Raw genomic sequence first — 56,069 nt, 5'->3', positions numbered from 1 at the left:
TGAAGAATCCACGCGTGGTCGCGGCGCTGACCGGACTGATCGGCTCGAACGTCAAGGCCATGCAGTCCATGCTGTTCATCAAGTCCGAGAGCAAGCCCGGACAGGCTTGGCACCAGGACGAGTACTTCATCCCCACCCGGGACCGGTCGCTGACCGCCGCGTGGATCGCTCTCGACGACGCGACGGTCGAGAACGGCTGCCTGTGGGCCCTGCCCGGATCACACCGCCCCGGGGTGCTCTACCCGGCCAGGGAACAGACGGATCCGCGGTTCGACTGCACCACGGAGGCGTACGACTTCCCCTACCGCGACGAGGACGCCGTGGCCCTGGAGGTCCCCGCCGGAGCGGCCGTCATCTTCAACGGGTACCTGCTGCACCGGTCTCTGCAGAACTCCGGCAGGCGCGGATACCGCCGCGCGCTGGTCAACCACTACATGAGTGCCGAGTCCCTGCTGCCGTGGAAGCAACCGGCCGAGGGGACGCACATGGCCGCGGCGGACTACCGGGACATCGTCCTGGTAGCCGGCCGGGACCCCTACCGCCACAAGGGCCTGCAGGACCTCAGCAGACCCCACTCGCGGCGGGACAAGGACGGCGGCTGCGATCGCTAGGCAGGTCCGCCGCATCTCACAGCACGCCATGCACGTACCGGCACGGACGAATGCGAGGCAGGACCAGAGATGAGTCAGACAACTCCCAAGCAGGCCCTCGTGGTCCGAGGCGGCTGGGAGGGACACAAACCGGTCGAGACGACGGATCTGTTCCTCCCCTTCCTGCGGGACCACGACTTCGACATCCGGATCGAGAGCACGCCGAAGGTCTACGCCGACGCCGACTACATGAGCGGCGTCGACCTCGTCCTCCAGTGCGTCACCATGAGCGAGATAGCACCCGAGGAGGTGGCCGGCCTCAGGAACGCCGTGGGCAACGGGACGGGTCTCGCCGGCTGGCACGGCGGCATCGCCGACTCGTACCGGGCGAGCTCCGAGTATCTGCACCTGGTGGGCGGCCAGTTCGCCAGCCACCCCGGCAAGGCACCGCACGACCGATGCGGGGACTCGACGGACTACTTCCTGCCGCACCGGATCACCATGCTGCCGGCCGCTGCGGACCACCCGATCACCACGGGGATCGAGGACTTCGATCTCGATACGGAGCAGTACTGGGTACTGACCGACGACTATTGCGACGTTCTCGCCACCACCACGCTGGCGGCGCGTGACTTCGACCCGTGGGGCCGGGCGGTGACCTGTCCCGCGATCTGGACCAGGTTCTGGGGCGCCGGGCGGATCTTCGTCTGCACTCCCGGCCACAGCCCCGACGTGCTGGAGGACGGCAACGTGCGTACGGTCGTCGAGCGCGGCATGCTGTGGGCGAGCCGGTGAGCGCGCGCGGGGGTGTCGGAATCGTCGGCTGCGGCGCGATCTCCCGCCAGTACCTCGCGACGCTGGCATCCCTGGACGAGCTCGAACTCGTCGCGGTGTCGGACCTCGACTCCGCGCGGGCCCGGGCCGTCGCGGACGCCCACCCGGGCGTGAAGGTCCTCACGGTGCCGGAGCTGGTCGCCCACGAAGCCGTGGACGTCGTGCTCAACCTGACGATTCCCGCGGCCCACGCCGAGGTGGCGCACCAGGCCATCGAGGGCGGCAAGGACGTCTACCTCGAGAAGCCTCTGGCAGCCACCACCGCCGAGGCGAGGAAGGTGCTGTCGGCCGCGTCCGAGCGTGGTGTCCGGATCGGGTGCGCTCCCGACACCGTCCTGGGAACCGGCATCCAGACGGCCCGTCGGGCCCTCGACGACGGCTGTGTCGGCCGTCCGCTGTCGGCGACGGCGACGATGATGGTCCCGGGCCACGAACGGTGGCACCCGGACCCCGACTTCTACTACGTGCCCGGCGGAGGCCCGCTGCTGGACATGGGCCCGTACTACATCACGTCCCTCGTGACGCTCCTCGGCCCTGTGGCCTCCGTCACGGGTACGTCCAGCCGGTCGCGCGCGACCCGGGTCATCGCCTCCGGGCCACGCAAGGGGGAGGCCATCCCGGTCACCACAGACACCCACGTGACGGGTGTCCTGACGCACGACTCCGGGGCCCTGTCCACCATCGTCATGAGCTTCGACGCGGTCGCCACCGCCTCGTCGCACATCGAGGTCCACGGGGACACCGGCTCCCTGGCGGTGCCCGATCCGAACCGGTTCTCCGGTGAGGTCAAGCTGTTCGAGCTCGGTGGCGAGGCATGGCAGACGCTCACCCCGTCCGCGGGCTACCGCGACGCGTCACGCGGCTTCGGGCTCGCCGACATGATGCGGACGCCGAAGACGGAGGACCCGCGCGCTTCCGGCCCTCTCGCCTACCACGTCCTCGATGTCATGGAGTCCCTCCTGGAGTCCGCGCGGACCGGAACCTCCGTGCCGGTTGGGAGCACCTGCCCGCGCCCCGCGGCCGTCCCCCTGAGCTGAACGTCCGTCGACGGGGACGCCGTGCGAAGGAGCGGCGGCCCGGTCGACGGGAGCACCACACCACATCCCCACAAAGAAGTGGAGAACCACCGTGACAGGCGCAAGAGCAAGACGCCCACGCTTCCAACGGGGACCGTGGGTCGCCGCGGTGGCCGCAGTGTTCGCCGTGGTGCCGGCACTCACCATGCTCCCCGCACTGGCCGCTGAGGAGAAATCGGCAGGTGAGTTCGTCACCCGGCAGGACGGCCGGCTCGAACTGGGCGGAAAGCCGTTCCGGTTCGGCGGCGTGAACCTGTACTACCTCGGGCTGGACGAGAACGTCGGCGGAGTGGCGTACCCCTCGTTCTTCCGCATCCGTGACGGACTGCGCTCGGCCAAGGCACTCAACTCGACGGTCGTCCGCGCGCACACGCTGGGCATATCCGTGGGCCACCCGCTGAGCATCGAGCCGGAGCGGGGGGTGTTCAACCCCAAGGCGTTCGCCACGATCGACTACGCGATCGCCGAGGCCGGCCGGCTCGGTCTCAAGCTCACCGTTCCGCTGAGCGACAACTACGCCTTCTACCACGGCGGGCGCAGTACGTTCACCAAGTGGCGGGGCCTGAGCGACCCGAACGCCTTCTACACCGACGCGGGGGTCATCAAGGACTTCCAGGAGTACGTCTCGCACATCCTCGACCATGAGAACCCCCACACCGGGCTGCGGCTGAGGGACGACCCGACCATCATGTCGTGGGAGCTGGGCAACGAGCTGAAGGACATGCCCCGGTCGTGGATCGACACCATGGGCTCCTTCCTGCACAAGAAGGCACCGAAGCACCTGGTCACCGCGGGTACGGTCCCGTCGGCCGGTATCGACCCGGACACCCTCCAGTCGCCGCACGTCGACATCGTCCAGGGTCACTACTACCCGCCGACCGCCGAGGAGATCAGCGAGGACGCCACGGCCACCACGGACGCCAAGAAGGTCTTCGTGGCCGGTGAGTACGGCGCTCCGTCGGCGTCGACCGAGCTCCTCGACGAGGTGGCCGCGGACAAGAACGTGACCGGCGCGCTGGCGTGGTCGCTGTTCCCGCGCGGCGACGAGCGCGGCTACGTCCAGCACAACGACACCTTCACGGTGCACCAGCCGGGCGACACCCCCGCAATGCGGGAGCAGGTCGCGGCCATCTCCGCGTTCGCATCCACCATGAGTTCCCCGGCCGGCGGCACGCCCATCGAGCCCGACTCGGTCCTCATCACGAGCATCGAGAAGCGGGGCGGCTACAACACGGTCACCTGGCGCGGTTCCGCGGGCGCCGACGGGTACCTCGTGCAACGGGCGCATTCCGGAAGCGGAAAGTGGAAGGTGGTGACACCGTCCCCGGTCAGTGACAACGACACGCCCTGGATGGACACCGGGACGCCGAACGGCACCGCCCGGTACCGGATCGTCGCTGTCGACGCCGACGGGAAGCAGCTGACCACCTCGGCCTACGCGAGCGTCAGCCAGAGCGAGGAATGGATCGCCGACCCGCTGCAGACGTTCGGCCGCACCAGTGGCCGGACGGGCGCACTGCAGGTGACCCCGGCCGGCCGGAATGTCAAGGTCACCCCGGCCGACGGCGCGGGAGGGACGGTCGCCTGGAAGAGGACGGACATCACCCGCTTCAGCGCCGACGTCGAGTCGCCGTCGTCCACGGTGGCCCTGAAGGTCGAGACCAGGACGGCGGGAGGCACCTGGGCCGGGGCACGCACCACGGTCCGTAAGACGGGCAAGAACCTGTACACCGTCAAGACCGGGACTCTGGGCAAGACCGACGAGGTCCGGCTGGTCTGGCCGAGCGGTTCGAAGGCCGCCGTCTTCGGCGCCCGGTTCACCGCCACCACCGACTCGCCCGGCGCCGCTCTGCCGAGCGCCTTCTCCCTGGAGAGCCCGGTACCGGGCCGCGAGGACGTGCTGATCGACACCGACTTCACGTGGCAGGAGTCGGCGGACGTCGCCTACTACTCGCTGGTGGTCTCCCGCCAGGGGGACCTGTCCGATCCGGTGTTCAGCGCCGACCGCCTGACCAGGAACAGCTACTCCTACCCGCCCGGCCTCGAACCGGACACCAAGTACTACCTGCAGCTCACGGCCCACAACCGGGTCGGGAAGCGAACCGTCACCGGCGGTCCCGTGACCTTCAGTACCCGCCCGGTACCGCAAAGTGGCTACGCGGTGGACGACTTCGAGCGGTACGGCACGAGTGCGGACCTCCAGGCGGTCTACAAGCGCAACCCCGGCGGGGACCCGATCACCCCTGCCCTCGCCACCACCGGGGGCAGCGCCGGAAAGGCCATGACGCTCTCGTACGAGCTGAACGCCGCGAACTATGCGGGCGTCGGCAGGACGTACTCCGACCCGGCGAACTGGAACGGTGCCGGCGGCCTCAGGTTGTGGGTCGTGCCGGACGGCAGCGGCAACACCTTCATCGTCCAGTTCAAGGCCGACGGCCTGTTCTGGGAGGCGGAGACCGCCCTGACCGGTACGGAGGCCCGCTTGGTCACCATTCCTTTCACCGATTTCAAGAATCCTGAATGGGGAGAGAAGGGCGACCTGAACGTGAGGAGAATCGAGGCCCTGTCTCTGCTGGTATCCAACTCCGAATCAACGGGCGCTCATTCCATCACGGTCGACTCGATCGCGGCGTACAAGAAGTAGACCGGGCCAGTCCAGACGTTCTCTCGGCAGGCCGGTGAAATACTGGCCGGCCCGCCGGGCAATTCGGTGTGCCCATTTTCGGCACCGTCGCGACACCGTGACGTGAGCAATTTCTCCCATTGCTGAAATTTCCCTTGACAGTCATTTGATCTCGAACCTACTTTACCGGTTCACCGAGGCTCTCCCGACAAGGAAGTGATGCAGATGAAGAACCGCTGGCTCGGCCTGATGGCCCTTCCGCTCGTGCTGACGGCATGCGGGGGCGGTGACGAAGGCTCCGCGGACTCGGGGATCTCGGGAAAGCCGTCCGGTGAGATAACGGTGCTGACGAACCGGACGGACATCGTCGACACGGACCTCAAGAAATACGCCGCGGCCTTCGAGAAGAAGTACCCCGACGTCAAGGTCGAGTTCCAGGCCATCACCGATTACGAAGGTGAGGTCAAGATACGGATGAACACCGACGACTACGGTGATGTGCTGCTCATCCCCGGGTCGGTCCAGCGGTCCGACTACCCGAAGTTCTTCGAGCCGCTCGGGTCCTCGGGCGAGATGGCGCAGAAGTACAACTGGACGGACTTCGCGACCGTCCAGGACAAGACTTACGGTCTGGCCCCCTTCGGCACGGCGAACGGCTTCGTCTACAACAAGAAGGTCTGGGCGGCGGCGGGCGTCACCAGCACTCCGACGACACCCCAGGAGTTCCTCGCCGGCCTGAAGGCGATCAAGGACAAGACGGACGCCATCCCGTACTACACGAACTACAAGGACGGCTGGCCCCTCGGTTCCTGGTACGAGGCACTCGGTTCCGCGACCTGTGACACCGGCGCCAACCGCGACCTGGCGACCACCAAGAAGCCGTGGGACGAGGGCGAGCCGCTCAAGATCGTCGACACCATGCTCTACGACATGGTCGCGCAGAAGCTCGTCGAGCCCGACCCCGCGACCACGAGCTGGGAGGACTCCAAGAACCTGCTGGGCGGCGGCAAGGTCGGCGCGATGTGGCTCGGCTCGTTCGCCGTTTCGCAGATGCGCGACGCGGCGACCAAGGCCGGCGGTGACCCGGAGGACATCGGCTTCCTGCCGTTCCCGGCGCGGAAGGACGGAAAGTTCTGCTCGGTGACCGTCCCGGACGCCCGGCAGGCCATCAACGTGCACTCCGAGCACAAGGCGGCGGCGTACGCCTGGATCAAGTGGTTCACCGAAGAGTCGGGCTTCGCGCAGAAGGAAGGTGCGATCCCCACCGTGAAGGGCGCCGAGATGCCCGCGACGCTGGCCGACCACGAGAAGGCCGGCGTGAAGTACATCCAGCTGGACCAGAGCAAGGCAGCCGAGGTCGGCATGATCGACCAGGCCGCGGAAGTCGGTCTCGGAAAGCCCGACTACCGGCGCCGGATCATCGACGTGGCCCGCGGCGCCGGGGACGGGGATCTGCAGGACATCTTCGGCGACCTCAACGAGAAGTGGTCGAACGGGCTCGGCAGCGCGGGTCTGTGACACGGGGCGAGACCCTCATGGTTCCCCCGCCGCGCTCTGCACACGTCAACCGGCGGTCCGCATCCCGCGTGGGCCGCCGCCCTCACCGTCGTCGAGCGATTTCCCCGGAGTCTCGGCACGTCACCCTGACGGTCGGCGGGAAAGGAAGAAGCCAGGCATGACCCACGTATCACGCGTGACCAGGCCGACCGAACTCGGTCGGCCGGTGCCGACAGCACCGCCTCGATCTCCAGCGCGGCCGGCACGACGCGCCCGGAAGCGTGAAGCCGTCGCCTGGTTGTACCTGGCGGTCCCGCTGGCTCTCCTCTTGGTCTTCACCTACGTTCCGGTCGTCAACATGCTGTACTACAGCGTGACGGACTGGGACGGCGTCAGCCCCGACAAAAATGTGGTGGGTGCCGAGAACTACGTCAAGATATTCACCCGGCCCGAGCTCTTCGGAGTCTTCACCGTCAGCCTCTTCTATATGGCCGGCGCGGTGCTCCAGATGGCGGTGGCTCTGTATTTCGCCACGGTGCTCAGCTTCAACGTGAGGTTCAGAGGCTTCTTCAAGGGAATGATCTTCTTCCCGCACCTGATCAACGGCGTCGCCATCGGTTTCATCTTCCTGTACTTCTTCAAGCCGGACGGAACCCTCGACTCGGTTCTGGAGATCGTCGGCATAAAGAGCAGCAACTACTGGCTGGGGGACCCGGATCTGGTGAACCCGTCGTTGAGCTTCACCTCCCTCTGGAGGTACGTCGGTCTGAACTTCGTGCTCTTCCTCGGAGCGATCCAGTCGATCCCGGACCAGCTCTACGACGCCGCTTCGCTCGACGGTGCGAACAAGTGGCAGCAGTTCCGCCACATCATCGCTCCGAGTATCAGGCCGATCCTCAGTCTCAGCTTCATTCTGGCCATTTCCGGCTCCCTTTCGGTCTTCGAGATCCCGTACATCATGACCGGTGGCGCCAATGGCAGTAAGACGTTCGTGATCCAGACGGTGGATCTCGCCTTCAAGTTCAACAAGGTGGGACTGGCGTCGGCTGCCGCGGTCGTCCTCCTCGTCATCATCCTCGCCGTCACCTGGGTGCAACGGCGGCTCGTGCCGGACGAAAAGGTGGACCTGATATGACGATGACCGTCGACAAGACGTCGAAGGCCCGGTCGCTGGTGTCGGGCGGTGCCGTGTCCGCCAAGTACCTGTCCCTGATCGTGGGGGCGCTGGCCATGGCGCTGCCGCTGCTGGTCGTCCTCCTGACCTCCTTCAAGACCCCTTCGGAGGTCGCCACCAAGGGAGCGCTCGCCCCTCCCGGCAACTGGCTCAACTTCGACAACTACATGACGGCGTTCACCGAGGGGAAGATGCTCACGGCCTTCGGCAACACCACGCTCATCCTCGTGGTGTCGCTGACGGGCACCGTACTCATCGGGTCCATGACCGCGTACGCGATCGACCGTTTCGACTTCCGCTTCAAGAGACTTGTGGTGCTGCTGTTCCTGCTGGCGACCCTGGTACCGGGCGTGACCACACAGGTCGCGACATTCCAGGTGGTCAACTTCTTCGGGATCTACGACTCGCGGTGGGCTCCGATCGCCCTGTACATGGGTACTGACATCATCTCGGTGTACATCTTCCTGCAGTTCATCCGCGGCATTCCGGTGTCACTCGACGAGTCGGCCCGTCTCGACGGGGCGAAGTCCTTCACGATCTACCGGCGGATCATCCTCCCGCTGCTCAAGCCGGCCATCGCCACAGTGGTGATCATCAAGGGCACCACGATCTACAACGATTTCTTCATCCCCTTCCTCTACATGCCGTCCCCCGAGCTCGGGACCATCTCCACTTCCCTGTTCAAGTTCAAGGGTCCCTTCGGTGCCCAGTGGGAAGTCATCTCTGCGGGCGCCATCCTGGTCATCCTGCCGACCCTCGTCGTGTTCCTGCTCCTGCAGCGCTTCATCTACAACGGCTTCACCTCAGGAGCCGTGAAGTGAGCTGCACCGGCCCGAGGTGGACATGAAAAGGCCCACGATCGCGGACATAGCCGCACGCGTGGGGATCTCCAAAGTCGCCGTCTCGTACGCCCTCAACGGCCGGCAGGGCGTGTCCTCCGCGACCCGCGAGAAAGTCCTGACGGCCGCGGCGGAACTCGGTTGGACGGCCAACGCCGCAGCACGCACACTGTCGGGCGCCAAGGCCCAGACAGTCGGCCTGGCCGTCGCCCGGCCCGCTAGCACCCTCGGAGTCGAGTCGTTCTTCATGCGGTTCATCGGCGGTATCGAAGCGGTGCTGTCCCAGCACTCGGTGGGACTGCTGCTCCAGGTCGTTCCCGACCACCGGGCCGAGACCGCGGCCGTGCGAAGGTGGTGGGGCGGCAGACGGGTGGACGGCGTCATCGTCGTCGACCTGTTCGACGAGGACGACCGCCTGGACAACCTGCGTGCGATGGGCGTCCCCTTCGTGGTCGTCGGCGACGCGCGCGACCACCCCGCAGTGACGTGTGTGTGGAGCGACGAAATCTCTGGCATGCGTCAGGTGATGGACTACCTCGCGGCGCTCGGGCATCGACGGATCGCCCGCGTGTCCGGAGTCGCGGCCTTCCGTCACACCGCGCAGCGAACCGCCGAGTTCCACGCCGGTGCCGAGCGGCTCGCGCTCGAAGCGGTCACGCTGCAGGCCGACTTCACCGGGAAGGACAGTGCTCAGGCGACGCGGCACCTCCTGACCCGTCCGGAGCCGCCGACCGCGATCATCTATGACAACGACGTCATGGCCGTGGCCGGCCTGGGCGTGGCCGCGGAGATGCACGTGAGCGTTCCGGGCCGGCTGTCCGTCGTCTCGTGGGACGACTCCGCACTGTGCCAACTGACCCATCCGGCGATCACCTCACTGACCCGGGACGTGGGCGCCTGTGGTGCCGACGCCGCGAGCCGACTGCTGCAGGTGATCGACGGCGCCCCGCCGGGCGCCTTCGAGGAGCCGCCCCACCGACTGACAGTGCGCGCCAGTACAGCACCCGTGCGGCGCTGAACCGACAGCTCGCGCGGCACGAACCGCGCACCGCCCGCCAGTTCGCCCGTCCACAGACCAATGGTTCACCTTCTTGTGAGAGGTGTCATGCGAGAGATCACCGCAGTGCACGACGGCTGGCAGCTGACGCCCGTCCGCCTCGCGGCCGGCGCGCCGGGGTGGCCGACCACCGCAGCTCCCGTACCGGCGACCGTGCCCGGCTGCGTTCACACGGACCTCCTGGCGGCGGGACTGCTGGAGGACCCCTACCTCGACAGCAACGAGGAGACCCAGCACTGGATCGGAGACAGCGACTGGCGCTACACCACCCGGCTCGCCCTCGTCGCCTCCCCGGCCGACCGCACGGAGATCGTCTTCGACGGCCTGGACACGGTGGCCGAGGTGTCACTGAACGGACGGCTGCTGGCCCGCACGCGGAACATGCACCGCGGACACCGTATCGACCTGACCGGCCAGTCCCCCGGTGAACACGAGCTCTCCGTCGTGTTCCGGGCGGCCCGCGACCACGCGCTGGCCGTCCGTGACCAGGTCGGAGAGCGCCCGAACGTCTATGACGAGCCTTTTCAGTACATCCGCAAGATGGCGTGCAACTTCGGCTGGGACTGGGGGCCCACCCTGCTCACCGCCGGCATCTGGAAGGACGTATGCCTCGAGCGGTGGTCCCTCGCGCGACTCGGCCGCGTCCGTCCCCAGGTCACCGTCGACCAGGGCACCGGTGAGGTCCTGGTACTCGTCGATCTCGAACGAGCGGGGGACGGGGACGAGGATCTGCTCGTCTCCGCGCGAATCGGCGACGTGAGCACCACCGTCACCGTGCCGGCGGGGGAGCTGTCGGCACGGGTGCGCCTGTCCGTCCCCGACGTCGAGCTGTGGTGGCCCCACGACATGGGGGCGCAGCCGTTGTACGACCTCGCGGTCCGGCTGGCCGACCGCGACGGTGAGGCCCTGGACGAGTGGTCCCGCCGTGTCGGATTCCGCACGGTCGAGGTGCGCACCACCCCCGACGAGCACGGCACCCCGTTCACCTTCGTGGTCAACGGCACGGAGATCTTCGTCCGCGGGGTGAACTGGATCCCCGACGACTGCTTCCCCAGCCGCATCACCCCTGACCGCCTGCGCGCCAGGGCCCGGCAGGCCGTCGAGGCGAACGTCAACCTGCTGCGCGTCTGGGGCGGCGGCATGTACGAGAGCGACGACTTCTACTCCGTCTGCGACGAACTGGGAATCCTCGTGTGGCAGGACTTTCTGTTCGCCTGCTCCGCATACCCGGAGGAAGCGCCCCTGTGGGACGAGGTCGCGGCCGAGGCAGAGGAGAACGTGGTGCGCCTCATGCCGCACCCGAGCCTCGTCCTGTGGTGCGGCAACAACGAGAACATCTGGGGGCACGAGGACTGGGGCTGGAAGGAGGAGCTCGGCGGCCGCACCTGGGGGCGGGGCTACTACACGGACCTGCTGCCCGGCATCGTGGCCGAACTCGATGCGACGCGGGCGTACTGGCCGGGCAGCCCGTACTCCGGCAGCGAACACATCCACCCCAACGATCCGGCGCACGGTGCGACCCACATCTGGAGGGTGTGGAACGAACTCGACTACGCGGAGTACCGGGCCTACGCGCCCCGCTTCGTCGCGGAGTTCGGATTCCAGGGGCCGCCCAACTGGTCGACTCTCACCCGGGCCGTCCACGACGATCCGCTGCTTCCCGACTCCGCGGGTGTTCTGGCCCATCAGAAGGCCGACGACGGCAACGGGAAGCTGGCGCGCGGCATGGCGTCCCACCTGCCCGAGCCACGCGACACCGACGACTGGCACTACCTCACCCAGCTCAACCAGGCGCGTGCGGTCACCTTCGGCCTCGAACACTTCCGTTCACTCGCGCCCCTGTGCCGGGGGGCGATCGTCTGGCAGCTCAACGACTGCTGGCCGGTCACCTCGTGGGCGGCGATCGACGGCGACGGAGGCCGCAAGCCCCTGTGGTACGCGATGCGCCGGGCCTACGCGGCACGGTTGCTGACCGTGCAGCCGCGACCGGGCGGCCTCGCCGTGGTCGCCGTCAACGACGGCCGGGACCCCTGGGCCGGCAGGGTGCGCCTGCAACGGCTCTCGTTCGACGGGACCATGCTGGCCGAGGACTCCGCGGACGCTTCGGTGGCACCCGGTGCGACGGTGACGCTGGATCTCCCGGCCGACCTCGTCGCCTGCGGCGAGCGCACATCCGAGGTGCTCGTGGCGGCCTTCGGCACGGAGCGGGCCCTGTGGTTCTTCGCGGAGGACCGCGAACTCGACCTCCCCTGCGCCGCGTTCTCGGTGGCGGCCGCTCAGCGACAGGACGGCGTCGAGCTGACCGTGACGGCGACAGGCCCGGTCCGCGGACTCGTCGTCCAGGCCGACCGGCTGGACCCGGAGGCCGAAGCGGACGACCAGGTCATCGACCTGCTGCCCGGAGAAGCGCGTGTGGTGCGCATCGCGACGGACGTGCCGGCCGACGATCCGCGCTGGGTCGTCGCGCCCGTCCTGCGCACGGTGAACGACATCGTGCGGGCCCCACGCAGGCAGCGCGCACAAGGTGAGCCCGCTGCCGCTGCGACGCGCGACGACCCGCTCGCCGGCCCCCGTCCGGCCTGAAGGAGAAGACACATGCACCTCGTCCGCTACCGCGCATCGTCCGGTCGCCCGCGTGTGGGCGTCCGGGAAGGCGACGCCGTACGGCCCGTCCAGGTGGACTCCATGGCCGAACTGCTCGCTCAGCCCATGTCACGCATCCGGCAACTGGTCGACGCGGCGCGCTCCCACGCACCCGTCGCCAGCACCGACGTCCGCGTCCTGCCCCCGGTCGACGGCCGCACCGAGGTGTGGGCGAGCGGAGTCACCTACCGCCGTTCCCGGGAAGCGCGCATCGAGGAGTCGAGCCAGCGCAGCGTCTACCGACTCGTCTACGACGCGGACCGGCCCGAGCTCTTCTTCAAGGCCGCGGCGTGGCGCGTCGTCACGAACGGGGAGCCGGTGGCGATCCGAGGCGACTCCCTGATCAACGTGCCGGAGGCGGAGCTGGCCGTCGTCTGCAACCGGGACGGCGAGATCGCCGGGTATGTCGTCTGCAACGACATGAGCTCGCGGAGCATCGAGGGCGATAACCCTCTCTACCTGCCGCAGGCGAAGATCTACGCGGGCTCCTGCGCCGTCTCCGACGGGATCCGGCCCGCGTGGGAGGTGACGGCCGAAGACCTGCCCATCTCGCTCACGGTCTCCCGGGCCGGCCGTCCCGCCTACCACGGTGAGACGTCGACCGCGATGATGCACCGCCCGCTGACCCAGCTCGTGAGTCACCTGTTCGCAGCCGAGAACCACCCCGACGGCGCGCTGCTGTCGACGGGTACCGGGATCGTGCCCGACATCAACTTCAGCCTCGAGGTGGGTGACACGGTGACCGTGGTGATCGACGGGGTGGGGACCCTCACCAACGACGTGGTGACGGGTCCCGAGCATTTCGGCTATCTGGGGCGACGATGACCGCCACCGCTCAGGAACGGGGAGCCGAACAGAGGCTTGAGGTGCGCATCGCCACCGATCCGGCGCACGGCGGGCGCTGGACGTCACTGACGGCCGGCGGGCGTGAATGGCGCTGGCACCGGAAGGACCCCCGCCGGGCGGGCGCCGCGCCCGGACATCCGTTCACCGACGCCGGTGGACTGGAGGAGTGCGTCCCCACTGTCCGCGGTCGGCCCGACCACGGCGACGCCTGGTCGCGGTCGTGGCACACCGGGGACGGCGAGGAGTACGTGGACTGTCCAGGCTTCCGGCTGTCGCGGCGGATCGGCTCCGACGGCCCAACGGCGCTGGTCGACTACCGGCTCAGCGCGGATCCCGGCCATGAACTCCGCCGGCGGCTGAGGGTCGAAGCCACCCGCCACCACCGCACCCCGCACAAGGAAGAAGCAACGCGTGGAACTCGTTGACGCCCTGCGCACCCACCGTCTCGTCGCCATCGTGCGCGGCACCGATCCCTCCTCGGCACTCGACTCCGTACGCACACTGGCCCGCGAGGGTGTCACGTTGGTCGAGGTCTCCCTCACCAGCACGGACGCGCTCGACGTCCTAGCCGGTGCCCGCGCCGCCCTCGGGCCGGACGCTCCCCTGGGCGCGGGCACCGTCCTGAGCGCGGACGACGCCCGTGCCGCTCACCGGGCAGGGGCCGACTTCGTGGTGACGCCCGCCGTATGTGAGGGGATCACGGCGGCCAGGCAGCTGGGTCTGCCGGTACTGGCGGGTGCCATGACGCCCAGCGAGGTCGTCGAGGCCGTGCGCCTGGGGGCCGAGGCCGTCAAACTGTTCCCCGCGTCGGACGCGGGCGGACCGGCGTATCTCCGCGCACTGCTCGGCCCGTTCCCCGAGGTGCCGTTCGTTCCGGTCGGGGGCGTGGACACCGCCGCCGCCCGGACCTATCTGGCATGCGGCGCCGTCGCCGTGGGCGTGGGGTCACCGCTGATCGGGGACGCCGCCGACGGGGGAAGCTCCGACGCTCTGCGCCTGCGCGCCCGCGCCTTCCTGGAGACGGTCGCCACGAAGGGAGACGACCAGTGACGCGGACGCCGCGGCCCGTGGCGGCCTGGCCCGAGCGGTTCGCGCTGGGGGAAGGCATCCGACGCCTGAACGACAGCATCGTCCTCGTCGACCTCCTGGAAGGAAAGCTGTTCCGCAGCCCGGGTGAGACCTCGCCCCTGAGCCTCGTCGCGCAACTCCCCGTCCCTCTTGGCGGGGTGGCGCCGATCGAGGGAGTCCCCCTAGGCTGGATCGCCGCCGCGGGCACGGGCATCTGCACCATCACGCCCGATGGGCGGGTCGACTGGCTGGCCCGCCCGGAGGACGGTGCCCCCGTTCCCATGCGCATGAACGACGCGACCGCCGACCCGCACGGGCGGTTCTGGGCGGGGAGCATGGGCTACGGAGGTGTCGAGGACGCGGGCTCCCTCTACCGGGTCGACCCGGACGGAACGGTGGTGCGGGCGCTGACAGGCATCACCGTCCCCAACGGGCCCGCGTTCAGCGCCGACGGCACGCTGATGTACCTGGCCGACAGTGCCCGCGCCGTCGTCCGCCGCTACCCCGCCGACCCCACCACCGGGGCGCTCGGTGCGCCCGAGGTCTTCGCCGAGTTCCCCCAGGGGAGCCCCGACGGCATGACCGTCGACGCGGCCGGTGCCCTGTGGGTCGCGGTCTGGGACGGCGGAGCCGTGCACCGTTACCTCCCCGACAAGACCCTCGACCGCGTGGTCACGCTGCCCGCCCGCCGGCCGACGTGCGTCTGCCTCGACGGCACGACCCTCTATGTCACCAGCGCCCGGATCGGCCTCGACGCGCCGGGGCCGGACGACGGCGCGGTGTTCACGACGACCGTCGACGTCCCCGGCGTCCCCGGCGTCCCCGGCGTTCCGGCCGCCGCCCACCGGCCGAGCGAACCCGCATGACCGCCCTGTGGCGCCCCGAGCCGGGCCCGGTGACATGCATCGGGGAGACCATGGCCGCCCTGGTCCCCGAACCCGTCGTCCCGCTGGAGACGGCAGACCTGCTCCGTGTCGACGTGGCGGGCGCGGAGTCCAACGTCGCGAGGTACCTCGCCGACCACCGGGTTCCCGCCCGCTGGGTGTCCGCCGTGGGTGATGACCCCTGGGGACGGCTGGTCCGCACCCGCGTCGCGGAGAGCGGCGTGGACACCAGTGCCGTACGGACCGATCCGCAGCGGCCCACCGGCGTGCTCTTCAAGAACCCCGGAGCGTATGGCACGCGCGTCCAGTACTACCGGCAGAGGTCGGCGGCTTCCGCCCTCGCACCGGAGCTGCTCGGCGACCCGGCGGTGACGAGCGCCGCGCTCGTCCACCTCACCGGCATCACCGCCGCCCTTTCACCCTCCTGCCGGGCACTGGTCACCGAGGCCCTCCGCCTGCACGTCGGTGGGCGCCCGTACGTGGTGAGCTTCGACGTGAACCACCGAGCGGCGTTGTGGAGCGACGGCTCGGCGGCGACCGTGCTCGCCCGGTTCGCCGACCGGGCGGACATCACGTTCGTCGGCCTGGACGAAGCCCAGGCCCTGTGGGGAAACCACCTGGTGGACGCGGTGGCCGTGCGACGGATGCTGCCCGGCCCCCGCATCCTCGTCGTCAAGGACGGTGACCGCGAAGCGACCGCGTTCAGGGGCGCCGAACAGTGCGCCGTCCCCGCACCGCACGTCCGGGTCGTCGAGCCGATCGGTGCGGGAGACGCTTTCGCCGCCGGATTCCTGGCGGCACTGCTGCGCGGCTACGACACCGTCCGGGCACTGCGCCTCGGCCATCTCACCGCCGCCTCCGCACTGCGGGTCGGCGGCGACCACGGCCCGCTCCCACCGCGCTCGCAGATCGAGGAGTTGCTGGCCGCGAGCGACGCCCAATGGGCAATGCACGGTGCGGGTGCGGGCACGAAGGGGGCCACTCGTGCCGGTGACCCCTAGACCGATCCGGACGGTGCACGGGGCGCCCGCGCCGCGTCCTCGTCCTCGCACGGCAGCTCACACGCTGCCACTTCGGCGGACTGGAGCTCCAGTGGGCACCGCTGGGCTGTCACACCGCCGGTGTGCTCTGGCACCCGGGCGGCGCGGTGGGTCGGGAGCGCGCCCGGAGGCCAGAGCTGTGCACCGGGTGCGGGTGCGCGTCAGTTCATGAGCCGCTCATGAGGAAAGGACGGCGGTGTGAGCGAGGGCAGCGGTCTGCTCTGGCGTTCCGTCGATCGGGACGGCCGCGCCCCTTTCCTCCTCGCCCAGCGGTTCGAGGTCGGACATCTGCGAACGGAGCAGCTCGGGCGGCATGAAATGGCCCCGCCGGGCGGTGATGCGTGCGGCGATGAGCTCGGGTGAGCCGTCGAGGTGGAGGAAGAAGACGTGTGGCGCGGCGGAGGCCAGCCGGTCACGGTAGCGCCGTTTGAGCGCCGAGCATGTCACCACTCCCCCGCTGTCCGCATGGTCGACCAGCCACTGTGCGATCTTGTCCAGCCAGGGTCCGCGGTCGGTGTCGTCGAGGGGGTGGCCCGCTCGCATCTTCGCCACGTTGGACGCGGGGTGGAAGTCGTCCCCCTCGGCATACACAACATCGAGGCTCTCTGCCAGCAGTCGGCCCACTGTGGTCTTTCCCGAGCCCGAAACGCCCATGACGACAACCAAGGGAACGGTGTGGTGAGACATTCAGGTCCTTCCTTCGAGATGATGTCCCTTACCGATCGATCAGAGGTCGATGACCACTTTGACGTCGTCCTGTTGTGGGCTGAACGCTTCCATCGCGCGCTCCAGCGGCACCCGCCGAGTGATCATGCGCTCCAGCCATGACAGGTCCGCCTGCGCCAGGGCGTCGGCAGCCTGGCGGTAGTGACGCAGGTTGGCGTTGACCGATCCGACCACCGCGTCGTTCTGCAGGACGATCTCCCTGTTGATGGCGCCACCGTCCACGGTCGTCCTGCGGCCCGTGGGAGACACCCCGGTCAGGCACACGACTCCGTAGGGCGCGGTGCCCGTCAGGGAGGTGAGGACCACCTCGTTCGCGCCCGTGGCCTCGATGACGACATCCGGGCGGATACTGGTGATGACCTGCTCGACGTCCCCCGCGTGGTACGTGGCACCCAGGTCCCGTACCAGGGCGGGCTTGGTCCCGTCGGTCACCCGGTCGAGCACATGCACTTCCAGACCGCGCTGTGCGCCCAGAAGAGCGGCCAGCAGACCGATGGGCCCCGCGCCCGTCACCAGGACGCGGCGTGGCTCGAACCACGAGCGGGCACCGACACGCTCGACCTGTTCCCACGCTTTGGCCACCACGGAAGTCGGCTCCAGAAGCACACCGACGCGCTCCAGATGCGGCGCAAGCTTCACCGCGTAGTCGGCCTCCACGCACCACGTCTGCGCGCCGAAGCCGTCGATGCTCTTGATGCCGCGTTCGGTGTAGCGGCCGTTGCGGCACATGTCGAACTCGCCCTGCGCGCAGGCCCCGCAGGGCTCCGGGTCCGGTCGCCGTACCACCCCGGCCACCAGGTCGCCGGCCGTGAAGTCGCTGCCCGGCGGCGCCTGCCGGACTCTCCCGAGGGACTCGTGCCCCAGCACCAGCCACTCACGCTCCGCGGGAGCCCAGCCGTACTCGCCCTGGACGATCTCCTTGTCGGTTCCGCACACGCCCACGGCCAGGCCCTGGACCAGCAGCTCACCGGCTGCCGGAACGGGATCGGGCACATCCCGCACCTCGAGGGACCCCTTCTCACCGGGCCGCACGGTCAATGCACGCATCGCCAACCTCGTCCCTCCTGTCATGGCGCCGTTCGCGGGCACCGCTCCCTGACGTATGTCCCGTTCGGGGTCCTTCAGCACCAGTCCGCCGGCATGACGACTCGGGAGTGTGCACCGGGCAGTGTCCGGATCAAGTCCCCGTCAGGGGCGAGGCGCCATCCGGAGCGGTGAAGCACCGATCTGGCGCGGCCGCAGGCCCCCGGTCACCCATTCGCGGCTCCGCAACGGGCCACCGGCTATCGGGTCCGGCCTCACCGGCTCGGGCGTCCACGGACCGCTGATGGCAAGCCGCTACTCCTGATACTGCGTCAGGTCGATGGCGTACAGCACCAGGTCGTGGCCGTGGAGCGGATCCTGCGCGGTGCCTTCCGCGTGCATGCCGAGCTTGCCGAGTACGTTCGCCGAGGCTCTGTCGTCCACCCGGCACACCGCGACCACGCGGTCCAGACCCCGGTCCTGCACGGCGAACTCCAGCGACGCGTGGGCCGCTTCGGAAGCGTATCCCTGTCCCCAGAACGCCCGACCCAGCCGCCAGCCGATCGCCACCTGGCCGGCGATCTCGGCCGGGGTCTCCGCCACGGAGAGGCCGACGGCACCGGCCAGTTCACCGGAGCCCAGGAGCTCGACGGCGAACATCCCGAAGCCTTCCTCGTCCCACTCCTCCTCCCACGCCTCGATGTCCTGGGCCGTCTGCTCCAGGGAACGGGTCTTGCCGTCTCCGACGTGCTGCATCACCACGGGATGGGCGTGGATCTCCGACAGAGCGACGAGGTCGTCGTCGAACCATCGGCGCAGGACGAGGCGCGGTGTACGGATTTCGGTCATGGTCCCATCCTGCCGACGCGGCCTCGCCGAAGCGAACCGGGGCGCCGCCCGTGGTCACGGGGGCAGGCGTCACCCACGGGATTCAATTCGCTCTGACCCACCTCGTGACCGCCGTCGCACCGGGCGGGAGCACCGCCTCCCGACACACTTGAGCAGGCCACGACGCCGGGGGGCCGAGCAGGGTGGCAACTCTGACCCACTCCCCTAGCCTCACTCGTACTCCGTGCCGCCCTTCCGTGTGAGATACGCGGGACTCACCGCCTTGGCGATCGCCCGTCCCCCGGTCACCGGGCTGTACCGCTCACTGGAGGGCCGTATCACCACGCCCTCCCGCAGGTGCAACCCCCGCCCCGACACCGTTTCCCGCCCGGCGGCGACCTCCAGCACGCGGTCGATGTCGTACGGCCCCTGGAAGAGTCGCGGCACCAACGGCAGCTCCCCCTGCAGCAGTTCGGCCGCGTCCAGCCACCGCACCTGCCCGTCGATCTCCGCGGAGACGTCGAAGACGGCGTATCCGAGCGTGTCACGGCGCCCGTCCGCGCCGTACGTCAGGTCCTGCACGCCGGCCCCGTACACCTCGCCGAAGATTCCCACCCGCCGTGCCCCCAGGCGCTCGGCGAGCCGCGCCGCGGCCTCGGCGACGCCGTGCCCGCGCACCGCCCGCCAGTACAGATTGCGTGGATCCTCCTTCAGTGCCAGCGACTTCGCGCCGAAGCCTTTGGACGAGACGTACACGCGTCCCTCGCCCGCGACATACGTCAGCAGGCATGCCGACCCGTGCAGCTTCTCCGTCAGGACCACATCCTCGCCCGGCGTGAAGATCGTGGGGAACCGCTGGATGTTCTCGATGTCGACCCACGGCAGCAGCTCCGACGCGGCCTCCACGTCACCGTTCATCATGGGCGGCACCGGCGGCACCCACTTGGTGATGCCGAGCAGCGTGGCGAAGTCGGTCCCCTCCAGCGCCGCCCGGGCCAGGTCGTACCCCGCGAGCGCCTTGGGCCGGCACACGATGCCCTGCGACAGTTCTCCCCGCAGCCGCACCGCCTTGACCCGGTCCGCGTTGCCGCCCGCGAGCCGCCCGGTCAGCCCCAGCTCCTCGATCAGTTCGGACGGCAGCACCGACTGCTCGGGGATGTACACCGCAGCCTCACCCGTGCGGTAGGCACCCTTGGCGACGACGGCCCGATACAGACCCACCTGGGCCAGCTCGAGCGCATCGGCGTTCGGGTGCTCGTGCACGGTCAACACTTCGGCTGTGACGCGCAGCGTCGACATGGGGGACTCCTCCAGGTACCTACGTGGGTTTCATCGCCACTCAGTCTCCGCACGGGAAAAGGATGGTTCCAACGGATTGGCGCCTGGTAGCGTCAGGCCCTCCGGCTGGCGAGCCAGCCGTCGGCGTACGCGTCAGCTGCCCCGGAGGCCGACCGCCAGCGTCAGTTCGAGGACCCGGTGTGGCGCTGTGAGATCCGGGAACAGCTCGCGCAGTTGCGACATCCGGTACCGGACTGTCTGGGGATGGACGAACAGCGCCGCCGCCACCTCGTCCCGCCTGCCCTGGTGCAGCAGCCACGCCCGCAACGTCTCCTCCAACCGCCGTGCCCTTGCGACAGGCAAGGTCCGCAACGGTGCGAGGGCTCGGGCGCGCAGGTCCGCGAACGCGTCCACGTCGGCGCTCAGCACCAGCTCGGGCAAGTGGTCCTCGGTGTCGCGGATGTCGGAGGAGAGGGAGCGCGCGCGCAGGGCTCGTGCGTAGGAGGCGGACGCCAGAGTCCATGGCCGGGCCGGGCCGGCCACGGCGGTGCGGTCGGTCAGCCTCCGCAACAGAAGTGACCGGTCGGCGTCGGGGACGAGCAGCACACCGGTGGCGTCCGGCAGATCGTCGAGGACGAGGGTGCTCGGGTCGAGCGTGCGGTAGGCCGGCCGGGCCTGGGCGGCGGGCAGCAGGACCGCGGTGAGCGAAACCGGAGGCTGCCACCCGGCCCGTTGAGCGGAGGCCAGCAGCACGTCCGGGCTCGCGCCGGCGAGGAGGTCGCGGGCCAGGTGTTCGAGCTGGCGCTCGTGGGCCCTGCCCTGGGCGGCCAGTTCGTCGGCGTGGCCCGCGGCGCTCGCGGCGGAGAGTTCGTCGATGTAGGCGAAGGTCAACTCGGCGAACTTGGCCACCTCGGCGGCCGGCAGGCCTGCGGGTACCGCACCCTCTGCCAGGCACCGCCAGGCCACGCGTGCTCCGACGCGGTAGGCGCTGAGCAGGGCGTCCATCGAACGGCCGTCGCGGACCTCCCCGCGGCCCAGCTCGTATGCTGCGTCACCGGCGTCGCCTCCCGTGGCCTTCCCGCTCGCGAGGTCCAGGTAGTGCCCCAGGGCGGTGCGGACGGCTCGGCGGATGGTGGCGCCCATGTGCCCCGAAAGGGCGTTGGCGTAGGGAGGGACCTCGTCGATGATCGCCTGGACGACCTCGTCGGCGGTGGTCTTCAGCGCGGCCCGCAGTGCGGTGACCGTGGTGTCGTCCAGGGCCAGTTCGCTGGCCCTCTGGATTGCATGGCTCATCTTTTGTTCCCTGCGAACAATTCTGGCGACCAGATTCACGTCCTGCGGTCAGGACTTTACGCCCTGAGGCGCAGCAAGCTGGAGTCATGACGAGTACGGCCCTGCGCGGCAGGGCGTGGAAACTGCTGGAGATGGTCACGACACCGCTGCTGCCGTCGGACTACCTCGACCTGGTCAGCCCGCTGCGGGCGGGCGCTGACCTGCGCGGGCGCATCGAGTCCGTGCACCCCGAGACGGGTGACGCCGCGACCATCGTGATCAGACCGGGACGGAGCTGGCGCGGCCACACCGCCGGTCAGTACGTGCGGATCGGGGTCGACGTCGACGGGGTGCGCCTGTGGCGTGCCTACTCCATCACCTCGCCGGCCGACCGTCAGGACGGCCGCGTCACGATCACGGTGAAGGCGATCCCGGACGGCAAAGTCAGCAACCACCTGGTCCGCAGGGTCGAACCGGGCACGCTGATCCAGCTCGACCAGCCGACCGGAGACTTCGTGCTGCCCCGGGTCAAGCCCGCCAAGGTGCTCTACCTGACGGCCGGCAGCGGCATCACGCCCGTGATGGGCATGCTGCGCGACACCGAACTCGACGACGTCGTCATGGTCCACTGCGCGCCGCGGCCGCAGGACGTGATCTTCCGCGACGAACTCCACGAGCTGGTCGCGGGCAAGAAGCTGCGACTCACCGAGGTGCACACCGACACCGACGGCATGCTCGACATCGCGCGTCTCGACGAACTCGTGCCCGACTGGGCCGAGCGCGAGACCTGGGCCTGCGGGCCCGCGGGTCTGCTCGACGCCGCCGAAGAGCACTGGACCGGGCACGGCGTCCGAGAGCGCCTGCATACCGAACGATTCCGCTCCAGCATCGTCGTCAGCGGCGACGCGGGCGGCGAGGTCACGTTCAGCGCCACCGGCAAGACCGTCGACGCGGACGGCGCCACGCCGTTGCTGGACATCGGCGAGGACGCCGGCGTGCTCATGCCCTCCGGGTGCCGCATGGGCATCTGCTTCGGCTGCGTCACGCCGCTCAAGGCGGGCGCCGTCCGCGACCTGCGTACCGGCGAGATCACCGAAGCCGAGCCGGGCGTGCTCATCCAGACTTGTGTGTCCGCCGCGGCGGGCCCTTGCGACATCGAACGGTAGGAACACTTTGACCGCCATCGACCCCACCGCCCACCTGACCGCCGAGCAGATCGAGGAGCTCGGCCGCGAGCTGGACGCGATCCGCGACGAGGTGATCGCCAGCCGCGGCGAGAAGGACGCCGCCTACATCCGCAAGGTCATCGCCGCGCAGCGCAAGCTGGAGCTGGCCAGTCGGGGTGTGCTGCTGTTCTCGTTCTTCCCGCCCGCGTGGATCATCGGCACCGCCGGTCTGTCCGTGGCGAAGATCATGGACAACATGGAGATCGGCCACAACATCCTGCACGGCCAGTGGGACTGGATGCGGGACCCGAAGATCCACTCCACCACCTGGGACTGGGACCACGTCTCGCCGGCCGACCAGTGGAAGCACTCGCACAACGAGCTGCACCACACGTACACCAACGTGATCGGCAAGGACAACGACCTCGGTTACGGCATCATGCGCGTCGACGAGGACCAGAAGTGGCAGCCGTTCCACCTCGGCCAGCCCCTGTGGAACTTCATCAACGCCTGCTTCTTCGAGTACGGCATCGCGGCGTACGACCTGGAACTCGGCGCGAACCTCAGCAAGCACCGCCGCAAGAACCCGGAGTTCCGCGCGCGGGCCAGGGCCGTGGGGCGCAAGATCCGCAAGCAGGTGCTCAAGGACTACGTGATCCACCCGCTGCTGTCGGGCCCGTCGTTCCTCCCCACGCTCGCCGCCACGTTCACCGCGAACATGGTGCGCAACCTCTGGTCCCACTCGGTGATCATGTGCGGGCACTTCCCCGAGGGTGTGCAGGTCTTCCAGCGCCGGTCGATCAAGGACGAGACGCGCGGCCAGTGGTACCTGCGCCAGATGATGGGCTCGGCGAACATCAGCGGCAGCAAGGCCATGCACTTCATGACCGGCAACCTGTCCCACCAGATCGAGCACCACCTGTTCCCGGACCTGCCGAGCAACAGGTACGCCGAGGTCGCCGTGAAGGTGCGAGCGCTGTTCGAGAAGTACGAGCTGGAGTACGTCACCGGGCCCCTGCCCAAGCAGGTGTTCTCCGCGTGGCGCAAGGTCTTCCGGCTCTCGCTCCCGAACAGGAAGGCCGAGGTCAGCACGCCGGGCCGCAAGCAAGAGCTCCTCGCGGCCTGATCCAGGTATCCACGTCTTCTCTACTTCGCTGCGGGTGCCGGTCGCCCGGCTGGAGGACGTCGCGGCCGACACCGACAGGTCATGTCGCCTGTGCTGCCCGGCCGGACGCCCGCGCACCGCGCCCGCCGGCACCGGCCACGCGGTTCAGATGCCGCAGGTAGGGGCGGACCAGTACGGGGACGGGTCGAATGCGACGTGGGTGTGGTCGTTGTGAGCGGGGTAGCCCGGACCGAGGATCTCCGAGAAGCCGTGCGTGCGGGCCTGTTGGGCGAGGCGGCACAGGGACGGGGAGCCGGTCAGATCGGCGGCGTCACCGTACAGGTGGCGGCTGGTGGACGAACCGCCGACGGCGTTGTTGCAGGCGTAGGAGCGGAAGCCGCTGGAGACGGTGAGCGGGACGTCGCCGAGCGCGTGCCGCATCGCCTCCAGTTTCCACATGGTCTTCAGCGCGTTGGCCCTGGCGGTGGTCGCCGGGACGGCACCGCCCGACCAGTCTGAGTTGCAGCGGTTGAGCTCGGCGTAGGAGAAGTGGATCGGCGTGCAGTCAGGGTCCTGCAGCGCGTAGAGCTTGCTGAAGGTCGCCGGACCCGCGACCCCGTCGGCGGCGAGGCCGTACGCGGACTGGAACGCCCGTACGGCGGCGGCCGTGCGGGCTCCGTACTGGCCGTCGTACGAGAGACGCTCCCCTGACGTGACCCAGCCCGCCACCCGCACCTGCAGCTGAGTGACGTCACTGCCGGAAGCGCCCTGGGAGAGGGTTCGGCTCCAGGTGTAGCACTCGTCGGCGTGTGCGGTGCCCGCGGTGGCGCCCACACCCACCACCGCACCCGACACGAGCATGACAATCGCGGTGACGAGACGTGCCATCCGTCTGAGCATCCGGACCTCCCGGTCGTCGGTGCGACCACCGCTCCGGCGGCGGTCGTCGAAGCCAGCGTGAGCCCAAGTGCTACGCGCGTCAACGGTCCGGTCAGGAACCCACGGCCTCTTGATGAGTGGCGATGACGGGTGCGTTCACGGCAGCAGGCGCTGCTCCTTCGCGACGGATACGGCGCCCGCGCGGTTGTCCACGCCCAGTTTGTCGTAGATCCGGCGCAGGTGGGTCTTGACCGTGGCCTCGCTGATGAACAGGGCCCGGGCGATCTCGCGGTTGCCGAGGCCGCGGGCGAGCTGGGCCAGGATGTCGCGCTCGCGGCCGGTGAGGGAGGGGCGCGGGCTGCGCAGGCCGGCCATGACCCGGCTGGCGACAGGCGCGGACAGTGCGGGACGGCCTCGGGCGGCGGCGTGGATCGCGGCGAACAGTTCCTCCGGGCGTTCGGCCTTGAGCAGGTAGCCGGTCGCGCCCGCCTCGATGGCGCGGGTGATGTCGGCGTCCGTGTCGTAGGTGGTCAGCACGAGGACGTGCGGGGAGGGACCGGGGGCGCTCGTGAGGCGGCGGGTGGTCTCCACTCCGTCGATGCCCTCTCCCAGCTGGAGGTCCATCAGCACCACGTCCGGAGCCAGCCTCGCGGCCAGGGCGAGTGCCTCTTCGCCGGTCGCCGCCTGGCCGACCACCTCGATGCCCGGGGCGCTGTCGAGCAGGGCGAGCAGTCCGGCCCTGACGACGGCGTGGTCGTCGCAGACGACGATGTGCACGGGTGTGTGCTCCGGGGCCGGGGTGACGGAGTCGGTCATGGGGTTGTCTCCAGGGGGACGGCGGCGGACAGGACCGTGCCCTCTCGCCGCGTCGACTCGACGGTCAGGGTGCCCCCGAGCTGCCCGAGCCGGGCCCGCATGGCGGGCAGGCCGTGGCCCCGCGTCCCGGCCGGTACGGCCGCAGCCGCCGGGTCGAAGCCGTGGCCGTCGTCGGTGACGTCCAGGACGACCTGGTCCTCGAGGACGGTGAGGGTGAGCACGGCGGTGGTCGCGCCGGCGTGTTCCCGGACGTTGGCCAGGGCTCCCTGGGCGACACGCAGCAGGGCCGACTGCACACGGTCCGGCAGCAGCGGGGTCCGTGCGCCGGTGTCCAGGTGGACGCGCACACTGAGGTGGTCGCCGGACTCGCGTGCGGCCAGGGCGTGCAGTGCGTCGTCGAGGCTGCCGCCGGCGAGGTCCGCGGGGGCCAGGTCGTGCACGAAGCGCCGGGCCTCGGTGAGGTTGTGCTCGGCGACGGAGGCGGCGGACCGCACGTGGTCGCGGGCCTTGCCCGGTTCGGACTCCCATACCCGTTCCGCTGCCTGGAGGAGCATGCGCTGGCTGGACAGACCCTGGGCGAGGGTGTCGTGGATCTCCATGGACAGCCGCTGGCGTTCGGTGAGGGTGCCGGCACGGCGCTCGGACGCGGCGAGTTCGCGGCGGGTGCGGAGCAGGTCGTCGATCAGGGCGCGCTGCCGGGCGGCCTGCCTGCGGGTCTGCAGGAACACGGCCGTGGCGATGGCGGCGACGGCCGGGGGCGCGAGCAGCTGGTTCGGGTCGACGTGTCCGGCGAGTCTGAGCTGCGCGGCGACGACGAACGTCGTCAGGACGGCGACCAGGACGAGTGCCGCGCGAGTCGGCAGGGTGCGCAGGCCGGTGTAGAAGAGCGGCACCGCGCACCAGGAGAAGCTCGGCGCGAGGACCACGAGGACCATCCACACGACGACGACCAGTGCGAGCCAAGCCGGTCCGAGCCAGGAGGGCCGGGCACCGGACGCCGGCCGGGGATCGGACGCCGGCCGGGGGTCGGACGGGCGCTGAGGGGCCGGTTCGATGCGGGCGGGTGCGCGGTGCGGCCGGCGGGGTCGGCTGGGTCGGCGGGACCACAAGCCGACGGCCCCGCTGGGGTCCGGCGCCCGCTGGTCCGCTCGCTGCGGGTCCGGTTCCGCCGTCCCGTCGGCCAGGGCGGGTCCCAGCAGGTGCAGGACAGCCAGGGTGAGCGACAGGGCGATGATCCAGGGTGTGCGGGGCTCATCCGGGTGGCGTGTCAGGAAGCGGGCCAGGGCGCCACCGAGCAGCAGGAAGAACGCTGCGTGCAGCACGGCGCCCAGCCACCGGTCGTACGGGTCGTGCGGCTTCGGCATCCGGCCGTGGCTCCCTTCCAGCCGTTCTTGCTCGCCCACGCTGAACTGCGTAAACACTCCCATTGTCGCGGGTCGGGACGACCTGGGGGTCAACCGATCGGATGACACCGCCGTCGTCCTTTCCGCCCGCCGGGAACAGCCGGAACACCGACCGGACGGAGCAGGTGTCGGGGCGAGGGTGGAGAGCACGACAGGCGGCCCGGACCACGGTGGCCGCCCACCCGTCCCGAGGAGCAGACCCAGCATGAAGAACCTCTCCAGGCGCGCCCGCATCACCACCGGCGCCGCCGCCCTCGCCGTCGTCGGCGCCGCGGCCTTCGGCACGGTGTCCGCGAACGCCTCCGCGCCGGCCGCCGCCCCGGTGCAGTCCGCCGCGCCGGGCACCACGACCACCTCCACACACCTGACGATCGACGCCGCCACCCGGGCCGCGCGGGCCGCGCTCGACGCCGCCGAGGCGGAGCAGCAGCGGGTCACGGTCGCCGTCGTCGACCGCAACGGCAACACCGTCGTCACGCTCCGCGGCGACGGCGCGGGCCCGCAGTCGTACGAGTCGGCGGAGCGCAAGGCCTTCACCGCCGTGTCCTGGAACGCGCCCACCTCCGAGCTGGCCGGACGCCTGGACCAGACACCGAACCTCAAGGACATCCCCGGCACCCTCTTCCTCGGCGGCGGCGTCCCGGTCACGGCCCGCAACGCGCCGATCGCCGGTATCGGCGTGGCCGGCGCCCCGTCCGGCACCCTGGACGAGAAGTACGCGCGGGCGGGCGCAGCAGCCCTGGGCCGCTAGGCGCCCGCTGAGGGGGTGACCTCGCCGCCGGGAACCCGGTCCGATCGGCGAGGCACCTTCCAGGGTCAGGCGAGCGCCTCGTCGATCCTCCTCAGGTGCTCCTCGACCGGGCCGAACGACACCAGACCGCTGCCCGCGCCCGCTGTCTCGCCTTCCGCCGGAGCCAGTTCCTCGCGGGCCCGGCGCAGGACCGGTGCGTGTCCCACCGCGGCCGCCGCCCGGGCCAGCACGCACCACAGGGCCTCCTGGAGGAGGTCGTGCGGGGGCCGGGGCACCGAGGTGAGAGCTTCTCGGGCCCGGTCGCCGGCGCCTGCGGCCGCCAACAGCAGGGGATCCAGCCAGGACCGGTAGGGGCCCGCGTCCAGGTGGGCGAAGTCGCCGGGGTCGGGGAGGCCGTCGTCCCGCAGCACCGGGACCAGCGCGACGAGCACCGCGGCACCCCGGGCGAGTCCGGGCATGCCGGCGTCCGCCGTCCGGGCGAGGACGTCGTGGTACTCAGGGCGGGCCGCCGTCCAGCCCTCCGTCTCGCACATGCGCAGGGCCCGGTACCAGGCGGTGAACACACTGGCCAGCGGGCGTTCGTTGCGCCGGGCGAGGCGGTCGATCTCCTCGGCCTGTTCGTCGGCCGTCGCCAGGTCGCCGAGCGCGCACCGGGCCTGCAGGCGGACGATCCGCCCGAGCACCTCGTGCGAGGGCAGCTGGTGCTCCACGGCGAGCGCCGTCATCTCGGTGCCCAGCGCGTCGCGGGAGGCCGCCGCTCCGCACGTGGCGAAGGACTGCATGAAGGCACCGTTGAGGGCGAACGCAAGCAGCGCAGGGTCCTGGAGACGGCGTGCGAGGCGCACCGCCTCCTCCGCGGCGCGCTCGCCGCGCAGACGCCAGGGCTCGGGGGCGGGGGGCCGGGCCGCGCACGGGAGCGGGGCGTCCGCGGCGGCGTCGCCGCGGGATTCCACGGCGACGACCGCCAGCAGCCGGGCACGCAGCGCGGCCGGTCCGTCCGGGCCGAGCCGGGCGGCGATGCGTGCCGCGGCGCGGGTCAGTCCGCCGGCGCCTTCGGGGTCGTCGGCGCGGGTCCACGCGGCGGGGACGTCGTAGGAGCCGATGACCCGCGCGGCCAGTTCGGTGTCCCCGGTCGCCTCGGCCGCCGCGACCAGTTCCCGCCGGTGCTCGCGCGCCTCCTGGAGGCCGTCGGCCCCGGTGACCGCCAGGTCGCGCAGCAGTCCGGCGGTGGCGTGCAGGCGGGCCCGCGAGCGGGCCGGGACCGAGCGGTCCCAGGCGGCGGCCGTACGCTCCCAGACGCTGTCGGCGATCCCGGCCGGCTCGACCGGGCCGGCGGGGGCGTGGCGCAGACGGGCCTCGGTGCGCGCCAGGGCGGCGCCGGAGCCCGGACCGAGGGTGCGGGTGAGAACCTCGCGGGCGTGGCGCAGGGCGTGCAGGGCCTCGCCGCGCCGTCCGGAGCGTTCCAGCGCCGTCACCAGCAGCACCCAGCCGTGTTCGCGCTCCGGGTGGGCGGTGAGGTGGGCCTCCAGGTCGGCGACGGCGTCCCTGGCCGCTCCACCGGCCAGCAGCGCGTCGGCCCGCCCCTCGACCGCGTCCAGGCGGAGCGCCTCCAGGCGGGCCCGCTCGGCGGCGGCCCAGGCGGCGCGCGGGAAGTCGGCGAGGACGGGGCCGCGCCAACGGGCGAGCGCCTCGTCCCAGAGGGCGGCCGCCGCATGCGGTGGCGCGGCGGCCGCCTCGGCCGCACCGTCCTCGAAGCGCCAGGCGTCGACGGCGTCCCGTCCGGCGCGCAGGGCGTAGCCGGGACCGTCGGTGACCAGCAGCCGGGACGGCCGGCGCGGCGGACGGCCGGGCTCCAGGCAGCGGCGCAGCGCGGCGACGAAGGTGCGCAGCGCGCCCACGGCGCCGGCCGGGGCCCCTTCCTCCCACAGATCGGCCACCAGCCGGTCGACCGGCACGACCCGGCCCCGGGCGACCAGGAGCCGGCCCAGCACCTCGCGCTGGCGCGGCGCGCCCAGGCCGAGGGGCGTGCCGTCGGCCTCCCAGACGGCGACCGGCCCCAGCAGTCCGAACTCCACGCCCACGGCCTCGTCCCTTCGCGGGCGGCGCACCGGCCCGGGGTGCCGCGCGGCCACTCATCGATCACTGATCCGGGGCCCCCACCCTGGGTGGCGTCCGGACGTCCCGGGGCCGAGGAGGCCCGGGACGTCCACTCTGCCACGGCCCCTGGCCCTCACCGATCGGAGTCGCTGTGACCCACCGCCCGACGATCCCCGGATTCACCGAGCACCGCGTGGCGGTCGACGACGGTGTCACCCTGCACGCCGCCGTCGGCGGCACGGGAAGCCCGGTCGTCCTGCTGCACGGCTTCCCCCAGACCCACCTGATGTGGAGGCACGTGGCCGCCGGCCTCGCCGCCGACCACACCGTCATCTGCCCCGACCTGCGCGGCTACGGTGCCAGCGGCAAGCCCGCCGCGGACGGCCCGGACGTGTACGCCAAGCGCACCATGGCGCGTGACGTCGTCCGGCTCGCGGCCGCGCTGGGGCACGATCGCTTCGTCCTGGCCGGCCACGACCGGGGAGCGCTGGTGGCCTTCCGCGCCGCCATGGACCATCCGAAGGCGGTCTCCCACGCCCTGTTCCTGGACGTCCTGCCGACCCTCGACATGTGGGACGCCCTGAGCGGCGTGTCCGGCGCGGTCGGCTACCACCTGTACCTGATGGCCCAGCCGCCGGGTCTGCCGGAACGCATGATCGCGGCGTGCGCCGAGGACTTCTTCGGCTCGTTCCTCGACGCGTGGACCCATGACCCGCAGGCGATCCCGGCCGGGGTGCGGGCGCACTACCTGGCCGCGTCGGCGGCCGCCGTACCGTCCATCGTGGCCGACTACCGCGCCTCCGCCGGAGTGGACGTCGAGCATGACGGCGCCGACAGGGCCGCCGGAAACCGGCTGGCGATGCCGGTCTCCGTGCTCCAGCAGGACTGGGGCGCGGCCCTCGGCTACCACGCCGAGGGCCTGTGGAGCGCCTGGGCCGACGACCTGCGCCACCGCACGGTGTCCTGCGGTCATTTCATGGCCGAGGAGGACCCCCGCCTGATCGTGGAGGAGATTCGCGCGCTCGCCGCGCGCTGAGCCCACCGCGTCCGCCGGCCCGTTGGTCACCGCAGGCCGCTCCCGCAGTTCGCCAGCTGCCGGGCGACCGCTCGTCGCGGCGCGGGGACCGGCGGCGGATGACGACCGGCACGGCGGAGTGCCCGGGGAAATCGGTGGCGTCCGTCCTGCGGCTGGACCGGCCGTCACTCTATGGTGATCATGTGGTGCGATGGATCCGGCGAGTGCGCAGAGCGATGTCCACCGGGTCTGCCCTGCCCGGCGATCCGTCCGAGCACCACGAAGTGGTCGTGTCCCGTCTTTCCGCGCTGCGCAGGGCGTCGGCTCGGATCGGCACGACCTTGGACGAGGCGACGACCTACGGGGAGCTGACCCGGGAGGCTGCCCTGCAGATGGACGGCACGGCCGCCGTTCTGCGCGGTGAGGATGCGCCGGGCGCCCCGTACACGGCTGTCCGCGGTGATCCGGCCTTGCTGCCTGATGCGGGGTGGGTCCTGGCCACCGCCCGTGAGAAGGCACTCTCTTGGGAGGCCGGCCACGTGACCTCGCTGCCGCGCTCGGCCCGGCCCGTGCTCTGTGTGCCCCTCGCCACCGGCAGCGACAGCTACGGCGTCCTGGTGTGCGCTCGGGGCGCGGTGCCGTTCACCCGCCTTGATGCGGAAGTCTGCATCCTGCTGGCCGATCGCGCGGCCTCCCATGTCCGGCAGGCGCGGGAGCACCAGCGGGTCAGTGGCCTCGTCGGGAAGCTGCAGAGCGCTCTGCGCGTCGAGCCCGGCCGCCCCCACCCCAACCTGGACGTCGCCACCCGCTACCTGCCCGCAGGGCAGAGCGCCACGGTGGGCGGTGACTGGTGCGAGACCGTCCGCCTGCATTTCGGCCGTACGCTGCTCGTCGTCGGTGACGTCATGGGCCATGGTCTCGAAGCGGCCGTCGACATGACCGCCTACCGCTCCGCCCTGCGCTACACCGCCTCCGCCGACCTGCCGCCGCACCGCGTGCTGCGCCAACTCGACGAGATCGCCTCCAGTGAGCCGGACCGCCGCCCGGCCACCTGTCTTGTCGCGCGTGCCGACCCCGCCCGCGAACAGGTTGCCGTCGCGAGCGCCGGCCATCTGCCGCCGGTGGTGATCGACGCCCAAGGGGCAGCGTCCTTGCTTCCCGTCCCTGTCGGTCCGCCCTTGGGAACCGGACTCGGCGGATACCAGTCGCAGACGCACCGCCTGGCTCCGTCCCAGACGCTGGTGCTGTTCACCGACGGACTGGTCGAACGCCGTGGCGAGGACATCGACCGGTCCCTGCACCGGCTCACCGAGGCCACCTTCGCCGCGGACGCGAGCCCCGAGCAGGTCCTCGACCGCCTGCTCGCCGGCCTCGGCGCCCACCAGGCCGAGGACGATGTCGCCCTCCTCGCAGCCCGGGTGCAGGCTCCCGGCCAGGACAGCGAGGCCGCCGGCCCCGACGCCGGCGAGGACTGAGCGGCAGCGCATGCCGCGGCGGTCTCGGCGCGCGCGAAGCTGGCCGCCGCCAGGGCCGTCGGCCAGGCGTGCCGGAGTAGTCGCTTCGGGGCCGCAGGAGTGCACTTCAGGCACGCGAAGCGGACTCCGGCACGCACGGCGGCGCCGGCGCCGGAAAAATCTTGAAGACGATCCAGGCCTGGCTGTCGATTCGGCGGCAGGTTGTTCGTCGTTCCTGATGACGGAGCCGGAAAGGCCGGCCCGCGACCCAGTACAGGAGGCAGTTCCATGGCCAAGTACGCAATCCTCATCTACGAAGACCCGGCCTTCTACGCGAACGCGTCGCCCGAGGCGTGGGGCGCGGTGATCGACGCGCACAGCACGTTCACCAAGCAGGTCTCGGAGCTCGGTGGGTCCCTCGCGGGCGGGGAGGCGCTCGCGCCCACGACGACGGCCACCACGATCAAGGGGGCCGGCACGGTGACGGACGGCCCGTTCGTCGAGACCAAGGAGGCCTTCGGCGGCTTCTACGTGGTCGAGGCGCGCGACCTCGACCACGCCGTCGAGATCGCCAAGCTGTGCCCGGCGCCCGGCGGCGGCGTCGAGGTCCGCCCGGTCGTGGACCCGACGACGAACCCGTTCTGATGGCTCCCAGCGACGAGCCGACCGCGTCCGCCAGGCAGGCGGACGCGGTCGCTGCCGCGCTGGCGCAGGCCCACCGCTCCGAGTGGGCCTTCGTGCTGTCCGCCACGGTGCGCGTCGCGGGCGACCTGGACGTCGCTGAGGAGTGCGCGCAGGAGGCGTACGTCAGCGCGCTGCAGGCCTGGACCCGGGACGGCGTCCCGGAGCGGCCCGGCGCGTGGCTGACCACGGTGGCGCGGAACCAGGCGCTGGACCGGTTGCGTCGTGACGCCACCCTCCGGCGCAAGCTCCCGCTGCTCGTGGAGCCGGCCGTCGATCCGCACGACCCGGCCGACCTGGACCGGCCCGACGCCGCGGTGCCGGACGACCGGCTCCGGCTGGTGTTCACCTGCTGCCACCCCACCCTCGCCCCCGAGGCCCGCGTCGCCCTCACCTTGCGCCTGGTCTGCGGCGTTCCCACGCCCGACGTCGCCCGGGCCTTCCTGGTGTCCGAGCCGACGATGGCGGCACGGATCACCCGGGCCAAGAAGAAGATCTCCGAAGCGCGGATCCCCTACCGGGTTCCGGGCCGGGCGGAGCTGCCCGAGCGCCTGGACAGCGTGCTCACCGCCGTCCACCTGCTCTTCAGCACCGGCCACACGGCCGGCGAGGGGGACGCGCTCGTCCGTGAGGAGCTCTGCGACCGGGCCCTGCACCTCGCGCGCACCCTCGCCGCGCTGCTCCCCGAGCAGGCCGAGACCCGCGGCCTGCTGGGCCTGCTGCTCCTCACCGACGCGCGCCGGGCCACCCGGACCGACGAGCAGGGTCGGCTGCTCCTGCTCGCCGACCAGGACCGGACGCGCTGGGACCAGCGCGCGATTCTGGAAGGGCTCACGGTGACGGCCGGGGCGCTGGCGTCCGGCCCACCGGGGCGGTTCACCCTGCAGGCGGCGATCGCCGGCGTGCACGCGATGGCGCCGTCCCTGGAGCAGACCGACTGGCCGCGCGTCGTGCACCTCTACGACCGGCTGCTGGCGGTGTGGAACACCCCGGTGGTCGCGCTCAACCGGGCCGCCGCCGTGGCGTTCGCCGACGGTCCGGCCGCCGCCCTGCCGCTCCTCGACGAGCTGGCGACCGATCCCCGGCTCGCCGACTACCCCTACCTTCCCGCCACCCGCGCCGAAGTGCTGCGCCGCCTCGGCGACGCCGCCGGCGCGGCTCAGTCGTACCGGCGCGCGATGGAGCTCACGGCGAACGCCGCGGAGCGCGCCTTCCTGGAGCAGCGCCTGGCCGAGGTCGGGTGTTGGTCACGCCGGGGCGATGAGGACGGCTAATGGGTGCAGCTTCCTGAACACTTCTGGATGCCGAGGGCTGCCGCTAACGGATCGACACCGTCGGCTTCTCTCTCCCGCTCAGGCATGTGGGCCTCCTGGCCGGTGGAGGAGTACCTGGGCCTGCTCGGCACCTGCCGCCGCGACCTCACACCGCTGCGCGCCGTCTTCGCCGATCTCCTCGCCGGATGCCGCGCCGACGCAGAGCCGTACACCCCGCAAGACGAAGGCACCGTCCGGCGGTTGCTCCAGAAGCCGGGCCCCGGCGTTGTGCGGCCTGTTGTCGGCAGCCTGTGCCGCCGTGCTCGCGGCCAGTTCGACGCGAGCACGTAGGGAGACAGCGCAACCGCTGCCCGCCTGAGACAGACCCGCTGCCGGTTCACGGCAGGTGCGAGCCGCCGCCACAGGGCTGTTCAGCCACGCACGGCCAGTTCAGGGAGTCAGGCTTGCCGCCATGCTGGGGCGTCAGCCCGAACGTGGTGTCCAGGTCGGTGAGAGCGAGCAAACCGCGCAGGGACGGCCGGGCTCCCTGCAGTACGAGTTGCGTCCCGGACTCGTGGCAGATGCCTCGGGCGGCCACCAGGGCCGAGACGCCGGCGGCGTCACAGAAGGACACCGCGGAGAGGTCCGTCACCAGTCGGGCCGGCCGGCGCTCCAGGCACTGCTGCACCGCGGCGGCAAGGTGCGGGCTGGTGAACACGTCCAACTCACCGACGACGGCCAGCCGGGTGGTGCTGTCCTCGTGAAGGACCAGTGTGGTGACTCCGGCGACGCCGCTCACGGAGCTGCTGCCCCTGCTGCAGCAAGGGCAGATGCCGTCATGGACGCGCATGCAGGTGACATGGGCGTGGCGGGGAGGTCGACGGTGCTCTTGCCGCGGCCCGCTTTCTGGTTCATGCCTGGGCGTGTTCCCCGCCTCATGGAGCGCTTGCCGGCATTCACGCTATCGGGCAATCAGTCCACCTGCTCAGCCCAGAAATCAGTGGTGAACCCTTATCCTGCGGCCCGGCACCGCCCCGTTCGCCATCGGGTGGGCGGCTGAGCGGCGCACCCGGAGGGTGTGTCGGTGCACCCGGAGGCGCCTCCGGGTGCACCGACGGCCCTCCCGTGTCCCCTACTTGCCGGTGGAGGTGACACCGAACATCAGGGTGCGGCGGGAGACGTCGTAGTGCACCGTCTTGGTGTTGGCCAGCAGGTCCTGCAGGACGTCGGCGTCGTCGGCGCCCACCGTCAGCACCTCTTCCCAGGCGCCCTCGTCCAGGACCAGTTGCAAGGTGAAGGTGCCCGGCCGGCCGGGCTCCCCTGCCACCCAGCTGAACTGGTAGTGGTTGACCTGGCGGACCTTGATGCTGTCATCGGTGACGGGTTGTGGAACCTTGGGCATGTCGAAACCGTCCTCGTCAGTCCAGAGGGCACCGGCCGTCTCGGCCGATGCCGGCAGTCGGGTTTGCCGGGCACGTAACGGCCCGCTCGCGCTTCCTGCAGGCGGGCCGCACGTACCAACGGGATTGGCCGCTAACGGTCGTAGCGGTCCTCGTCGACGCCTTCGGTGTCGATGTGCTCCTTGCGGACCTGGCCGCGCACCGTCTCCTCGTCGGTGTATTCGTCGGTGGTCATCCGCACCCGCTCCACCGGGACCGTCTCGGTCTCGGTCACCGGGCGCTCCTCGTGCAGGGTGACCTCGTGCTCGGCCTCGGTGATGTCGGGCCCGGACAGGGCGGCGTCCAGGTTGTCGTCCGTGATCGGCTCGCGCTCGACACGCACTTCCTCCCGGTGTACCGGCACGGTCTGCTGGACCTCCTCGGTCACCACGTACTTGCGCAGCCGGGCCCGGCCCACCTCGCGGCGCTCGACGCCGACGTGCATGCGCTCCTCCGAGCGGGTCATGGCGTCGTCACCGCTCACCCCGATGTCGGCGTAGCCGGCCCTGCCGGTCGTCTCATCGGTGCCCGCGTAACCGGGCATGCCCGTCGTCCCACCGGTGTCGGTGTAGCCGGGCCGGTGCGTCGTCTCGCCGGTGCCGGTGTGGGCCCAGCCGCCCTGGCCGTATGCGCCGGGGTCGTCGGCCTGTTGCCAGGCTGCGTCCCAGTCGATGCCGTAGTGCTCGTAGAGGCGCTGCTCTTCGTCCTCGGAGAGATGACCTCCTGCGTCCACGTCCACGTTGGGCGCGTCCTTGACCTTGGCCTTGGGATAGGGCACCTCGAGGTGGTCCTCCACCACGGACGCCTCGTGAATGGGCACGAACGACTCGCTGGTGCCGAACAGACCGGTCTTGACACTGACCCACTCGGGCTGGCCGGTGGCGTCGTCGAGGAAGACGTGCTTCGCCTCGCCGATCTTGTCTCCGTCGGTGTCGTAGACCGGGTGTTCCATCACGGTCGGGATCTGCTCACGGGTGATCACGTAGACCTCCCCCTTCGTACTTGTCGGGTTCTGGCTGACTGTCCGGCTCACCACCGCAGACACGGCAGCGGGACACCCTCCCCCACGGTCGGCACGACGACGGGGGACGGTCTGTCTGTCCAGTCCGGATCGAACAGCGCTGCCGCCCGCGCTTCCCGAGGCGGTCTGTGCCGTCACCACCGCCGGGTGTCCCTTATGTCCTGAGACACACGACTAGATTCGCCGGGTTCGGTTCTCATGCGCCCGCAGGTTTGGAAAGCGGCAGAGCGGGTTCACCTTGGAAGCAGCACTACTTCAAACGGAGGCGGTCATGCTCCTCCTCGGCATCATCCTGCTGATCATCGGGTTCATCACCGGCATCTCGGCCCTGTGGACGATCGGAATCATCCTCGCGGTCATCGGCGCAGCACTGTGGATCATGGGTTCCATGGGGCACGCAGTCGCCGGTCGCCGCCACTACTGGTAAGCGCACGAGCGGACAGGACGGCGCCTGCGGCAGCGTGCCGTTCGCTGGACGGCGCCTGCCCGGCGAGCCGGGCAGGCGCCGTCCGGCATCGCGGGCGCCGTCTGCGGGCTTGAGCGACGTGGCGCAGGGTGTGAACGGCATGCCTGGGCCGCCGGGGGGGGGCAGTGGGCCGGTCGGGCGGGGCCAGGCGGGAGCCGGTCAGGCTTCGTCCAGGCGGCGACGGTCCTCCTCGTCCCACTTACGGGTGTCGCGGGGCTGGGTGTAGGGCTCGGCCCCCGGCGGGTGCCCGCCGGCGATGGCCCGCTGACGTACCGTCTCCGCGTCGAACTCCAGGCCCAGCAGGATCGCCAGGTTGGTGATCCACAGCCAGATGAGGAACACGATGACACCCGCCATGGTGCCGTACGTCTTGTTGTAGGAGCCGAAGTTGGCGACGTAGAACGCGAAGCCGGCCGAGGCGATCATCCAGATCAGCAGGGCCAGGAAGCTGCCGGGGGTCACCCAACGGAAGCCCTTCACCTTCGCGTTGGGGCTCGCCCAGTACAGGATGGCGATCATCATAGTGACCAGGAGCACCAGGACGGGCCACTTGGCGATCGACCACACCGTCAGCACGGTGTCTCCTACCCCCAGGGCCTGCCCGGCCTGCCGGGCGAGCGAGCCGGTGAACACCACGATCAACGCGCTCACCACCGCCAGCACCATCAAGACGATCGTGATCCCGACCCGTACCGGCAGCACCTTCCACACCGGCCGGCCCTCGGGCATGTCGTAGACGGCGTTGGAGGCGCGGATGAACGCCGCCACATAGCCGGAGGCCGACCAGATCGCCAGCACCAACCCGACGATCGCCATGACCGATCCGACACCGGCGTTGCCCTGCAACTGCTCGACAGCACCGGTGATGATGGTGCGCGCGGAGCCCGGGGCGAACTTCTGCAGGTTCTCCAGCACCGCGTCGGTGGTGGACTTGCCGGCGAGCCCCAGCAGGGAGACCAGCGCCAGCAGCGCCGGGAACAGCGACAGCACCCCGTAGTAGGTCAGGGCCGCGGCGCGGTCGGTCAGCTCGTCGTCCTTGAACTCCTTCAGTGCCCCCTTCAGCACGCGGCCCCAGGCCGGCTTGGGCAGCTCCGCCGGGGAGTCGGGGGCGCGCCGCTCGACTTCCGGCCCCGGTCCCGGCGTCTCCTGCCCTGCCGGCGTCTCGTCACCGCGGTGACTTTCTTTTTGTCCCGGAAGGTGTAGTTTCGCCATGGCCGTCGGGTAACCAGCCTCGTGCTCCTCCTAACCGGCAGCCGGCACCGCGCCCGGCTTGCCCCCGCGGGACGTCCTCGCCGGCTCACCCACCCGGACATCGCCGCACGGTGGCGCTCTGTCGATCGCGGCCCTCCGCCTGCTCACCGGCTCCACGCTTGCCATGCGGTGTCCACGGTGGTGTGCCAGTGAGCCCGGGCATCGGCCGTCAGCCGGCCACGGACAGGGGTGGACGCCAGCACATGGAGGGCGTGAAGGTGCTCCGGCCAGGGCGCCGACAGCACCGTGCCCGACGCGGTGATGTCGAGTTCTCGCAGGTCCAGCACGACGACCCTCGCTCCGGCGCAGCGCTCGGTCAGCTGGTCGCGCAGGACGTGGGTGGTGTGCGCGGTCAGGCGCCCGGACACCGCGAACCACAGGTGGGTGCCCGTCAACGCCAGCAGACGGATCCGGAAGAGCGCCGACACGCTCGTCTCACCGCGTCCGGATGTGTGCGGGCGAATCGCGGCGTCCTGGTTCGGCTGACCCCGTGCGGTCGCCACGTCCTGTCTCGGCTGTCCCCGTGCTGGGTATGCGTTCCCGGCTGTGCGCCCGCATCAGCGCGGTGGGCCGAGCCACCCGAGCGCCGGGCGCAGCGATGCGACTCAGCCGGCGTGGGCCGTTGTCCTCTGTCACACAGGGAATCCGGGGCTGCCGCACGGGCGGATTGGGTCTGCGGGGGCGGAGAACTACGGCAGCAGCAGCAGCTCCTCTGCGATGCCTAAGAGGCCGAGACACCGGGCCGCTCTTGCGCCCTTTCGGGTGGCATCGGCTGCCACTCCCCAACCGCTGCCACTCCGGCACCGGATTCCCGGCGAGACCCCGATCAACGTGCTCGGGGCCGTTCCTACGAGGAGTGTCATGCGCACCCGTACCGCAGCAACCGCCGGTGTCGTGCTGGCCGCCGTCTGCGCCGCCCCCGCTCTCGCGGCCGTCGGCCAGCCGCTCGGCCAGACGTCGGCCTCGGGCCACCAGCACCGGGGCCTGGTGGCCGTCGGCCTGACCAGCGACCAGCGCCTGGTCGAGTTCGGCGTCGACAAGCCCGCCGCCACCCGCCTGCTGGGCAAGATCACCGGCTTGGCCGGGGACACCAAGCTCGTCGGCATCGACTTCCGCGTGCAGAACGAGAAGCTGTACGGCGTCGGCGACAAGGGAGGCATCTACACCCTCAGCACCCGCGCCAAAGCGAAGAAGGTCTCCCAGCTGACGGTCGCGCTGTCCGGCACCGGCTTCGGCGTGGACTTCAACCCGGCCGCCAACCGCCTCAGGGTCATCTCCAACACGGGCCAGAACCTGCGGCACAACATCGACGACCCCGCGGCCCCGCAGACCACCACTGCCGACGGCACGCTCACCAACCCCACCACCCCGCCCTCCACCGCCATGGGGGTCACCGGCGCCGCGTACACCAACAACGACCTCGACGCGGCCACCGCGACCACGCTGTTCGACCTCGACACCATGGCCGACCGGATCTCCCTGCAGTCCCCCGCCAACGCAGGAACCCTCGCCCCCGTCGGCAACCTGCGTGTCGACGCCGACCTGAACGCGGGCTTCGACATCCACTACAGCCCGGCCACCGGCACGAACCACGGCTACGCCACCCTCAAGACGGCCGGCGCCTACCGCCTGTACGGCATCAACGTCCTCACCGGCAAGGCCACCAGCAAGGGCGCATTCCCGAAGAAGCACCAGGTCACAGACCTGGCCCTGCCCCTCAACCAGAAGTAGCCCCGCCTCGGCGGAGGAACGCACCCGGCCCGCAGGACGCAGGACGCGCTTCTGCGGGCCACCCCGCCTTCGCCGCCTTCGTGGAACGCGGCTGGGTCGACCGCCGCCGGCCTACCTGTCGGGGCCGGCCGCACCAGGTGATGAGGCGCTGCTCTTGTGCGTCTTCATCCAGAACACGAGCGCGGCTGCCGCTACGACGAGGGCTGCGAGCACGGGCGCGCCCCAGGCAGGCGCACGCTGCACGGAGGCGGCGGCCATGTAGCCGGCGCCGGCCTCTGCGGTCGCCCACAGGGGCGCTGCGAGCACGCTGTAGGGGGCGATGCGGCGGTAGGGCAGCTGAGTGGCGCCGGCCAGGTGCGGGGTCAGGGTGCGGACCACGGGGATGAACCGGGTGACGAGCAGGGCTGGACCGCCGCGGCGGGCCATCAGGTGCTCGGTGCGCCGCCAGGCGGTCACGGGGATGCGGGTGCCGATGCCGGCGGTGCGCAGACGGGCCCCGAGTGTGCGTCCGGTGCGGTGGGCGAGGAAGTCTCCCGTGACGACGGCGCCGGCGGTGCTGCCGACGACGAGCAGCAGGTGCAGGTGTCCGGCGCGGGCGAGGGCGCCGGCCGTGAGCAGCAGGGTCAGTGTGGGGATGAAGGCGCCGATCAGGAGAACGGACTCGGCCAGTACGGCGGCCGTGAGGATCAGGTAGGCGGCGGTGGGGGGCACGTCGCTCAAGAGGCTCGACAGGGTGTTCATGCCGTGATGTCCGCGGCTTGTGCGGGCGGGACGGCGGGAGTGGGACCGGTGGGGCGCTGCAGCCGCCAGACCTTCGCCGGGGGAAGGTTGGCCCAGACGGTCCAGCAGCCGGTGGCGTAGCGGCGCCGGTAGTGGGCCACGGCCTCTTCGACGGCGCGATGCCGGCGGCTCTGGGCACGGCTGGAGACCAAGCGGCGAGCCTGTCGGGTGCCCAGGTAGGCGAAGTAGGTGAGGGTGCCGCCGGGGTGGAGCAGCTCCAGGTACCGGTTCATGATCGTTTCGGCTTGCTCCGGGGTGAAGTTGGTCAGGGGCAGGCCCGAAACGATCACGTCGTAGCGGCGGTCGGTGTCCAGTTCCTCCAGGTAGCTCTGGTGGACGCGGACCTGGTCGGGGTCCCGGGCCAGGTGGGGATGGCGGTGGGTGAGGTGGCGCAGGCGCTCGGCGAAGCGCGGGTTGGGCTCGACGACGTCGAGACGGCTGCCCGGGATGAGCTGGGTGAGGAGAGCGCGGGTGACGGCTCCGGTGCCCGCGCCCGCCTCCAGGATGTCCAGAGGGCGCGGGGCCTGCTCGCGTACGGGTCCGGTGAGCGCATGGGCCAGGGCCTTGCCACTGGGCGCGACGGCACCGGTGGTGCGCACGTCACGGGCGGCTTCGATGAGGAACATCCAGCCCTCGGCATGGCGCTGCGCGAGGACACGGTCGTGGGAGGTGGTCCAGTCGTCCATGGATGTGACGGTAGGAAGCGGCCCGGGCTTGCAGATCGGCTGATCGGCGCGCGACGAACCCTACGAAAGTAGGGGGTCGGCGCCGCAGGGCGGTGGGGGTCCTCCGCTCGCCGACGGCCTAGGCTTGCGCGAGTGAGCTGGGACGAAGGACCCGCGTGGAGGGTGTACGGGCGCGGCGCGCTGGTGGTGCTGCTGACGGTGGTGGCGGTGCAGAACACGGCCGCGACCATGAACGGGCGCTACGCCACCCTCGCCGCCGTGGCAGCCATGGCGTGCGGCGCCGCACTGCTGGTACGCCGACCCTGGCTGCTGGCTCCCGCGTTGACCACGCTCGCGAGCGCGGTGTGGGGCTGGCCGCTGCTGTCCCTGCTTCTGGTCGCCCTGTTCGAGCTTGCCGCGGCCCGCCGGACAGGGGTCGCGGTCGCGTGCGCCGTGGTCGCTCAGGCTGCCAACGCGATCACCGATCCACCCATCTCCCTGTGGACCCCGCAGCAGTACGGCTCCAGTCTGTTCCTGCTCCTGGCCGTGGTGGCCGGCTTGTGGGTGGGCGGGCGCCGGCGCCTCGTGGCAGCGCTCGGCACTCAGGTGGAGCATCTGCGGCTGGAGCGTGAGCTGCGCGAGCAGGCCGCCCGGGCGGCCGAGCGGTCCCGTATCGCGGCGGAGATGCACGACGTGCTCGCCCACCGTCTGAGTCTGATCGCCCTGCACACCGGCGTTCTGGCCACGAAGGCCGATGCTCTGCCCGAACCGGTGGCCGAGCGGCTGGCCCTGCTGCGCACCGCCTCGACCGAAGCCCTCGGCGACCTGCGCGATGTGCTGGGCGCCCTGCGCGACACCCCCGGAGACGCTGCCTCCGCTCCGCCCGCCCCCGTTCTGCGTGAGGTGGACGACCTGGTGGAGGAGGCGCGTGCGGCCGGACAGCAGGTCGGCTTCACCGTGACCGGGAACCCCGAGTCGGCCCCGGTCGCGCACCGGCTGGCCGCCTATCGCATCGTGCAGGAAGCTCTCTCCAACGCGCGCAAGCACGCCCACGGCGCGCCGGTCACCCTCCGCCTCGGATGGGAAGCGCCCGCCACCACCGTGGAGATCATCAACACCCCAGGAACTCCCGCCTCGGCGCCTGTCGATTCCGGCTTCGGCCTGGTGGGCCTCCGTGAGCGCGTCACCGCGCTCGGCGGCCACCTGCACGCCGGCCCCGGTGGCGCCGGTGCCTGGCGGCTGTCCGCCCGCATCCCTCACCCGCCCGCTGCCGGGCAGAACGGGGTCCGCACGTGATCCGCGTCCTGATCGCCGACGACGACGCTCTCGTCCGCCTCGGTCTCGCCGACCTCCTCGAAGGGGACGACGGCATCGACGTCGTCGCCCAGGCCGCCGACGGGCAGCACGCCGTCGAGCTGGCCACCGCCCATCACGTGGACGTGGCCCTGGTCGACGTGCGCATGCCCCGCATGGACGGCATCACCGCCACGGCACGGCTGCGCGCCCTCCCCCACCCCCCGAAGGTGATCACTCTGACCACCTTCGACCTCGACGAGTACGTCTACGACGCTCTCGGGGCGGGCGCCGACGGCTTCCTCCTCAAGGACACCGACCCCACCGAGATCCTGCGGGCCGTCCATCTGGTCGCCGCCGGATCGGCCATGCTCCACCCCAGGGCCGCCCGGCGCCTCATCGACCGCTACCACCAGGTCCACACCCCGCAGGCCTCGGCCGCACGGTCCAGACTCCAAGGGCTGACCCCGCGCGAACGGGACGTGCTGGCGCTGCTCGCCCAGGGCGAGACCAACGCCGACATCGCCGTCCGCCTTCGCATGCGGGAGAGCACCGTCAAAGCCCACGTCAGCCGGATCCTCACCGCCTTGGACGTCACCAACCGCGTGCAGGCAGCCCTCCTGGCCCGCGACGCCGGCCTCGACCGACCGGCGGACGGAACCAGGTGACGCCGGGACGGAACCATGTGACGCCGGAAGTGGCCGCCGTGGCTGTGCGGGGCAGCAGTCGTCACGCTGATGCGAGGCTCAACAGTCCTCGGGGTCCAGCCGCTCAGCGGCATGGAGCACATACTCGGGGAGCTTGGAGGTGGCGTCTAGGACCTCGATGCCGATGAGGCGGCCTTGCTCATCGAAGTCGAGGTTGATCATGCCGTCCACGTTGATCGGATCGCAGGGATACATGCGCGCCGATCTCACATTGACCTGTGGATCGGTGAAGTAGATGTACGCAGCATTCACGGTCTTGTCGTAGGTGACTTTGACGTCGGGCACGATGCCGAGTCCCTCCTGTTTCTGCACCCGTCCGGAGGCGCCCGGCGAGCAGCGGGCGCCATCGTACGGACTGCCGGTTCCGGCCCCGTGGGGAATCGGCGGTTCGGCCGGTCAGCCTCCCGTGGAGGAGCCCGGCCGGACGATCATGAGGACGAGGACGATCGCCCAGAGCAGCGAGAAGATGCCGGTGGTCATCGACAGTTGCTTCAGCAGCGTGGTGGACTCCTGAGCGGTGCTGGGCTCAGCAGGTGAAGCCTCTCCCCCGGTCGGACGGCGTCCATCCTCGTTCAGCAGGGCAAGGGCCTCCTGCTGGTCGGGGATGATGCGCGTGATGAGCAGGCCTGCCGCGATCGCGGTCAGTGTGAGCGAGGCGATCACCCAGGGATCCTTCGTCACGTTCATGGCGACGGCGGTGGCGATGCCCAGCACAGGCACCGCCGCGCTGACCGAGGCGTACACGCGGGTGAGCCTGTGGAGCAGCCGGGCCTCGGGGGCCTCGTTCGACCACCCGTTGAGGCTGTTGCGCATACTCCGGGGGAAGAGGCTGGCGGCGACGGTCACCGGCCCCACAGCCAGGACGGCGACCAGTACATGCAGTGTCAGGAACAACTTGTTCATCAACATGGCCCTAGTTTTAGGTTGGCTAAAACTTACGACCGGGACAGTAGCATCGGTCGTCGGCGACGGGAGAGGAGGGCTGGTGCGGTGAGCGGCGATGTGGTTGCGGACCCGGGCGGAGCGGCGCGCGGGACGGGCCGGAAGGTCCCGGTGATGCCGCTGTCGTTGCAGCTGGCCGGGGTCGGGCGCATGGTCCGGGAGGCGGTCGAGAGCCGCTTGGAAGGGAGCGGGCTGTCCGTCCGTCTGCTGGGGGTGATGGGCCACCTCTCCGCATCACCCGGCCTGTCCATCAGCGAACTCGCGCGCAGGGCGCGGATCAGCGCGCCGAGCATGCTCGCGCTCGTGCGGCAGCTCGAAGCGGAGGGGCTCGTCGAGCGCACCAGCCCGGCGGGCAGGGGCAACACCGCGCAGCTGAGCGTGACGGACGCGGGCCGGCGGGCCCGTATGCGGGCGAATCAAGCGCTGTCCGATCTCGACAGCGTGCTCTTCGACTCCCTGACGCCGGAACAGCGTGACGTGCTGAGCGATGCTCTTCTGCGGGTCGGCACGGTGCTCTCCGATGCGATGCCCCGATCCGCGCCGCCGCCTGAGCGGGAGCGGTGACGCTCATACCCCGTTCCGGGGCAGCTTTCGGGACACCTGGACGGCGAGAAGAACACCGGAAGCTCGGCCGTCCGGCGCCGCGCTGCCGCCGCTCGAGCCCGCCAGCGGTCAGGGGCTGACCTTCTGGTGCGGGGCGGGAGCTACAGCAGTTCGGTGATCAGGCGGGCCGCGTCGCGGGCGGGGCGGCCGACCCCGATCAGTGTGGCGGAGGCCGGTCCGGTCCAGTCGCCGTAGCCGAGCAGGTGCAGGCGGGGTTCGCCGACCGCACGGGTGCCCTCGGTCGCGATGTGCGCGCGCGTGCCGCGGAGCCGGAGCGGGCCGTGTCTGTGGCTGGTGCCAGAATCGACGGGTGCTGATCAACGGATACGACGTCAGCCCGTTGGTGGCGGGCGAGTCACTGCTGGCCCGCCCGGGCTTCTGGTCGAACTACCTTCTGTCGATGTGTAGCGACGGGGGGTGTGCCGAGCGGCCGGTTCCGGAGTGGTTCGGTGAGGACGGCGCCGATGTCGACGCCCTGTCCGAGGTCCTCTTCGATCCCGAACGCTGGCCGGTGTTCAGGGTGCCGGCAGAAGACGGTCCCGGGGCTGTAGTGATCTACCGCAACCTGGATGGCGACTACGGCACCGACTATCTCCTCACCCATCCCGGCAGAAGCTGCGCCGAGCAGATCGCCAGCTGGGACGGCGACTTCTCGGGCACTGGGCTGACATGGCGTGAACTGATCCGGATTGCTGACAGCCCGTCCTTCGCGGCCGATGGCGTCCAGGACACTGGCATCCGCTTCCTTCTGCTGCTTCCCCTCCTCACCGACCCGGACATGCCGGAAACAGCATCGGCAAGGCTTATGGCCGCTTTGGCCGTGGTCGGCGCGCCCCAGGACACCGCCTCCATCGCGGCGGAGCACCTGCTGGCCCACCTCACGAGGAGATCCCGACACGACCCCACCTGGGCGTCTCCGCTGAGCGGCAGCTGAGAGGCAGGTCGGTCGCCAGTCCCTCTGTGAAACGATCTTGGTGTGGCTGGTGTGATCACGGCGTGGGAGCTGTCCTGGACAGGCCTCGTTTGCAGGGCTGAGCTCTCGCGCCTTCGGCTGGCGACGGTTCTGCGGCACGAGGGCGCGGACGCGGTCGGCAAGGGCCGACCCTGGAGCCTTCCACCGGAGGACCGAGCACTGCTGGTCGCGGCGTCCCGGCGCACGAACCTCACGATGCGCCAGCTCGCTCCGCTGTTCGGGGTGTCCAAGTAGACGCCGACGCCCGACTGATCGTCGTGCTCGGCCGACTGCTCGCCGGGAATCGCAACGACTGCAAGGCATGGGAGGAATCCGGCGCTGGCTGCGTTAATGAGAACGGGTTCTGGCTCAACTTCTGTGACGCGGCACGCTGAGTGACGGCTGAGCTTCTCCGGGCAATAGGTGAAGTCGCCCGAAATCGAGCCGTGCTCAAGGTGGTTGGGATGACAGTTCGGGGTCGTGGAAGAGATCGTGCTCCGGGTTGAAGGAGCTGTTGTTCCCGTCGATCGCGGACTTTGCGGTGCTGTCGGTGGACGTGAGCATCGCGATAGTGCGGGTCGACGCGGAATGCACTGCGAACAGTGCCGCTACCGCTTGCCCTGCGTGCGGGGCACCGTCCTACGCCTGGTCGACGCCCTTCCCGAGCCGGAAGTGCCCGCCCCGCGTGTGGTCGGCGTTGACGAGTACGCCACCCGCAAGGGTCGCTACTACGGCACCGTTCTCATCGACGTCGAAACCCGCCGCCCTGTCGACCTGCTGCCCGAGCGGGAGGCATTGAGCCTGGCGGCATGGCTCGCCGATCGGCCCGGCGTCGAGGTCGTGTGCAGGGATCGGGCGCCGTTCTTCGCCGAGGGCACCACCGCCGGTGCACCGCAGGCGGTGCAGGTCGCGGACCGGTGGCATCTCTGGCACAACCTCAGCGAGGCCACCGAGCGGAGCGTCGCCCAGCACCGTCGCTGCCTCCGCGCTCTGGTCCCCACGGTCCCCGAACCCGGACCCGGACCCGGACCCGGACCCAAGGCTGTTCTGGCCGCGGACTCGTCCGGTTCTCCTTGGCCGCGCGGGCAGCGATTCGCCGACCGGACCCGGGCCCGGCATGCCGCCGTCCACGCACTGCTGACGGCGGGACACAGCCGACGCTCGGTCCAGCCGCAGCTCGGGATGACCTACCGCAGTCAAGCAGTTCGCCAGCGCGGTCAGTGGCAGAACCGGCCCTCCGTCCTCGACGACTACAAGCCCTGTCTGGACGACCGCTGGAGCGAGGGCTGCACCAACGCCTGGAGGCTGTGGGAGGAGATCGTGCCACTCGGCTACAAGGGCAGCTACCAGCGCGTTCGCGCCTACCTGCACGACAAGCGCACCTCACCGCAGCCGGTGACCGCCCGGCCGCTCTCGCCCCGGACCGTCGCCGGATGGATCCTCTGCCGTCCGGACACCCTTACCGAGACCGAGCAACTCCAGCTCAAGGCTGTCCGGACGCACTGCTCCGAACTCGAAGCCCTCACCAGGCACGTCCGCTCCTTCGCGACCATGCTCGCCGAGCGCCAGGGCGAGCGCCTGCCCGACTGGCTCGACGCCGTCCGGCAGGACGACCTGCCTAGCCTCCCCACCCTCGCCGCGGGCATCGACCGTGACCGCGACGCCGTCATCGCTGGCCTCACTCTGCCGTGGAGTTCTGGCGTCGTCGAAGGGCACGTAAAACCGGATCAAGATGCTCAAACGCCAGATGTTCGGCCGGGCCGGCTTCCAGCTGCTGAGGAAGCGAGTCCTGCTCGCAGGATGGGCTCTGGTGCCGTGCGGTAGATTGCGGGCGACACGAGAGAAGAGCTTGCATGGACTCCCGCATCCCGCGGTTGCGACGCAAGCTGGCACGCATCCCCTACGCGCCCAACCGAAGCCACTCCTTTGGAGAGGAGCGGCACGAATTTCGTCTCGGCCCCCGCCTCACCAACGGTCAGGCAGATTCCTTTCAGGCCGAGCATGACGTGGAACTCCCGCAGCCCTATCGAGACTTCCTCACCAACATGGGCGGCAGTGGTGCGTCTCCGTACTACGGACTGATCCCGTTGGAGGACTGCACGCTCTACACGATGGACTCCAGAGACGCCAGCACGGTCTCAAGGGGATTCAGCCGGGCCTACCGCCCCACCCGCCGTGGTGACCTGTTCCTGCACGTCATCGAACGCGGCTGCAGCGATCTCGTCCTCATAGGCATAACCGGCCCTCTCACCGGGCGCATGCTCATCGGCAACGCAGACGGCTTCTGGGGCCCGAACGTCTCCTCAGCCCCGGACTTTCTCACCTGGTATGAACGGTGGCTCGACCACATGGCTGCGGGACAGGACAACCGGGCTCTGGAGCTCACCTCACCCCAGCTCCGGGCGCATCCGATTCGGCAGCGGCTCGCTCACGCGCCGTGACCACTCCACAGAACCTGAGCCAGAACCCGAGAACGGACAGCAGATGTTCACTACTTGGGGAGGCACCGCTGTCCGGCGCTGTTCAATCGGTGGTGGAGCACCTGTGCTGCGCTAGAGGAGGCCGGTGCGCATGTGCTCCGTGAGGTTGTCGTGGATCTCGCGTATCCATGGGGTGCGGACGGCCGGCAGCCGGGCCAGGGTTTGTTGGAAGACTCCCCAGTCGATCTGGAACACGTCATGGACGCTTGGCGTGGGCGGGTCGTCGCGAAGGACGCCGTTGGGTAGTGGACCCGATGACGGGTCGGGGAGTTGCGGCTCAGGGAGGACCAGCCGGAGCCACACCCCGAACGGCAACGGGACCAAGCGCGCCGGGGTGGCCGGGGTCCATGCCCTCCCGGTCTGCGGGTGGGACGGCACGAGGAGGATGTCGGCGCCGTCGTGGGCCGGTTGTCCTGGTCCAGCCAGGACGGCGCGCCGCCTCGGCCCGCCGGCGGGCAGCAGGGTGTCGAGGGCGCGTTGAAACATCTTGGCGGTCAGGCCGTCCGGCACGGCTACCGCCCGGCCGTCGGAGGCCATCAGGAAGTGGGCGAGCGCCTGCCCGGCTGCCGCCACCCACTGTGGGCTCCAGTGCCATCGGTCGCTCGCCCGGAACGGCTCTCCCCATGGGGCGATCGGCTCGGACGGGGGCACGCCACCCCCCTCCGCGAGCAGGTCCGCCCAGGACAGCGGTCCGGCACCGGCGCCTTCGACGGAAATGCGGCGCACGGCGTTCGGGGCGAGCCACACGGCCTGCCAGAGCGAGCAGTCATCGATCCTGCTCGCCACGGGAAGACCGCACGCCGTGCAGGCCATGTTGGGGCCGTCACCCCCGTCGAAGCCGCAGCAGGCGCCACCGCGCTTCTCCGGGATCAGCACGGCGCCACGGGTGTCGCCCGGTGCGATGACAACCGCGCCGGACATGCCGTCGGACAGGGCGTGGACCGGCGCGTAGATGCCGCGGGCAGCCGCGTCGTCCGGATCGATTTCCTCCCACCTTCGCCACGGCGGCCCCCAGGGCTCCGATTCCACGGCGAACGTCCCCGATTCCATGAGCACCGGGAGCTGAAGCCCGTTACCGTACTTCTGGCGAGCGTGGGCAGGCAGGGCGACCTGGGACAACGGGGCGGTCAGCTCGGAGCCACACCGGACACACACGAAAACGAACAAACGTCCTCCGCTCGGGAAACAGGGACATCGTCGCAGCTCCGCGGCGGACCAGCCAATGTGTTTTCAATTCGCTGTGGGGCCGAAGCGCAGCCACGACGCCGTGATGGGGCGTGTCCGGAGGCGTCCGAGCGGGAGCTCGACATGCCGTGGGCACCTTTGTGCTGAGGCGGGCCCTACGGAGTGACGATGGTGAAGTCGGGGTCCGGCTCGCTGAGGTGGCCGAGGAGCGCCGTGAGGGTGGCCGCGTCCCCCTTGACCTCGATAGCGCGGCTCGCCGCCAGGTGCGCGAGGGGTACGGCACCGAGCAGGAGGGCGCGCAGGTCGGACTCGGCAAGTGTGATCTCGACGTCCGGTTCGACCGCCGCGGCTCGACGGCCGATGACGTGCGTGAGCACGCCGTTACGCAGGCGCAGCGTGACAGGGTCGCCGTCCGTCAGGACCCAGCGCACGGTGATGTCCGCGTCCCAGCTGCGCGGCCCGTCGACCCGGATGGCCAGGGCGTCGAAAATCTGTTCCAGGTTAAGCGCCGCGACCAGGTCGGGCGAGGTCGTCGCCGTCGGGGTGCCGACGGAGCCGTGGCGCAGTTCCAGGGCGCCCATGAGGTAGAAGTTGCGCCAGGTGCCGTTCTCGCTGCCGTAGCCGAGCTGTTCGAGCGCGTCAGCCTGCAGGGAGCGAGCCTCGGCGTTGTCCGGCTCGGCGAACACCACGTGATGGACGACTTGGGCGACCCAGCGGAAGTCTCCTTCGGCGTACGACTCCCGCGCCCGGCGCAGGACTTCCTCTGCCCCGCCCATGAAGTCGACGTACCGGCGGGCGGATTCCACTGGCGGATGCTCCCACAGGTGCGCCGGGTTTCCGTCGAACCAGCCAAGATACCGCTGGTAGACGGCCTTGACATTGTGGTTGACGGAGCCGTAGTAGCCATGGGTGTGCCACGCCTTCTCCAGCGCCGGCGGCATGGTGATGCGCTCGGCGATCTCCAGTGGTGTGAGGCCCTGGTTGAGCAGGCGCACCGTCTGGTCGTGGAGGTAGGCGTACAGGTCGCGCTGCTCGGACAGCAGGGCGATGACTCGCTCCCGTCCCCACACCGGCCAGTGATGGGAGGCGAAGGCGACGTCGGTGCTGTCCCCGAACAGGTCGATCGCCTCGGTGAGGTAGCGGGCCCACACACGCGGGTCACGCACCTGAGCGCCCCTGAGGGTCAGCAGGTTGTGCAGGTTGTGCGTGGCGTTCTCCGCCATGCACAGCGCCGCATGGTCGGGAAAGTGCAAGTTCAGCTCGGCCGGTGCCTCGGTACCGGGGGTCAGCTGGAAGACCATCCGGATGCCGTCGACCGTCTTCGTCTGGCCCGTGCGGCTGATGTCCACGGTCGGCGGGATCAAGCCGACCACACCGGTGGAGACGGTCTGGCCAAGTCCGGCACCGATCTGGCCGCGCTCGCCCTTGGGCAGGGCCGCGCCGTACATGAAGGCGGCACGGCGGGCCATGGCCGTACCGGCGTACACGTTCTCGCTGACGGCATGTTCCATGAAGCCCTGCGGGGCGAAGATCGGCAGGCCTCCCGCGGCGTCCTCGTCGGTCACCACTCCGCGTACACCGCCGAAATGGTCGGCGTGGCTGTGCGTGTACAGCACCCCCGTCACGGGCCGATCCCCGCGGTGGCTCCGGTACAGCGCGAGGCCCGCGGCGGCCGTCTCTGCGCACAGCAGCGGGTCGATGACGAAGACGCCGCGCTCGCCCTCGACGAGCGTCATGTTCGACAGATCGAAACCGCGCACTTGGTAGATGCCCTCGGTCACCTCGAACAGACCGTGGTCGGAGCAGAGCCGACTCTGCCTCCACAGACTGGGATTGGCCGTGTCCGGGCAGTCCTGGGACAGGAAGCCGTAGGCGTCGAGGTCCCACACCGTGCGCCCCTCGGCGTCGCCGACGACGCTTTCCTGCGCCGTACCCATGAAGCCCCGCCGCGCGTCGGCGAAGTCCTGGTCGTCATCGAAGGGAAACCGTTGCCGCACCGCTCGATTGGCCTGAACGATCCCCGGCTCGGCGGGCTTGGCTTCGGTGTTCGGTGGCATGTCGATCTCCTCGCTGGCCACGCCGGAGGCCCGAGGGGTGGCAGTCCTCTGGCAATGACACCTTCACTCGCTTTCTCGAACGCCACCACCCGGTGCACGCCATTCAGAGGACAGGCCGCCCTGCGCCCGTGGCATGCAGCGCAAGCCCGCCGCACCCCTCCCTTCCCCCATCGGTAGATCCCTTCCGATCGAACCGACATGGCGATCCCTCTTCCCTCTGCGAGAGACACCTCTCCCGGCACACCTCGCCCGTCAGACCTCGCCTCTGGCAGGAAGCCGTGGTCAGCTGGCTCAGGGCGCTTCTCGCGGATCACGACTCACGTGGATGTCAGTGGGGCCGGTGAGAATAGCGAGATGATCCACGCCATACCCGTGCCGCTGCCGTCCGCGCTCGTCGAGCACCACGCGATCGACCTGGAACGCAAGTACACCGACGGCTGGGGCGTGAGGGTCGACGACGTCGCCACCGCGCCCACCGGCGGGCTCTACGCCCTCTACGGGGTGAGCCGGTACACCTACGGCGTGGCTGATGACGAAGCCGATCCGGCGAAGGCGAACTTCGGCTACGCCTTGCTGACCAGGTACGCCTCCGACGGCACTGTCCTCGCCACCGCGGTCTCGGGGCAGAGCGATGACGTGCGCCAGGACACCACGTTCGGCGGCCCAACGACCGGGCTGGGCGAGGACCTGCAGTGGGCCAGGAACCTGTGCGTGCTGCCCGGCGGGACACTCGCCGCCACCGGCCCAGGTGACCAGACGCATCTGGTCACCGCGGATCTCACGGCGGTGACCGCGCGCCACTACATGCCGCAGACAAGCTACGACGACGGCCCGCGCAACCCCTTCGCCTCCTGGATCAGCACGACCCCGGCCGGCCGCCTGCTGTGCACGACCGGCGAGTTCGGGCTCTACAACTACGCCAACCTGCTCCACAACATCGTGTCGATCACCGACCAGCCCCTCACCCCCACCTCGAAGCCCACGCTGCGGGCGCTGGCGTCCCTGGAGGCGGAGCCTGTCAAGCACACCGAAGCCGACGTGCGGCCGGACGTGCTGCTCAACGGCGAGCCGGTCGGCATGGACCACCGGCCGCGGCCCTCGCTGACCGAGCGCCTCACCCAGCTCGAACCGACCGCACGGCAGCTGGACTGGCACGACGCCCGGCTCGGCCGGCCCGCAGTGGTACGGGAGGACCTGTTCGTCGTCCCGATCTTCGGACACATCTACCGAGGCGGCAGCCGCGGCCAGCGGTTCGCCTTCGTCCTCATCAACGACACAGGCGAGTTCGTCGGCCGGCTCGGCGGGATGGACCTGCACCGCGACTCCCCCTTCACCGGCCACTGCTTCGAAATCGCCGCCGACCCCGTCCGGGAACGGATCTACCACCTCAACCGGTACGGACTGTTCGCCTGGACCGCCACCGGCGTACGGGCCCAGCGCCTGGACCTGGAGGACAAGCGGTACAAGCTGCTCAAGCACTTCACGCTCATGGACTGCACCCCCGCCGGTGAGCTGATCCTCGTGCACCGCACCCAGCACCTGCTGCTCCGCATCCCCTGCCCCGCCTCCCTCGGCGACCTCGGCCAGGCGGTGGAGGACGCCCTGCGCTCCTACGCCAAGGAACGCACCGTCCTCAAACGGCGGCGGCAACCTGTCAACTGGCACTGGACCGACAGCGCTGCTCCCCTCCACCGCCTCTGATCTGCGGGTCTCCTTCTCTGCCGTGCTCGGGGCTCGGGCGGGTGGCCGTCGCGGGCCTTCGCCGGCCCCCGGGCCCCCGCTGGCCCCGGCACCGTCCGGCGCGGACAGCGCTCCCGTGGCGACCTCGACACCCTTGCCTGACCCGCAACGCGCTGCGGCCGGCCAACCGGCTCATTCCCGACGACACACGACCTCACGTGACAGGCCACTCCGGAAGTCCTGCTCCGAGACTCACTGCATGAGGACGCCACCACCGCGGCGGACAGGTTCGTCGCGGCGGCCTCCCGGCACTTCGCCGGTCTCGACCCGCAGCTGCGGCCCGTCGCGGAGTACACCCTCTTCGCCGGGCCGGGAGGGCATGAGGCGGCCGGGCAGGGAGGAGCAGGCAGCCGGGGAGAACAGGTGCAGGGAGTCCCAGGCGTGCTGCCAGGCGCCGCCCGGCGTGGACGCCGCGTCGAGGATGACGAAGTCCACGCCCAGGCGGCGCAGGTGGTAACCGGCGGCGAGACCCGACTGGCCGCCGCCGACGATCACCTCCTGCGTGTGCTGAGGACGGCCGCTCATCACGGGACCCGGAGGGTGCTCGCGGGCCGTGGACACCGCGCCGCCCGGGCCCGATGAGCGGTGGCTCTGGTGGTGCGCGGCAGCCGCAGCACCGCCCGCTCGGTGACACCGACCGGGCGGCGGCTCTAAAGCGGCTCAAGAACCGCCCGGAGACTTCGCAGCCGAAGGCGCTCCGGGCGGTGCATCAGCCCTCCTGGGCGGCCGGGGTCAGCTGCCGGTCGGCGGTGAACTTCCGCCGCCAGGCGAGCGAGACGTAGACGAGCGCTACGAGGACCGGAACCTCGATCAGCGGGCCGACCACACCGGACAGGGCCTGGCCGGAGGTGACACCGAAGGTGGCGATGGCGACGGCGATGGCCAGCTCGAAGTTGTTGCCGGCGGCGGTGAAGGCGAGGGTGGCGGTGCGGTCGTAGGCCAGGCCGACGGCCTTGCCGAGCGCGAAGGTGCCGAACCACATCACCGCGAAGTACACCAGCAGCGGCAGCGCGATCCGGGCCACGTCCAGGGGCTGCGAGGTGATCGTCCTGCCCTGCAGGGCGAAGAGGACGACGATCGTGAACAGCAGCCCGTACAGCGCCCACGGGCCGATCCTCGGCAGGAACTTCGCCTCGTAGTCGGCACGGCCGAGCTTCTTCTCACCCAGGCGGCGGGTCAGGAATCCGGCCAGCAGCGGGATGCCGAGGAAGATGACGACGTTCGCCGCGATCTTCCCCATGGAGATGTCCAGTTGCTCGCCGTCGCCCAGGCCGAGCCAGCCGGGCAGCAGGTCGAGGTAGAACCAGCCCAGCAGCCCGAACGCCAGGACCTGGAAGACCGAGTTCAGCGCCACCAGGACGGCAGCGGCTTCGCGGTCACCGCAGGCGAGGTCGTTCCAGATGATGACCATGGCGATGCAGCGGGCCAGACCGACGACGATCAGGCCGGTGCGGTACTCGGGCAGGTCCGGCAGGAAGATCCAGGCCAGGGCGAACATCACCGCGGGTCCGATGATCCAGTTGACGGCCAAGGACGAGATCATCAGCTTGCGGTCGCCGGTGACGGCGTCGAGCCTGTCGTAGCGGACCTTGGCCAGGACCGGGTACATCATGATCAGCAGGCCGAGGGCGATCGGCAGGGAGATGCCGCCGATCTCCACCCTCGCCAGGGCGTCGTTCAGTCCGGGGATGAGCCGGCCCAGCCCGAGGCCGACGGCCATCGCGGCGAGGATCCACACGGCCAGGTAGCGGTCGAGCGTGGAGAGCTTGGCGACGACGGACGCTTCCTGCGTCGTCGCGGGCTCTTCGGTGCGGGTCACGGGCAGGCCCTCTTGTTGTCGGCGGCGGTACGGGCCTGTTCGGCCAGGTCGGCGAACTGCCCGGCGAGCTGGGCGATGACGTCGGGACGCAGCCTGTAGTACGTGAAGCGGCCGCACGGCTCGGTCTCGACGACCCCGGCCTCGCGCAGGACCTTCAGATGGTTGGAGAGGTTCGTCTGCTTGGCGCCCGTCTCCTCCACCAGGTGCGTGGTGCACAGCGTCTCGCGGGCGAGCAGGGTCACGATCCGGAGCCTGAGCGGGTCGGCCAGCACCCGGATCAGGTCAGTGTCGACTGACGTCATCATGGGCTGATACTGTCACATCACCCGGTGCTGATACCAGCCGGGGCTGACCTATGGCCCGTCGAAAGGGTCTGCCATGTCTGCCACTCCCGGCCGACCCCGCCGGTGCGCCGGTCGCAGGCGTCCGAGCCATCCGCGACGACATCGACCGCCGCATGAACTCCCACCGCACCCCTGCCACTCACCCAGCTAAGGAAGAACGCATGTCCTCCGCTCCGCTCGCCTCAGTCCTGTTCGTCTGCGTCCACAACGCCGGCCGCTCGCAGATGGCCGCCGGATTCCTCCACCACCTCGCGGGCGACCGTGTGGAGGTCCGCTCTGCCGGCTCCGTCCCCGGCGACCAGGTCAATCCCGCGGCCGTCGAGGCCATGGCCGAAGTGGGCGTCGACATCGCCGGCGCAAAGCCGAAGATCCTCACCACCGAGGCCGTCCAGGCGTCCGACTACGTCATCACGATGGGATGCGGCGACGCCTGCCCGATCTTCCCCGGCAAGAAGTACCTCGACTGGGCTCTGGAGGACCCCGCCGGCAAGGGAGTCGACGCCGTACGACCCATCCGCGACGAGATCAAGACCCGCATCGTGGCCCTGATCGCCGAGATCGACGGCCGGCAAGGGGCCTGACCTCCACGCAGGTGCCTCACCCCCCTTGCGGTGGCCCTGCGGCAGCGTGACGCCGAGGCCGGCGTGCTCCTTGCCGCCCGCCGCACACGGTCACG

At 70.4% G+C, this 56,069-nt stretch carries 54 protein-coding genes and 3 pseudogenes (1 of these 57 running past the window's edge); 33 read left to right on the top strand and 24 right to left on the bottom strand.

Annotated features, from left to right (window positions below):
• The 14 genes from ACFYWG_RS11025 to ACFYWG_RS10960 form a co-directional block, all read left to right on the top strand.
• Positions 1-611, top strand: partial view of a phytanoyl-CoA dioxygenase family protein gene (locus ACFYWG_RS11025; RefSeq protein ID WP_389200701.1) — the 3' portion only. It extends 226 nt beyond the left edge of the window; only the last 611 of its 837 coding nucleotides appear in the window; the start codon falls outside the window, past its left edge; its stop codon occupies positions 609-611.
• Positions 612-680: 69 nt separating this feature from the next.
• Positions 681-1,385: a ThuA domain-containing protein gene (locus ACFYWG_RS11020; RefSeq protein WP_389200699.1), complete on the top strand. Its 705-nt coding sequence runs from the start codon at positions 681-683 to the stop codon at positions 1,383-1,385.
• Positions 1,382-2,461: a Gfo/Idh/MocA family protein gene (locus ACFYWG_RS11015; RefSeq protein WP_389200697.1), complete on the top strand. Its 1,080-nt coding sequence runs from the start codon at positions 1,382-1,384 to the stop codon at positions 2,459-2,461. Before ACFYWG_RS11020 ends, ACFYWG_RS11015 begins: the two co-directional genes overlap by 4 nt.
• A gap of 148 nt (positions 2,462-2,609) precedes the next feature.
• A complete protein-coding gene (locus ACFYWG_RS11010) occupies positions 2,610-5,144 on the top strand; it encodes a carbohydrate binding domain-containing protein (RefSeq protein ID WP_389200695.1) in 2,535 nt (844 codons plus the stop codon).
• Between the two features lie 204 nt (positions 5,145-5,348).
• Positions 5,349-6,641 carry an ABC transporter substrate-binding protein gene (locus tag ACFYWG_RS11005; protein ID WP_383505396.1) on the top strand — a complete coding sequence of 431 codons (1,293 nt, stop codon included), beginning with the start codon at positions 5,349-5,351 and terminating at the stop codon, positions 6,639-6,641.
• Positions 6,642-6,798: 157 nt separating this feature from the next.
• Positions 6,799-7,755, top strand: a complete 957-nt coding sequence (locus ACFYWG_RS11000; RefSeq protein ID WP_389200693.1) for a carbohydrate ABC transporter permease — start codon at positions 6,799-6,801, stop codon at positions 7,753-7,755.
• Positions 7,756-7,757: 2 nt separating this feature from the next.
• A complete protein-coding gene (locus tag ACFYWG_RS10995) occupies positions 7,758-8,615 on the top strand; it encodes a carbohydrate ABC transporter permease (RefSeq protein WP_383505433.1) in 858 nt (285 codons plus the stop codon).
• Positions 8,616-8,637: 22 nt separating this feature from the next.
• Positions 8,638-9,651 carry a LacI family DNA-binding transcriptional regulator gene (locus tag ACFYWG_RS10990; protein ID WP_389200691.1) on the top strand — a complete coding sequence of 338 codons (1,014 nt, stop codon included), beginning with the start codon at positions 8,638-8,640 and terminating at the stop codon, positions 9,649-9,651.
• A gap of 87 nt (positions 9,652-9,738) precedes the next feature.
• On the top strand, positions 9,739-12,273 hold the full coding sequence (locus ACFYWG_RS10985) for a glycoside hydrolase family 2 protein (RefSeq protein ID WP_389200689.1): 2,535 nt from the start codon (positions 9,739-9,741) through the stop codon (positions 12,271-12,273).
• Positions 12,274-12,285: 12 nt separating this feature from the next.
• The gene (locus ACFYWG_RS10980; RefSeq protein WP_389200687.1) at positions 12,286-13,158 is read left to right on the top strand and encodes a fumarylacetoacetate hydrolase family protein; all 873 of its coding nucleotides are present in this window, start codon (positions 12,286-12,288) and stop codon (positions 13,156-13,158) included.
• Positions 13,155-13,604 (top strand): hypothetical protein, encoded by a 450-nt coding sequence (locus ACFYWG_RS10975; protein ID WP_389200685.1) that lies wholly within the window; start codon positions 13,155-13,157, stop codon positions 13,602-13,604. The genes ACFYWG_RS10980 and ACFYWG_RS10975 overlap by 4 nt, the downstream gene beginning before the upstream one ends.
• Entirely contained in the window at positions 13,591-14,229 is a 639-nt protein-coding gene (locus tag ACFYWG_RS10970) for a bifunctional 4-hydroxy-2-oxoglutarate aldolase/2-dehydro-3-deoxy-phosphogluconate aldolase (protein ID WP_389200683.1), read from the top strand. Before ACFYWG_RS10975 ends, ACFYWG_RS10970 begins: the two co-directional genes overlap by 14 nt.
• Entirely contained in the window at positions 14,226-15,113 is an 888-nt protein-coding gene (locus ACFYWG_RS10965; protein ID WP_389200681.1) for an SMP-30/gluconolactonase/LRE family protein, read from the top strand. The genes ACFYWG_RS10970 and ACFYWG_RS10965 overlap by 4 nt, the downstream gene beginning before the upstream one ends.
• Positions 15,110-16,132, top strand: coding sequence for a sugar kinase (locus ACFYWG_RS10960; protein ID WP_389200679.1), 1,023 nt, complete (start codon positions 15,110-15,112; stop codon positions 16,130-16,132). The genes ACFYWG_RS10965 and ACFYWG_RS10960 overlap by 4 nt, the downstream gene beginning before the upstream one ends.
• 216 nt (positions 16,133-16,348) lie before the next feature.
• Here ACFYWG_RS10960 and ACFYWG_RS10955 read toward each other — a convergent pair whose 3' ends face one another.
• The 5 genes from ACFYWG_RS10955 to ACFYWG_RS10935 form a co-directional block, all read right to left on the bottom strand.
• On the bottom strand, positions 16,349-16,858 hold the full coding sequence (locus ACFYWG_RS10955; protein WP_383505373.1) for a gluconokinase: 510 nt from the start codon (positions 16,856-16,858) through the stop codon (positions 16,349-16,351).
• Between the two features lie 39 nt (positions 16,859-16,897).
• A complete protein-coding gene (locus tag ACFYWG_RS10950) occupies positions 16,898-17,944 on the bottom strand; it encodes a glucose 1-dehydrogenase (RefSeq protein WP_389200677.1) in 1,047 nt (348 codons plus the stop codon).
• A gap of 291 nt (positions 17,945-18,235) precedes the next feature.
• Complete coding sequence (locus ACFYWG_RS10945) at positions 18,236-18,769, bottom strand: GNAT family N-acetyltransferase (RefSeq protein WP_389200675.1); 534 nt, start codon at positions 18,767-18,769, stop codon at positions 18,236-18,238.
• A gap of 210 nt (positions 18,770-18,979) precedes the next feature.
• Positions 18,980-20,047, bottom strand: a complete 1,068-nt coding sequence (locus tag ACFYWG_RS10940) for an RNA ligase (ATP) (RefSeq protein WP_389200673.1) — start codon at positions 20,045-20,047, stop codon at positions 18,980-18,982.
• A 132-nt stretch (positions 20,048-20,179) separates the two neighbouring features.
• Positions 20,180-21,319: a PucR family transcriptional regulator gene (locus ACFYWG_RS10935; RefSeq protein ID WP_385418468.1), complete on the bottom strand. Its 1,140-nt coding sequence runs from the start codon at positions 21,317-21,319 to the stop codon at positions 20,180-20,182.
• Positions 21,320-21,405: 86 nt separating this feature from the next.
• On the opposite strand from ACFYWG_RS10935, the gene ACFYWG_RS10930 reads away from it, so the two are divergent.
• Both ACFYWG_RS10930 and ACFYWG_RS10925 read left to right on the top strand, forming a co-directional pair.
• Positions 21,406-22,464, top strand: a complete 1,059-nt coding sequence (locus tag ACFYWG_RS10930; RefSeq protein WP_383505358.1) for a ferredoxin reductase — start codon at positions 21,406-21,408, stop codon at positions 22,462-22,464.
• A gap of 7 nt (positions 22,465-22,471) precedes the next feature.
• On the top strand, positions 22,472-23,590 hold the full coding sequence (locus ACFYWG_RS10925; RefSeq protein WP_389200670.1) for a fatty acid desaturase family protein: 1,119 nt from the start codon (positions 22,472-22,474) through the stop codon (positions 23,588-23,590).
• Between the two features lie 144 nt (positions 23,591-23,734).
• On the opposite strand, the gene ACFYWG_RS10920 is transcribed toward ACFYWG_RS10925, so the two are convergent.
• From ACFYWG_RS10920 to ACFYWG_RS10910, 3 genes are all read right to left on the bottom strand, one after another.
• Complete coding sequence (locus tag ACFYWG_RS10920; protein ID WP_389200668.1) at positions 23,735-24,469, bottom strand: D-Ala-D-Ala carboxypeptidase family metallohydrolase; 735 nt, start codon at positions 24,467-24,469, stop codon at positions 23,735-23,737.
• Between the two features lie 135 nt (positions 24,470-24,604).
• Positions 24,605-25,264 (bottom strand): response regulator, encoded by a 660-nt coding sequence (locus ACFYWG_RS10915; protein ID WP_389200666.1) that lies wholly within the window; start codon positions 25,262-25,264, stop codon positions 24,605-24,607.
• Entirely contained in the window at positions 25,261-26,628 is a 1,368-nt protein-coding gene (locus ACFYWG_RS10910) for a sensor histidine kinase (protein WP_389200664.1), read from the bottom strand. The genes ACFYWG_RS10915 and ACFYWG_RS10910 overlap by 4 nt, the downstream gene beginning before the upstream one ends.
• 244 nt (positions 26,629-26,872) lie before the next feature.
• Between ACFYWG_RS10910 and ACFYWG_RS10905 the strand changes: the two genes are divergently transcribed.
• Positions 26,873-27,418 carry a heme-binding protein gene (locus tag ACFYWG_RS10905; RefSeq protein ID WP_385418453.1) on the top strand — a complete coding sequence of 182 codons (546 nt, stop codon included), beginning with the start codon at positions 26,873-26,875 and terminating at the stop codon, positions 27,416-27,418.
• 65 nt (positions 27,419-27,483) lie between these two features.
• Here the strand turns inward: ACFYWG_RS10905 and ACFYWG_RS10900 are convergent, their stop codons facing one another.
• The gene (locus tag ACFYWG_RS10900) at positions 27,484-29,499 is read right to left on the bottom strand and encodes a BTAD domain-containing putative transcriptional regulator (protein WP_389200661.1); all 2,016 of its coding nucleotides are present in this window, start codon (positions 29,497-29,499) and stop codon (positions 27,484-27,486) included.
• Positions 29,500-29,666: 167 nt separating this feature from the next.
• Here ACFYWG_RS10900 and ACFYWG_RS10895 point away from each other — a divergent pair, with 167 nt between their 5' ends.
• The 5 genes from ACFYWG_RS10895 (at position 29,667) to ACFYWG_RS10875 (ending at position 34,269) form a co-directional block, all read left to right on the top strand.
• Positions 29,667-30,551, top strand: a complete 885-nt coding sequence (locus ACFYWG_RS10895) for an alpha/beta fold hydrolase (protein ID WP_389200659.1) — start codon at positions 29,667-29,669, stop codon at positions 30,549-30,551.
• A gap of 269 nt (positions 30,552-30,820) precedes the next feature.
• The gene (locus tag ACFYWG_RS10890) at positions 30,821-32,005 is read left to right on the top strand and encodes a PP2C family protein-serine/threonine phosphatase (RefSeq protein WP_389200657.1); all 1,185 of its coding nucleotides are present in this window, start codon (positions 30,821-30,823) and stop codon (positions 32,003-32,005) included.
• Between the two features lie 267 nt (positions 32,006-32,272).
• Complete coding sequence (locus ACFYWG_RS10885) at positions 32,273-32,629, top strand: YciI family protein (RefSeq protein ID WP_383511631.1); 357 nt, start codon at positions 32,273-32,275, stop codon at positions 32,627-32,629.
• Positions 32,629-33,939, top strand: coding sequence for an RNA polymerase sigma factor (locus ACFYWG_RS10880; protein WP_389200655.1), 1,311 nt, complete (start codon positions 32,629-32,631; stop codon positions 33,937-33,939). The genes ACFYWG_RS10885 and ACFYWG_RS10880 overlap by 1 nt, the downstream gene beginning before the upstream one ends.
• 102 nt (positions 33,940-34,041) lie before the next feature.
• Positions 34,042-34,269, top strand: a complete 228-nt coding sequence (locus ACFYWG_RS10875; RefSeq protein ID WP_389200653.1) for a hypothetical protein — start codon at positions 34,042-34,044, stop codon at positions 34,267-34,269.
• Positions 34,270-34,315: 46 nt separating this feature from the next.
• Here the strand turns inward: ACFYWG_RS10875 and ACFYWG_RS10870 are convergent, their stop codons facing one another.
• The 3 genes from ACFYWG_RS10870 to ACFYWG_RS10860 all read right to left on the bottom strand — a co-directional run bounded on the left by ACFYWG_RS10870 (position 34,316) and on the right by ACFYWG_RS10860 (position 36,339).
• Entirely contained in the window at positions 34,316-34,717 is a 402-nt protein-coding gene (locus ACFYWG_RS10870; RefSeq protein WP_389200651.1) for an STAS domain-containing protein, read from the bottom strand.
• A 333-nt stretch (positions 34,718-35,050) separates the two neighbouring features.
• Positions 35,051-35,320: a hypothetical protein gene (locus ACFYWG_RS10865; protein ID WP_389200649.1), complete on the bottom strand. Its 270-nt coding sequence runs from the start codon at positions 35,318-35,320 to the stop codon at positions 35,051-35,053.
• Positions 35,321-35,451: 131 nt separating this feature from the next.
• Positions 35,452-36,339 carry a DUF2382 domain-containing protein gene (locus tag ACFYWG_RS10860; protein ID WP_389200647.1) on the bottom strand — a complete coding sequence of 296 codons (888 nt, stop codon included), beginning with the start codon at positions 36,337-36,339 and terminating at the stop codon, positions 35,452-35,454.
• 310 nt (positions 36,340-36,649) lie between these two features.
• On the opposite strand from ACFYWG_RS10860, the gene ACFYWG_RS10855 reads away from it, so the two are divergent.
• Complete coding sequence (locus ACFYWG_RS10855; protein ID WP_383511958.1) at positions 36,650-36,805, top strand: DUF6131 family protein; 156 nt, start codon at positions 36,650-36,652, stop codon at positions 36,803-36,805.
• A 198-nt stretch (positions 36,806-37,003) separates the two neighbouring features.
• On the opposite strand, the gene ACFYWG_RS10850 is transcribed toward ACFYWG_RS10855, so the two are convergent.
• On the bottom strand, positions 37,004-38,056 hold the full coding sequence (locus ACFYWG_RS10850; RefSeq protein WP_389200645.1) for a YihY/virulence factor BrkB family protein: 1,053 nt from the start codon (positions 38,054-38,056) through the stop codon (positions 37,004-37,006).
• 143 nt (positions 38,057-38,199) lie between these two features.
• A complete protein-coding gene (locus ACFYWG_RS10845; protein WP_385418421.1) occupies positions 38,200-38,523 on the bottom strand; it encodes a hypothetical protein in 324 nt (107 codons plus the stop codon).
• A gap of 433 nt (positions 38,524-38,956) precedes the next feature.
• On the opposite strand from ACFYWG_RS10845, the gene ACFYWG_RS10840 reads away from it, so the two are divergent.
• A complete protein-coding gene (locus ACFYWG_RS10840) occupies positions 38,957-39,826 on the top strand; it encodes a DUF4394 domain-containing protein (protein ID WP_385418419.1) in 870 nt (289 codons plus the stop codon).
• A gap of 111 nt (positions 39,827-39,937) precedes the next feature.
• On the opposite strand, the gene ACFYWG_RS10835 is transcribed toward ACFYWG_RS10840, so the two are convergent.
• A complete protein-coding gene (locus ACFYWG_RS10835) occupies positions 39,938-40,537 on the bottom strand; it encodes a DedA family protein (protein WP_389200774.1) in 600 nt (199 codons plus the stop codon).
• Between the two features lie 26 nt (positions 40,538-40,563).
• On the bottom strand, positions 40,564-41,292 hold the full coding sequence (locus tag ACFYWG_RS10830) for a class I SAM-dependent methyltransferase (protein ID WP_389200642.1): 729 nt from the start codon (positions 41,290-41,292) through the stop codon (positions 40,564-40,566).
• A gap of 132 nt (positions 41,293-41,424) precedes the next feature.
• Between ACFYWG_RS10830 and ACFYWG_RS10825 the strand changes: the two genes are divergently transcribed.
• Complete coding sequence (locus ACFYWG_RS10825) at positions 41,425-42,567, top strand: sensor histidine kinase (RefSeq protein ID WP_389200640.1); 1,143 nt, start codon at positions 41,425-41,427, stop codon at positions 42,565-42,567.
• Positions 42,564-43,232, top strand: coding sequence for a response regulator (locus tag ACFYWG_RS10820; protein ID WP_389200638.1), 669 nt, complete (start codon positions 42,564-42,566; stop codon positions 43,230-43,232). Before ACFYWG_RS10825 ends, ACFYWG_RS10820 begins: the two co-directional genes overlap by 4 nt.
• Before the next feature lie 78 nt (positions 43,233-43,310).
• Here ACFYWG_RS10820 and ACFYWG_RS10815 read toward each other — a convergent pair whose 3' ends face one another.
• Positions 43,311-43,556, bottom strand: a complete 246-nt coding sequence (locus ACFYWG_RS10815; protein WP_389200636.1) for a DUF2283 domain-containing protein — start codon at positions 43,554-43,556, stop codon at positions 43,311-43,313.
• Between the two features lie 111 nt (positions 43,557-43,667).
• Positions 43,668-44,174, bottom strand: a complete 507-nt coding sequence (locus ACFYWG_RS10810) for a hypothetical protein (RefSeq protein WP_389200634.1) — start codon at positions 44,172-44,174, stop codon at positions 43,668-43,670.
• A gap of 87 nt (positions 44,175-44,261) precedes the next feature.
• Between ACFYWG_RS10810 and ACFYWG_RS10805 the strand changes: the two genes are divergently transcribed.
• Positions 44,262-44,777, top strand: a complete 516-nt coding sequence (locus ACFYWG_RS10805) for a MarR family winged helix-turn-helix transcriptional regulator (RefSeq protein ID WP_385418398.1) — start codon at positions 44,262-44,264, stop codon at positions 44,775-44,777.
• Positions 44,778-44,917: 140 nt separating this feature from the next.
• Here the strand turns inward: ACFYWG_RS10805 and ACFYWG_RS10800 are convergent.
• Positions 44,918-45,094 (bottom strand): annotated as a pseudogene (locus ACFYWG_RS10800) (pyridine nucleotide-disulfide oxidoreductase); the annotation flags it as partial.
• 32 nt (positions 45,095-45,126) lie between these two features.
• Here ACFYWG_RS10800 and ACFYWG_RS10795 point away from each other — a divergent pair.
• The 4 genes and pseudogenes from ACFYWG_RS10795 (at position 45,127) to ACFYWG_RS10780 (ending at position 48,209) form a co-directional block, all read left to right on the top strand.
• Positions 45,127-45,750: a hypothetical protein gene (locus ACFYWG_RS10795; protein WP_389200631.1), complete on the top strand. Its 624-nt coding sequence runs from the start codon at positions 45,127-45,129 to the stop codon at positions 45,748-45,750.
• 42 nt (positions 45,751-45,792) lie between these two features.
• Positions 45,793-46,109: pseudogene (locus tag ACFYWG_RS10790) on the top strand (transposase family protein); the annotation flags it as partial.
• Between the two features lie 139 nt (positions 46,110-46,248).
• A complete protein-coding gene (locus ACFYWG_RS10785; protein ID WP_389200629.1) occupies positions 46,249-47,592 on the top strand; it encodes an ISL3 family transposase in 1,344 nt (447 codons plus the stop codon).
• Between the two features lie 29 nt (positions 47,593-47,621).
• Positions 47,622-48,209, top strand: coding sequence for an SMI1/KNR4 family protein (locus ACFYWG_RS10780; RefSeq protein ID WP_383506998.1), 588 nt, complete (start codon positions 47,622-47,624; stop codon positions 48,207-48,209).
• Between the two features lie 111 nt (positions 48,210-48,320).
• Here the strand turns inward: ACFYWG_RS10780 and ACFYWG_RS10775 are convergent, their stop codons facing one another.
• On the bottom strand, positions 48,321-49,415 hold the full coding sequence (locus tag ACFYWG_RS10775; RefSeq protein ID WP_385418389.1) for a hypothetical protein: 1,095 nt from the start codon (positions 49,413-49,415) through the stop codon (positions 48,321-48,323).
• 173 nt (positions 49,416-49,588) lie between these two features.
• Complete coding sequence (locus tag ACFYWG_RS10770) at positions 49,589-51,490, bottom strand: alkyl/aryl-sulfatase (protein ID WP_389200626.1); 1,902 nt, start codon at positions 51,488-51,490, stop codon at positions 49,589-49,591.
• A 354-nt stretch (positions 51,491-51,844) separates the two neighbouring features.
• Here ACFYWG_RS10770 and ACFYWG_RS10765 point away from each other — a divergent pair, with 354 nt between their 5' ends.
• Positions 51,845-53,191 (top strand): hypothetical protein, encoded by a 1,347-nt coding sequence (locus ACFYWG_RS10765; RefSeq protein WP_389200624.1) that lies wholly within the window; start codon positions 51,845-51,847, stop codon positions 53,189-53,191.
• A 297-nt stretch (positions 53,192-53,488) separates the two neighbouring features.
• Here ACFYWG_RS10765 and ACFYWG_RS10760 read toward each other — a convergent pair.
• The 3 genes and pseudogenes from ACFYWG_RS10760 to ACFYWG_RS10750 all read right to left on the bottom strand — a co-directional run.
• A pseudogene (locus ACFYWG_RS10760) lies at positions 53,489-53,755 on the bottom strand (NAD(P)-binding protein); the annotation flags it as partial.
• 184 nt (positions 53,756-53,939) lie between these two features.
• A complete protein-coding gene (gene arsB, locus ACFYWG_RS10755; protein WP_389200622.1) occupies positions 53,940-55,049 on the bottom strand; it encodes an ACR3 family arsenite efflux transporter in 1,110 nt (369 codons plus the stop codon).
• Positions 55,046-55,354, bottom strand: a complete 309-nt coding sequence (locus ACFYWG_RS10750) for an ArsR/SmtB family transcription factor (protein WP_383506980.1) — start codon at positions 55,352-55,354, stop codon at positions 55,046-55,048. The genes arsB and ACFYWG_RS10750 overlap by 4 nt, the downstream gene beginning before the upstream one ends.
• A 200-nt stretch (positions 55,355-55,554) precedes the next feature.
• Here ACFYWG_RS10750 and ACFYWG_RS10745 point away from each other — a divergent pair, with 200 nt between their 5' ends.
• Positions 55,555-55,974, top strand: a complete 420-nt coding sequence (locus ACFYWG_RS10745; protein ID WP_389200619.1) for an arsenate reductase ArsC — start codon at positions 55,555-55,557, stop codon at positions 55,972-55,974.
• The last annotated feature ends 95 nt before the right edge of the window (positions 55,975-56,069 follow it).

The organism is Streptomyces sp. NPDC003456 (assembly GCF_042878735.1).
Lineage (GTDB): Bacteria > Actinomycetota > Actinomycetes > Streptomycetales > Streptomycetaceae > Streptomyces.
The sequence above is the reverse complement of the archived record's forward strand: the minus strand, read 5'-3'. Positions and strand labels throughout refer to the sequence as shown.

Excerpts from the sequence above, each read along its gene's own strand:
- ACFYWG_RS11020 (WP_389200699.1), top strand. The coding sequence starts at position 681 with ATGAGTCAGACAACTCCCAAGCAGGCCCTCGTGGTCCGAGGCGGCTGG.
- ACFYWG_RS11005 (WP_383505396.1), top strand. The coding sequence starts at position 5,349 with ATGAAGAACCGCTGGCTCGGCCTGATGGCCCTTCCGCTCGTGCTGACG.
- ACFYWG_RS11000 (WP_389200693.1), top strand. The coding sequence starts at position 6,799 with ATGACCCACGTATCACGCGTGACCAGGCCGACCGAACTCGGTCGGCCG.
- ACFYWG_RS10995 (WP_383505433.1), top strand. The coding sequence starts at position 7,758 with ATGACCGTCGACAAGACGTCGAAGGCCCGGTCGCTGGTGTCGGGCGGT.
- ACFYWG_RS10990 (WP_389200691.1), top strand. The coding sequence starts at position 8,638 with ATGAAAAGGCCCACGATCGCGGACATAGCCGCACGCGTGGGGATCTCC.
- ACFYWG_RS10985 (WP_389200689.1), top strand. The coding sequence starts at position 9,739 with ATGCGAGAGATCACCGCAGTGCACGACGGCTGGCAGCTGACGCCCGTC.
- ACFYWG_RS10980 (WP_389200687.1), top strand. The coding sequence starts at position 12,286 with ATGCACCTCGTCCGCTACCGCGCATCGTCCGGTCGCCCGCGTGTGGGC.
- ACFYWG_RS10975 (WP_389200685.1), top strand. The coding sequence starts at position 13,155 with ATGACCGCCACCGCTCAGGAACGGGGAGCCGAACAGAGGCTTGAGGTG.
- ACFYWG_RS10960 (WP_389200679.1), top strand. The coding sequence starts at position 15,110 with ATGACCGCCCTGTGGCGCCCCGAGCCGGGCCCGGTGACATGCATCGGG.
- ACFYWG_RS10955 (WP_383505373.1), bottom strand. The coding sequence starts at position 16,858 with ATGTCTCACCACACCGTTCCCTTGGTTGTCGTCATGGGCGTTTCGGGC.
- ACFYWG_RS10950 (WP_389200677.1), bottom strand. The coding sequence starts at position 17,944 with ATGCGTGCATTGACCGTGCGGCCCGGTGAGAAGGGGTCCCTCGAGGTG.
- ACFYWG_RS10945 (WP_389200675.1), bottom strand. The coding sequence starts at position 18,769 with ATGACCGAAATCCGTACACCGCGCCTCGTCCTGCGCCGATGGTTCGAC.
- ACFYWG_RS10940 (WP_389200673.1), bottom strand. The coding sequence starts at position 20,047 with ATGTCGACGCTGCGCGTCACAGCCGAAGTGTTGACCGTGCACGAGCAC.
- ACFYWG_RS10935 (WP_385418468.1), bottom strand. The coding sequence starts at position 21,319 with ATGAGCCATGCAATCCAGAGGGCCAGCGAACTGGCCCTGGACGACACC.
- ACFYWG_RS10930 (WP_383505358.1), top strand. The coding sequence starts at position 21,406 with ATGACGAGTACGGCCCTGCGCGGCAGGGCGTGGAAACTGCTGGAGATG.
- ACFYWG_RS10920 (WP_389200668.1), bottom strand. The coding sequence starts at position 24,469 with ATGCTCAGACGGATGGCACGTCTCGTCACCGCGATTGTCATGCTCGTG.
- ACFYWG_RS10915 (WP_389200666.1), bottom strand. The coding sequence starts at position 25,264 with ATGACCGACTCCGTCACCCCGGCCCCGGAGCACACACCCGTGCACATC.
- ACFYWG_RS10910 (WP_389200664.1), bottom strand. The coding sequence starts at position 26,628 with ATGCCGAAGCCGCACGACCCGTACGACCGGTGGCTGGGCGCCGTGCTG.
- ACFYWG_RS10905 (WP_385418453.1), top strand. The coding sequence starts at position 26,873 with ATGAAGAACCTCTCCAGGCGCGCCCGCATCACCACCGGCGCCGCCGCC.
- ACFYWG_RS10885 (WP_383511631.1), top strand. The coding sequence starts at position 32,273 with ATGGCCAAGTACGCAATCCTCATCTACGAAGACCCGGCCTTCTACGCG.
- ACFYWG_RS10880 (WP_389200655.1), top strand. The coding sequence starts at position 32,629 with ATGGCTCCCAGCGACGAGCCGACCGCGTCCGCCAGGCAGGCGGACGCG.
- ACFYWG_RS10865 (WP_389200649.1), bottom strand. The coding sequence starts at position 35,320 with ATGCCCAAGGTTCCACAACCCGTCACCGATGACAGCATCAAGGTCCGC.
- ACFYWG_RS10855 (WP_383511958.1), top strand. The coding sequence starts at position 36,650 with ATGCTCCTCCTCGGCATCATCCTGCTGATCATCGGGTTCATCACCGGC.
- ACFYWG_RS10850 (WP_389200645.1), bottom strand. The coding sequence starts at position 38,056 with ATGGCGAAACTACACCTTCCGGGACAAAAAGAAAGTCACCGCGGTGAC.
- ACFYWG_RS10840 (WP_385418419.1), top strand. The coding sequence starts at position 38,957 with ATGCGCACCCGTACCGCAGCAACCGCCGGTGTCGTGCTGGCCGCCGTC.
- ACFYWG_RS10830 (WP_389200642.1), bottom strand. The coding sequence starts at position 41,292 with ATGGACGACTGGACCACCTCCCACGACCGTGTCCTCGCGCAGCGCCAT.
- ACFYWG_RS10810 (WP_389200634.1), bottom strand. The coding sequence starts at position 44,174 with ATGAACAAGTTGTTCCTGACACTGCATGTACTGGTCGCCGTCCTGGCT.
- ACFYWG_RS10780 (WP_383506998.1), top strand. The coding sequence starts at position 47,622 with ATGGACTCCCGCATCCCGCGGTTGCGACGCAAGCTGGCACGCATCCCC.
- ACFYWG_RS10770 (WP_389200626.1), bottom strand. The coding sequence starts at position 51,490 with ATGCCACCGAACACCGAAGCCAAGCCCGCCGAGCCGGGGATCGTTCAG.
- ACFYWG_RS10765 (WP_389200624.1), top strand. The coding sequence starts at position 51,845 with ATGATCCACGCCATACCCGTGCCGCTGCCGTCCGCGCTCGTCGAGCAC.
- ACFYWG_RS10750 (WP_383506980.1), bottom strand. The coding sequence starts at position 55,354 with ATGATGACGTCAGTCGACACTGACCTGATCCGGGTGCTGGCCGACCCG.
- ACFYWG_RS10745 (WP_389200619.1), top strand. The coding sequence starts at position 55,555 with ATGTCCTCCGCTCCGCTCGCCTCAGTCCTGTTCGTCTGCGTCCACAAC.